The 57671-nt window shown below is 25.9% G+C and carries 57 protein-coding genes and 1 pseudogene (2 of these 58 running past the window's edge); 8 read left to right on the forward strand and 50 right to left on the reverse strand.

What is annotated here, in order from left to right:
• Positions 1 to 478, reverse strand: partial view of a bifunctional diguanylate cyclase/phosphodiesterase gene (locus I4V51_RS21465; RefSeq protein ID WP_195986734.1) — the 5' end (the start) only. It extends 1823 nt beyond the left edge of the window; the window shows 478 of its 2301 coding nt (coding positions 1–478); it begins with the start codon at positions 476 to 478; its stop codon lies off the left edge, out of view.
• Between the two features lie 187 nt (positions 479 to 665).
• On the opposite strand from I4V51_RS21465, the gene I4V51_RS02370 reads away from it, so the two are divergent.
• Complete coding sequence (locus I4V51_RS02370; RefSeq protein ID WP_195986735.1) at positions 666 to 2444, forward strand: ABC transporter ATP-binding protein; 1779 nt, start codon at positions 666 to 668, stop codon at positions 2442 to 2444.
• A 204-nt stretch (positions 2445 to 2648) separates the two neighbouring features.
• On the opposite strand, the gene I4V51_RS02375 is transcribed toward I4V51_RS02370, so the two are convergent.
• Both I4V51_RS02375 and I4V51_RS02380 read right to left on the reverse strand, forming a co-directional pair.
• The gene (locus I4V51_RS02375) at positions 2649 to 2900 is read right to left on the reverse strand and encodes a hypothetical protein (protein ID WP_195986736.1); all 252 of its coding nucleotides are present in this window, start codon (positions 2898 to 2900) and stop codon (positions 2649 to 2651) included.
• 373 nt (positions 2901 to 3273) lie between these two features.
• Entirely contained in the window at positions 3274 to 3519 is a 246-nt protein-coding gene (locus I4V51_RS02380) for a hypothetical protein (protein ID WP_195986737.1), read from the reverse strand.
• Positions 3520 to 3760: 241 nt separating this feature from the next.
• Between I4V51_RS02380 and I4V51_RS02385 the strand changes: the two genes are divergently transcribed.
• Positions 3761 to 5488: an ABC transporter ATP-binding protein gene (locus I4V51_RS02385; protein ID WP_195986738.1), complete on the forward strand. Its 1728-nt coding sequence runs from the start codon at positions 3761 to 3763 to the stop codon at positions 5486 to 5488.
• Between the two features lie 78 nt (positions 5489 to 5566).
• Here I4V51_RS02385 and I4V51_RS02390 read toward each other — a convergent pair whose 3' ends face one another.
• The 15 genes from I4V51_RS02390 to I4V51_RS02460 form a co-directional block, all read right to left on the reverse strand.
• Complete coding sequence (locus I4V51_RS02390; protein ID WP_195986739.1) at positions 5567 to 5743, reverse strand: hypothetical protein; 177 nt, start codon at positions 5741 to 5743, stop codon at positions 5567 to 5569.
• Between the two features lie 58 nt (positions 5744 to 5801).
• Complete coding sequence (locus I4V51_RS02395) at positions 5802 to 6731, reverse strand: hypothetical protein (RefSeq protein WP_195986740.1); 930 nt, start codon at positions 6729 to 6731, stop codon at positions 5802 to 5804.
• A 32-nt stretch (positions 6732 to 6763) separates the two neighbouring features.
• A complete protein-coding gene (locus tag I4V51_RS02400) occupies positions 6764 to 7687 on the reverse strand; it encodes a hypothetical protein (protein ID WP_195986741.1) in 924 nt (307 codons plus the stop codon).
• Between the two features lie 17 nt (positions 7688 to 7704).
• A complete protein-coding gene (locus tag I4V51_RS02405; RefSeq protein WP_195986742.1) occupies positions 7705 to 7983 on the reverse strand; it encodes a PqqD family protein in 279 nt (92 codons plus the stop codon).
• A gap of 71 nt (positions 7984 to 8054) precedes the next feature.
• Positions 8055 to 8963 (reverse strand): hypothetical protein, encoded by a 909-nt coding sequence (locus tag I4V51_RS02410; protein ID WP_195986743.1) that lies wholly within the window; start codon positions 8961 to 8963, stop codon positions 8055 to 8057.
• 66 nt (positions 8964 to 9029) lie between these two features.
• Positions 9030 to 9281 (reverse strand): hypothetical protein, encoded by a 252-nt coding sequence (locus I4V51_RS02415; RefSeq protein WP_195986744.1) that lies wholly within the window; start codon positions 9279 to 9281, stop codon positions 9030 to 9032.
• Between the two features lie 53 nt (positions 9282 to 9334).
• Positions 9335 to 9790: a lasso peptide biosynthesis B2 protein gene (locus I4V51_RS02420; protein WP_195986745.1), complete on the reverse strand. Its 456-nt coding sequence runs from the start codon at positions 9788 to 9790 to the stop codon at positions 9335 to 9337.
• Entirely contained in the window at positions 9765 to 10094 is a 330-nt protein-coding gene (locus I4V51_RS02425) for a lasso peptide biosynthesis PqqD family chaperone (RefSeq protein WP_195986746.1), read from the reverse strand. Before I4V51_RS02425 ends, I4V51_RS02420 begins: the two co-directional genes overlap by 26 nt.
• Positions 10095 to 10302: 208 nt before the next feature.
• A complete protein-coding gene (locus I4V51_RS02430; protein WP_243281359.1) occupies positions 10303 to 11226 on the reverse strand; it encodes a hypothetical protein in 924 nt (307 codons plus the stop codon).
• 275 nt (positions 11227 to 11501) lie between these two features.
• Positions 11502 to 11753 carry a hypothetical protein gene (locus I4V51_RS02435; protein ID WP_195986748.1) on the reverse strand — a complete coding sequence of 84 codons (252 nt, stop codon included), beginning with the start codon at positions 11751 to 11753 and terminating at the stop codon, positions 11502 to 11504.
• 273 nt (positions 11754 to 12026) lie between these two features.
• A complete protein-coding gene (locus I4V51_RS02440; RefSeq protein ID WP_195986749.1) occupies positions 12027 to 12305 on the reverse strand; it encodes a hypothetical protein in 279 nt (92 codons plus the stop codon).
• Between the two features lie 266 nt (positions 12306 to 12571).
• Entirely contained in the window at positions 12572 to 13093 is a 522-nt protein-coding gene (locus I4V51_RS02445; protein WP_195986750.1) for a thioredoxin domain-containing protein, read from the reverse strand.
• Positions 13094 to 13235: 142 nt separating this feature from the next.
• The gene (locus tag I4V51_RS02450) at positions 13236 to 13514 is read right to left on the reverse strand and encodes a hypothetical protein (RefSeq protein ID WP_195986751.1); all 279 of its coding nucleotides are present in this window, start codon (positions 13512 to 13514) and stop codon (positions 13236 to 13238) included.
• Between the two features lie 263 nt (positions 13515 to 13777).
• Positions 13778 to 15007, reverse strand: coding sequence for a nucleotidyltransferase family protein (locus I4V51_RS02455; protein ID WP_195986752.1), 1230 nt, complete (start codon positions 15005 to 15007; stop codon positions 13778 to 13780).
• A gap of 223 nt (positions 15008 to 15230) precedes the next feature.
• Positions 15231 to 16097: a metallophosphoesterase gene (locus I4V51_RS02460; RefSeq protein WP_195986753.1), complete on the reverse strand. Its 867-nt coding sequence runs from the start codon at positions 16095 to 16097 to the stop codon at positions 15231 to 15233.
• A 347-nt stretch (positions 16098 to 16444) separates the two neighbouring features.
• Between I4V51_RS02460 and I4V51_RS02465 the strand changes: the two genes are divergently transcribed.
• The gene (locus I4V51_RS02465; RefSeq protein ID WP_195986754.1) at positions 16445 to 19159 is read left to right on the forward strand and encodes a hypothetical protein; all 2715 of its coding nucleotides are present in this window, start codon (positions 16445 to 16447) and stop codon (positions 19157 to 19159) included.
• Positions 19160 to 19216: 57 nt separating this feature from the next.
• On the opposite strand, the gene I4V51_RS02470 is transcribed toward I4V51_RS02465, so the two are convergent.
• The 3 genes from I4V51_RS02470 to I4V51_RS02480 form a co-directional block, all read right to left on the reverse strand.
• Positions 19217 to 19621, reverse strand: coding sequence for a hypothetical protein (locus I4V51_RS02470; protein ID WP_195986755.1), 405 nt, complete (start codon positions 19619 to 19621; stop codon positions 19217 to 19219).
• A gap of 120 nt (positions 19622 to 19741) precedes the next feature.
• Complete coding sequence (locus I4V51_RS02475) at positions 19742 to 20209, reverse strand: acyltransferase family protein (protein WP_195986756.1); 468 nt, start codon at positions 20207 to 20209, stop codon at positions 19742 to 19744.
• Positions 20210 to 20932: 723 nt separating this feature from the next.
• A complete protein-coding gene (locus I4V51_RS02480; protein WP_195986757.1) occupies positions 20933 to 21259 on the reverse strand; it encodes a hypothetical protein in 327 nt (108 codons plus the stop codon).
• A 50-nt stretch (positions 21260 to 21309) separates the two neighbouring features.
• Between I4V51_RS02480 and I4V51_RS02485 the strand changes: the two genes are divergently transcribed.
• A complete protein-coding gene (locus I4V51_RS02485; RefSeq protein WP_195986758.1) occupies positions 21310 to 24885 on the forward strand; it encodes a MucBP domain-containing protein in 3576 nt (1191 codons plus the stop codon).
• Between the two features lie 90 nt (positions 24886 to 24975).
• Here the strand turns inward: I4V51_RS02485 and I4V51_RS02490 are convergent, their stop codons facing one another.
• The 28 genes and pseudogenes from I4V51_RS02490 to I4V51_RS02620 form a co-directional block, all read right to left on the reverse strand.
• Entirely contained in the window at positions 24976 to 25356 is a 381-nt protein-coding gene (locus tag I4V51_RS02490; RefSeq protein WP_195986759.1) for a GtrA family protein, read from the reverse strand.
• Entirely contained in the window at positions 25350 to 25973 is a 624-nt protein-coding gene (locus tag I4V51_RS02495; RefSeq protein WP_347708640.1) for a hypothetical protein, read from the reverse strand. The genes I4V51_RS02490 and I4V51_RS02495 overlap by 7 nt, the downstream gene beginning before the upstream one ends.
• Positions 25966 to 26292, reverse strand: a pseudogene (locus I4V51_RS21470) (glycosyltransferase). The gene I4V51_RS02495 and the pseudogene I4V51_RS21470 overlap by 8 nt, the downstream one beginning before the upstream one ends.
• A 16-nt stretch (positions 26293 to 26308) precedes the next feature.
• Positions 26309 to 27661, reverse strand: coding sequence for a DUF6056 family protein (locus tag I4V51_RS02500; protein ID WP_195986760.1), 1353 nt, complete (start codon positions 27659 to 27661; stop codon positions 26309 to 26311).
• Between the two features lie 45 nt (positions 27662 to 27706).
• Entirely contained in the window at positions 27707 to 29272 is a 1566-nt protein-coding gene (locus I4V51_RS02505; protein WP_195986761.1) for a sugar translocase, read from the reverse strand.
• A 19-nt stretch (positions 29273 to 29291) separates the two neighbouring features.
• Positions 29292 to 30443, reverse strand: a complete 1152-nt coding sequence (locus I4V51_RS02510; RefSeq protein WP_195986762.1) for a glycoside hydrolase family 88 protein — start codon at positions 30441 to 30443, stop codon at positions 29292 to 29294.
• A 146-nt stretch (positions 30444 to 30589) separates the two neighbouring features.
• Positions 30590 to 30904 carry a DapH/DapD/GlmU-related protein gene (locus I4V51_RS02515; protein ID WP_195986763.1) on the reverse strand — a complete coding sequence of 105 codons (315 nt, stop codon included), beginning with the start codon at positions 30902 to 30904 and terminating at the stop codon, positions 30590 to 30592.
• A gap of 97 nt (positions 30905 to 31001) precedes the next feature.
• On the reverse strand, positions 31002 to 31919 hold the full coding sequence (locus I4V51_RS02520; RefSeq protein WP_195986764.1) for a glycosyltransferase family 2 protein: 918 nt from the start codon (positions 31917 to 31919) through the stop codon (positions 31002 to 31004).
• 18 nt (positions 31920 to 31937) lie between these two features.
• Positions 31938 to 32474, reverse strand: a complete 537-nt coding sequence (locus I4V51_RS02525; protein ID WP_195986765.1) for an acyltransferase — start codon at positions 32472 to 32474, stop codon at positions 31938 to 31940.
• A gap of 229 nt (positions 32475 to 32703) precedes the next feature.
• A complete protein-coding gene (locus I4V51_RS02530; RefSeq protein ID WP_195986766.1) occupies positions 32704 to 32946 on the reverse strand; it encodes a hypothetical protein in 243 nt (80 codons plus the stop codon).
• 392 nt (positions 32947 to 33338) lie between these two features.
• Entirely contained in the window at positions 33339 to 34466 is a 1128-nt protein-coding gene (locus tag I4V51_RS02535) for a glycosyltransferase (protein ID WP_195986767.1), read from the reverse strand.
• Positions 34467 to 34494: 28 nt separating this feature from the next.
• The gene (locus I4V51_RS02540) at positions 34495 to 35325 is read right to left on the reverse strand and encodes a GT-D fold domain-containing glycosyltransferase (RefSeq protein ID WP_195986768.1); all 831 of its coding nucleotides are present in this window, start codon (positions 35323 to 35325) and stop codon (positions 34495 to 34497) included.
• A 19-nt stretch (positions 35326 to 35344) separates the two neighbouring features.
• Positions 35345 to 36538, reverse strand: coding sequence for a glycosyltransferase (locus I4V51_RS02545; RefSeq protein ID WP_195986769.1), 1194 nt, complete (start codon positions 36536 to 36538; stop codon positions 35345 to 35347).
• Positions 36539 to 36549: 11 nt separating this feature from the next.
• A complete protein-coding gene (locus I4V51_RS02550) occupies positions 36550 to 37710 on the reverse strand; it encodes a polysaccharide pyruvyl transferase family protein (RefSeq protein WP_195986770.1) in 1161 nt (386 codons plus the stop codon).
• A gap of 22 nt (positions 37711 to 37732) precedes the next feature.
• A complete protein-coding gene (locus tag I4V51_RS02555) occupies positions 37733 to 38761 on the reverse strand; it encodes a glycosyltransferase family 2 protein (protein WP_195986771.1) in 1029 nt (342 codons plus the stop codon).
• Between the two features lie 20 nt (positions 38762 to 38781).
• The gene (locus I4V51_RS02560) at positions 38782 to 39978 is read right to left on the reverse strand and encodes a glycosyltransferase (RefSeq protein WP_195986772.1); all 1197 of its coding nucleotides are present in this window, start codon (positions 39976 to 39978) and stop codon (positions 38782 to 38784) included.
• Positions 39979 to 39992: 14 nt separating this feature from the next.
• Positions 39993 to 40598 (reverse strand): acyltransferase, encoded by a 606-nt coding sequence (locus I4V51_RS02565; protein ID WP_243281360.1) that lies wholly within the window; start codon positions 40596 to 40598, stop codon positions 39993 to 39995.
• 17 nt (positions 40599 to 40615) lie between these two features.
• Positions 40616 to 41353, reverse strand: coding sequence for a glycosyltransferase (locus tag I4V51_RS02570; RefSeq protein ID WP_195986773.1), 738 nt, complete (start codon positions 41351 to 41353; stop codon positions 40616 to 40618).
• 39 nt (positions 41354 to 41392) lie between these two features.
• Entirely contained in the window at positions 41393 to 42448 is a 1056-nt protein-coding gene (locus tag I4V51_RS02575; protein WP_195986774.1) for an EpsG family protein, read from the reverse strand.
• 15 nt (positions 42449 to 42463) lie between these two features.
• The gene (locus I4V51_RS02580) at positions 42464 to 43351 is read right to left on the reverse strand and encodes a glycosyltransferase family A protein (protein ID WP_195986775.1); all 888 of its coding nucleotides are present in this window, start codon (positions 43349 to 43351) and stop codon (positions 42464 to 42466) included.
• Positions 43352 to 43363: 12 nt separating this feature from the next.
• Complete coding sequence (locus I4V51_RS02585) at positions 43364 to 44473, reverse strand: glycosyltransferase family 4 protein (RefSeq protein WP_195986776.1); 1110 nt, start codon at positions 44471 to 44473, stop codon at positions 43364 to 43366.
• 21 nt (positions 44474 to 44494) lie between these two features.
• Entirely contained in the window at positions 44495 to 45658 is a 1164-nt protein-coding gene (locus tag I4V51_RS02590) for a glycosyltransferase family 4 protein (RefSeq protein ID WP_195986777.1), read from the reverse strand.
• A gap of 1 nt (position 45659) precedes the next feature.
• Positions 45660 to 46316 carry an acetyltransferase gene (locus I4V51_RS02595; protein ID WP_195986778.1) on the reverse strand — a complete coding sequence of 219 codons (657 nt, stop codon included), beginning with the start codon at positions 46314 to 46316 and terminating at the stop codon, positions 45660 to 45662.
• 15 nt (positions 46317 to 46331) lie between these two features.
• Positions 46332 to 47024: a CpsD/CapB family tyrosine-protein kinase gene (locus I4V51_RS02600; protein WP_195986779.1), complete on the reverse strand. Its 693-nt coding sequence runs from the start codon at positions 47022 to 47024 to the stop codon at positions 46332 to 46334.
• On the reverse strand, positions 46975 to 47715 hold the full coding sequence (locus I4V51_RS02605) for a Wzz/FepE/Etk N-terminal domain-containing protein (RefSeq protein WP_195986780.1): 741 nt from the start codon (positions 47713 to 47715) through the stop codon (positions 46975 to 46977). The genes I4V51_RS02600 and I4V51_RS02605 overlap by 50 nt, the downstream gene beginning before the upstream one ends.
• A gap of 58 nt (positions 47716 to 47773) precedes the next feature.
• On the reverse strand, positions 47774 to 48370 hold the full coding sequence (locus I4V51_RS02610; RefSeq protein WP_195986781.1) for a sugar transferase: 597 nt from the start codon (positions 48368 to 48370) through the stop codon (positions 47774 to 47776).
• Positions 48371 to 48429: 59 nt separating this feature from the next.
• A complete protein-coding gene (locus tag I4V51_RS02615; protein ID WP_195986782.1) occupies positions 48430 to 49593 on the reverse strand; it encodes an aminotransferase class I/II-fold pyridoxal phosphate-dependent enzyme in 1164 nt (387 codons plus the stop codon).
• Entirely contained in the window at positions 49593 to 51503 is a 1911-nt protein-coding gene (locus I4V51_RS02620) for a nucleoside-diphosphate sugar epimerase/dehydratase (RefSeq protein ID WP_347708641.1), read from the reverse strand. The genes I4V51_RS02615 and I4V51_RS02620 overlap by 1 nt, the downstream gene beginning before the upstream one ends.
• A 627-nt stretch (positions 51504 to 52130) precedes the next feature.
• On the opposite strand from I4V51_RS02620, the gene I4V51_RS02625 reads away from it, so the two are divergent.
• Both I4V51_RS02625 and I4V51_RS02630 read left to right on the forward strand, forming a co-directional pair.
• Positions 52131 to 52802 carry a response regulator transcription factor gene (locus I4V51_RS02625; RefSeq protein WP_195986783.1) on the forward strand — a complete coding sequence of 224 codons (672 nt, stop codon included), beginning with the start codon at positions 52131 to 52133 and terminating at the stop codon, positions 52800 to 52802.
• 753 nt (positions 52803 to 53555) lie between these two features.
• Entirely contained in the window at positions 53556 to 53960 is a 405-nt protein-coding gene (locus I4V51_RS02630) for a type II secretion system protein (RefSeq protein WP_243281361.1), read from the forward strand.
• A gap of 147 nt (positions 53961 to 54107) precedes the next feature.
• Here I4V51_RS02630 and I4V51_RS02635 read toward each other — a convergent pair whose 3' ends face one another.
• Complete coding sequence (locus tag I4V51_RS02635; protein WP_195986784.1) at positions 54108 to 55403, reverse strand: M18 family aminopeptidase; 1296 nt, start codon at positions 55401 to 55403, stop codon at positions 54108 to 54110.
• A gap of 295 nt (positions 55404 to 55698) precedes the next feature.
• Between I4V51_RS02635 and I4V51_RS02640 the strand changes: the two genes are divergently transcribed.
• Both I4V51_RS02640 and I4V51_RS02645 read left to right on the forward strand, forming a co-directional pair.
• Positions 55699 to 56874 (forward strand): cation diffusion facilitator family transporter, encoded by a 1176-nt coding sequence (locus I4V51_RS02640; RefSeq protein ID WP_195986785.1) that lies wholly within the window; start codon positions 55699 to 55701, stop codon positions 56872 to 56874.
• A 125-nt stretch (positions 56875 to 56999) separates the two neighbouring features.
• Positions 57000 to 57671, forward strand: the 5' portion of a protein-coding gene (locus I4V51_RS02645; RefSeq protein WP_195986786.1) for a leucine-rich repeat domain-containing protein. Its footprint extends 1881 nt past the window's final position; 672 of the gene's 2553 nt are visible here — the first part of the coding sequence; its start codon is at positions 57000 to 57002; the stop codon falls past the right edge of the window.

The following is a 57671-nucleotide window of genomic DNA, read 5'->3' on the forward strand; positions in this document are numbered from 1 at the left end:
TATTAATATTACTGATTAATATATCATTTTCATTATTATATTTAATTTCATCTAATACCCCATTAGAAATTAAATCATAGTTAGGAATAACTTTTCCCTCATAAATTATGTATTTTCCTGGAATACTAGCAATACTAGCTGAATTTATAAATATAAATTCTTTCAAGTATTCCTCAAAATCTGATACATCTCTAAAACTATCACTTATACTTTTTTCATCTAATTGATCCACACTTCTATTAACATCTAATGCTTGTTTAACTCTCTTATCTCTAGCTAATGTATTAGATAAGTCTTTTAATAATTCAAACTTACTATTGAGTATTTTTTTAGTTTCCTCATAGTGAGTACTATAAGTAAACTCTACACTCTTTTGTAATCCAAATTCCATAAGCACACTATTTGTTATTATTAAAAGACTCATAAACGTAATTCCTATAATGGCTAACTTTAAATTTATCTTTTTAGTAAAAATCACCTTGTCACCTCAGAGTCTTTATTTTGTTAGTCAAACAATATATTACCATATTAGCATAACTTTTGCTACAAAATACATATTGTTAATCCCCCCAATAAAATAGTAATTACAAGGCATTATTGTAAACTTTTTACTCAGATGATAAAATAGTAATATCTGTCAAAAGAAAAGTTAGAAAGGGGTTACTATGGAAAACTTAAAAAAACTTAGACCATCAAAGGACTTATGGATAAAGATAAAGTGGATGGCATCATATGCAAAACCTGCAATTCCATTTTTAATATTCTCAATAGTCGTTAATGTTGTTTTTGCTCTTATAGGAATTTATAATGTCACAGTTTCAAAGTCATTAATAGATTCTGCAATTAGTGGTGACTCTGATGCAACTATACGCTGGTTAATAACAATGCTTGTAATTACTTTAATTAGTATGTTATCAAGTCCAGTAACATCATTTATGAGTACACATTCATCAACAAAATTAACTCAAAATATTCAAAGAAAAATATATCAACATATACAATGTAGTGACTGGCTAGAACAAAGTAAATTCCACTCTGTAAGCTTATTAACAAGAGTAACATCAGACGTTGGTAATATAAGCTCTGCTATTCTTGGTACAATCCCAAGTCTTGTTTCGCTATCAGTTACCCTTGTTGGTTCTTTTTATACACTTATAAACTGGGCACCTTCAATTGCATTTGTTGCAGTATTTATTGGGCCTTTCCTAATTATAGTTGGAAGATACTTTAGTAGTAAGCTTAAAGCTTTATATAAGGAAGCTCAAGAAGAAGATGTTAAATATAGATCTTTCATGCAAGAATCTATTCAAAATATAATGATAGTTAAAACATTCTGTATGGAAAAAATAAATATGCATAGACTTGTTGAAATTCAGGATAATAAATATAAAATTGCTATGAGAAATACTAAGCTTTCTGTAATGACTTCAATGTCAATGAGCTTCTGCTCTTCTCTTGCATACTTTACAATATTTACTTGGGGAGTTTTAAATATAGCTAAGGGGTTATCTACTTATGGTACTTTTACAGGAATGCTTCAATTATATAGTAAAGTACAAGCTCCATTTTCTTCATTAGCAAGCATGATTCCTGGACTTATATCAACTATAGCTGCTGCTGAAAGACTTATGGAAATAGAAGCTATTCCAGTTGAAAAAATGGCTGATGAAAAGGAACTTGATAATATTGCGAACTTAGAAGTTGCTTTAGATACTATTAGTAGTAAAATATCTTCTGAATTTAATAAGCCTAATATAGTTTTTGATAATGTATACTTTGCTTACAAAGCTAATAATAATATTTTAAACAATATAAATTTAACTATAGAATCTGGAGAAACATTAGCCTTTGTTGGTCCTTCTGGTGAAGGTAAGACAACTATGATTAGACTTATTTTATCATTAATAAACCCAACACAAGGTAATGTACTTCTTAGTGAAGATAATATAGTAAAAAGTATTAACAGAAATTATAGAGAACTTATTTCTTATGTACCTCAAGGGAATACTTTATTCTCTGGAACTATTAGAGACAATCTTAAATATGGTAAACCTAATGCTAATGATGATGAAATTTTTACAGCTCTAAAAAGTGCTTGTGCCTTTGATTTTGTAAATGAACTTGAAGATGGCCTTGATACTATGATTGGTGAAAAAGGACTTGGCATTTCTGAAGGACAAGCCCAAAGAATTGCTATTGCTAGATCATTCTTAAGAGAAAGACCAATATTAATCCTTGATGAAGCAACATCTGCCTTAGACCCTGAAACAGAAGTTTCTGTTCTTAAAGCCGTTAGAAGCTTACCTACTAAACCAACTTGTATAATAATAACTCATAGACCTTCTGCTCTTAATATTTGTAATAGAATTATGAAATTAGAAAAAGGTAATCTTAGAGAAGTTAGTAGAGAAAGTATATTAGAAGTTGCTAGTGAATTAGTTTAACAAACAAAGAAATCCACGGATACTAATGTAATTTTGTATCCGTGGATTTTTTAATTTTAATAGCGTGGTAGTACATGTCGCAATTCAATCTTAATAACATATAACTCATTTTTGTTTTCATTTGTGTTAGCTACTGATAAATTAATAAGTTCTGGCTTTTTCCATTTTTTCATTATAATTAATTATGAATCTTAAAACTAACCTTTAAGATATTCCCACTGTTGGTCTAGTACCCTTAAGAACTTTTATCCACTTATTACTAGTTTTGCAGTCACCACAATTTTGATTAGGTGTTGTGTATATTACCCCATCATTAGTTGTTCCAATTTCATTGATATCATTTCTAGAATCTCCATAACAGTTTGCACATATCCACTCATATCCATCACCAGCTTGAATTCCAAAGGTATTTTCAATTCCTAAAACCTTTAACTCTGGTTTTTTCCATTTCCTCATTATTAATTCTCCCCTTTATCATCGTCTTTCGGTAACGATTCCATTTCATTGTTTAGAAGTCGCCTCTAAATTATTTATGCTTTTCTTATTAAACTTAATATTTATATAGAGATTATTTAAATACTACTTATCTTATTTACTATAAATTATATTTGTTAAGTAGTAGTTAATTTTCTACATATAATATCAGCATATATTTATTATATATTGCAATTATAATTTATGTAAATAAATCTTTAGTATTATATATTTTTCAATTATTACTACTTTAGTATAAATGTTAATACTACTAAAATAAGTCCTATTACCTTAGTATATATATTAAATAACATATACTAAGGTAGAAGTTTACTTAGGATGTTACTTAGAAGATTTAAGATTCTGGTAAAGTAGTATCTACATCACCTGTAGTATGGTCTTTAGGATGCCATCTTCCATGTACCTTACACCATACCCACTCTGGATGATGTGGTGGTTTGTTATTTGGATCTGTATACTCTTCATTTCCAAGTCCGAAAATCTCAGCACCATCCCAATTACATATTTCAATGTAATCTGACTCAGTGCTTGTCTTATCAACTCCTAATTTGAATAAAGTTGGATTATCCCAGCTTTTCATACTTAAATACCTCCCTTAATTAATAAATATTAATAATACTTAATTGGTATATTAATTTTAACAATTAATTCAAAATGATTAAATTATACAAATTAATCATTTTTTAATAATACTTACGAGTTACATACTAATAGCTATATAAATTCTCTCTACATTGCCTATTTGAATTATTTCATTGCTTTTTTAACTAATGGTATAATATTGTAATAATTAAACTTATTTTACAAAGGGGCAATATTAAATGGATACTATAAAAAAATTAAAATGGATTTTATCAAATGCCAAATCAATACTTCCATTTTTAATATTAATAACTATTATAAAATCGTTACTCTCCTTAGTTGGAGTTTATAGTGCATTAGTCTCTAAGTCACTTATAGATGCTGCTATATCTCAAGAAATTAATATAGTTATACATTGGCTTACAGTTATGATTGTAATAACCTTTAGTAAAATATTAATCAAACCTATAACATCATTTTTATCAACATATTCTTCATCAAAACTTAGACAAACTATACAAAAAAGAATATATATTCATATAAATAAAAGTGAATGGTCTGATGTATCTAAACACCATAGTATAAGCTTATTAACAAGAATTACTTCTGATACATCTACAATTACCTCTACAATAATAAGCACAATTCCTGGAGTTATTTCTTTAGGTGTTACTTTGATTGCTTCTTTCCTTACATTATTTAAATTATCACCTTATATAACTTTAATAGCATTTTTTATAGGGCCATTTTTATTTATAATAAGTAGATTTTTTAATAAAAAGCTTAAAGTTATATATAAAGAAATGGAAGAGGAAAAGGTTAAATATAAAACCTTTATTCAAGAAAGTATAAATAACCTATTAATAGTTAAAACATTTTGCTTAGAAGATGAAAATATTGAATCTGTAAAAGAAATTCAAGAAAATAGAATGAAACTTTCCTTAAAAAGGACACTTATAAAATCTACTTCTGGAGTAATTATGAAAATATCCTCTTCTGCAACATACTTAGCAATATTCTCATGGGGGGCATTAAATATTGCTAAAGGTATAAGTAGCTATGGTAGTTTAACTGCTATGTTACAGTTATATAATAATGTGAAAGCTCCATTTGCAAGTTTTGCAGGAACTGTTCCTGAATTTATATCAACTATAGCAGCTGCAGAAAGACTTATGGAAATTGAGGAAATGAATTTAGAACCTACTAATTTAAAAATTTCAAATCAAAATATAGTGGATAATAATATTTATTCTTTAAATCCACCTAAAGTTGAATTTAAAAATATAAACTTTAGCTATAAAGAAAATAGGATAATATTAAAAAATATTAATTTAACTATTAATCCAGGTGAAATAATAGGCTTAGTTGGAGAATCTGGCGGTGGAAAAACAACCTTAATACGATTACTTTTAAACCTTATTCATAGCCAATATGGTGACATAACCTTACAATACAATAATGAAAATCCAATTAAAATTACAAAAGAACATAGAGAGTTAATTTCTTATGTACCTCAAGGTAATACTTTATTTTCTGGTACTATTAAAAATAATTTACTTCTTGCAAATAAAAATGCTACTGATTATGAACTAGATAATGCTCTAAAGCAAGCTTGTGCTTATGATTTTATTCAAGAACTTGACGATAAATTAGATACTGTATTAGGTGAGAATGGTATTGGAATATCAGGAGGACAATCTCAACGTTTATCTATAGCAAGAGCATTTTTAAGGAAAAGACCTATTCTTATATTAGATGAAGCTACTTCTTCATTAGATATGGAAACAGAATATAAAGTAATAAAATCAATAAGTTCACTAGACCATAAACCGACTTGTATAATAATAACTCATAGACCTTCAGCTTTAGAAATTTGTGATAAAGTTTATAGTCTTGAAAATGGAAGTTTAAATCTTATTGAAAATAATAGATTATTTGATGAAATTGCATCAGATATAAAAATATAAATAAAATAAGGTATTATCTAAGTTATTAAAACTATGGATAATACCCTATCTTTAATTTCTGATTAAGTTAAAATATAATTAACTTTCCCCATCAAATTGACAGTCGCTTGAACAAGATGAATCTCCATCCCTACTTGAGTCACTACTATCTGATTTCTTATCCTTCGTATGTGGATGTCCTTCCTTTGTACAAGACTTTGTTTCTTCCACACCTAAATCAAAGATTTCTGGTTCCTGCCACTTTTTCATTGTCATAATATAACTCCCCCTATATTTTCAAATTTATAATAAATAATTTAATATTAAATTATAATTATCTACATAGTACTTTATTAATTTCATCTATCTGCTCTTTTACAGTAAACATATTTAAAGGCCTTTTTATCCTATATATCTCTATATCCTTAGATAAATTTAATAACATATTAAAATATTTCTCTTTCATACCAACCTTATTAAGAATTTCTATTCTATAAATGTTTTTTCTAATAATATCTATCTTTTCAAAACCATTAATCTCTTCAATTTCAACTTTATCATTATCTGATGTACATATTTCAAATATAGCCTTTAATTTAACTGGCTTATAACTAAATTTATCTGGAATTCTAATAAAAAACTTATCTCTTTGTCCATAAGCTTTATTAAACTTATTTAATTCATAACCAAAGTTATGTATAGCATCCTTACATAATTTTCTTTGAGGATATGCAGGCTCTATAAATATTTCATTTTTACTTGAACTTCTAATGACTGCTACATCATCAGTAATCATTTTATATCCTAAATCAACTAAAGCTGATGTCAATGTAGATTTTCCAGCTCCACTATCCCCTGTTATAATAACTCCGTTACCATCTATATCAACCGCTCCACCATGAATAGCTAACGTCTGTCTTTGAATAAGTAATCCTCCAAAGATAGTCCCTAATAAAAATACTATAATATTATTAATATCAGGCTCATCATAAGGCTCTATTATAATTTCTCTTCCTTTATATAGATAATATTGAGCTACATTATCTATATTGATCCACATTAAGTTATGCCTATATTTATTTTTTCTTTTTTTCTCTCTATATCCACTTGCTTTTCCTGTCATTTTTCCAATTCTTATTACTATATCTATACTAATTTTATCGTTTACATCTATTTGTATTAATTGTGGTATTTCTATATCTGATATTACATTTAATCCATATAATCTATAAACAAACTTATCTACATTTAATATGTTACTCATATTAATATCCTCTCATAAGTAATTCACTTACTTTAACTAGTTAGCTCTTCTAAAACTAATTTCATTTGCTCATTTACAGTAAATCCATCCTTAGGTCTTTTAAGCTTTAAGAACCTAACATTTTGAGCTAAATTAATACACTGTTCGTAATAAGACTTTTTAAATCCTGTATATTTAGTACACCAATACATATATATATTTTTTAACATCCTCATTAATTTACTAGTACCTTCTAATTCATCTATTTCAACAGTATTTATATCATCACAAGGTTCAATTTCAATAATAGCAGCTAATTTTATAGGTTTATCTATAAAATCATTATTTGCAGGTACTGAATACATCTCTTTTGATTCTTTACTTATAATAAAATCATCACAATTAAAGCCTAAACCTTCTAGAGTATTCTTAGCTAATCTTTGTTGTGGATAACCAGGATTTACTATTGGATGTCCGTCCTCATCTATTGATAATACGCATAACTCATCTGATAAAAATTTATATGTATTTTTTCTAAAGGCTGCTGTTAATGTAGATTTTCCTGATCCACTTCTTCCTGTAAATATAACAGCTCTTCCATTAATAATTACTGCACTTCCATGAATAGTTACTATATTTTTTTGTAGTAAACATGCAGCCATTGATCTCCATATAAGAAATGCCTTTAAATCATTGAAAATACATCCCTCTTCTGGTTCAACTAATATTGTTTTAGCATCCTTAATATAATAAGTCCCTACGTCTTTTATATAAAACCATATTTCATTACCATCATAAAATCTAGTTATGTTTTCTTCGTCTCTCTGTTTTTTTATATTTTTAGGCATATTTCCTTTCTTAACTACTATATCAACTTTATCCTCATCAACATAATCATGAGGTATAAATTCACTTATCTCAATTTCAGACTTTATTATTTTTCCATATGATTTATAATAGTAATTTCTCTCTCCCATATAACTCTCCTAATATATTAAGCTATATTTAATAATCCTATTTCATATAACTTATTTAAAAACTTTAATACTGAATCAGTGCATTTTTCTTCATTTATATCATATTCTTTAATTAATATATTGATGATTTCTGAAGGAATACTTGTTTCATCTAAAGCATCCCAAATTCTACTCCCTATACTATTAAGAGCAAAGTATTCACCTTTTTCTAAGTTCATAATTGCTTTATCTTCATTAATTTCACTTACATAAGTATTACAATTTTTTAATACCTTAGTATTTAATTTAATATCCATATATTACTCCTAATCATTAAATCCTTTATATTTTAATAAATTAATCTTATAACCTTTCATATAAGATTTAATTAACTTATTTCATTCTCAATTAATTTTATTTGGTCATCAACAGTAAATTTACCATTTGGTCTTATTATTCTATATATATCTATATGCTTAGCTATTTCTACACATTGTCTAAAATAATTTTTATCCATAGTACCACAAGCATTTATATATTCTTTTCTATATATATTATCTAAAATCTTTGATAACTTATTATGACCTGTTATTCTTTCAATAACAGCTTCTTTAACATCTCCAATAACTATTTCGAACATTTTAGTAACTTCAATATTATCAGTTACAAATTCCTCTTTAACAGGAACTAAATATTTTATTTTTTCATCTGCCTCAAATGATTTATATTTATCTTTATCATACTTTAAACTATTCATTGCATCTTCACATAGTTTTTGATACGGAAATCCATGATTAATTAATGGTTTATCTGTATAGTTTATTGATGCTACATCATCTGATAAAAATCCATATCCTCTTAATCGTAATGCTGTAGTTAATGTAGATTTTCCAGCGCCTCTATCCCCCGTTATAATAAATGCTTTATTATTTTTAGTTATCGTTGCACCATGTATAGCTACTTGTTTTCTTTGAAGCATTAAAATGCCTAATACACTTCCTAATAAAAATATATTAATCATCTTTTTATCTGCACCCTTACAAACATCAATCATAACTTTATTACCATTTGATATATAATATGTTGCAACATCTCTTATAAATAAATAAACTTCATTCTCTTTTTCAGATGAATATTCCCCCTTCTTAAGTTTATCCATTACGTTATTTGGTATTGTACCATAAATAAAACTCACTTTATCACTTGTATGCTCTACATTTTTAACTTCTATAAATTCACCTATATATATTTCTGATTTAATCTCAATTCCATATACTTTGTAGTAATATCTTTTCATATTATTTTCATCCTTATATAATATTTAAAAAAGATATCCTAGTTAATCTAAGATACCTTCAAATTTTTAAGATGTTTGTCCTGCTACATAGCAACAACACTCATTTCCATGTGTTGGACAATTTACTGACATAAAATGATCTTGTGGTTTTGGATTTGGATCATTTGTGTGATTTCCTGAATGATTTCCACTAGGATTATGATGACAAAAATGTTTATTTCCCCTTGATACTGTCATATCACATTCACAATCTTCAGCATGAGTATTAATTACAATTTCTTTCTTTAATTCTGGATTACTCCAAACTTTCTTTTCCATACTTATCACCCCTATATTTTATATATAATAAATCTATAATGAATTTATTATCATTAATTAGCAAACTTAGCTACAACAGTATATTGATCTCTTATAGCTCCACCCGTTACATAATACTCACCACATCTTAACCATGCATGAGCCTTCATCTCATTATCTGATTTTCTTACACCTAAATAAATAGTTGTAGATATTCCTTCTTTCTTAAGCATCCTTTGAGCTGTTAATGCTTGTACTAAGCATTTGCTTTCCCATGGTGTTTTACTTGATATTAAAGTAACAACCCAAGCTATATGTCTAGCTGTTTTATAAACTTCCTTTTCAACAGTTTCTGACGACTCTTCCTTATGTTTCCCCATACGCTTTCTTAACTTATTAAAAGGAAAAAATAATATAAATGCTCTGTACATTCCCGTATAAATGAATGCTTGTATAAACTCAACTTTTAATTTATTATCTATAGTAAAAAATGTTTTAGTTTTTCTAGTTAATGCTGATAAGGTCTGCATGGCTTAATCTACCTAAAAAATCTACTACAGTGTCTTTACAAGTTTCTTCATCTACTTCATACTCTGAACGTAAAGTTTCTACTATTCCTTTAACATTTATAGGTTCTGTAATTATATCCCATATTCTACTTCCAACCTCATTCATCATAAAGTATTCACCTTTATCAAGGTTCATCATTACTTTTTCTCCATCTAAATCAGTATCATCTATTTCTAAATTTTTATTAATTATTGTATCTAAATTTATTCCATAATCTTTTTTAATTTTTCCAATTTTCCCAGAACTTTTTTTAAAATTAATCATATTTTTCCCCTTCCTTTGATTAAAAATTAAACCTAATATCTATTTTTATTCACACTTAATTTTACCAATTAATTGTAAGTAGTTAAATAATTCTAATTTGCCATTTATTAATTACACTAAAGAATTACTTCTTATATAATTATTTATTTTTATAAATAAAAAACTACTCATAATATACCTATTATAAGTAGTTTAATTTTTAAAATTTCTATACTGCCGTTTCATTAGATACTAGTATTTGCCTCTCAATTAATTCAACTTGTTCATTTACTGTAAATTTATTTGCTGGTCTTACTACTTTAAAGAATCTTATATTTTTAGCTACATCAATACATTGTTTAAAATACATTGGATTCATTCCACCAAGATATTTAATATACTCACCTCTATAAATATTCTCAATAATATTATTTAACTTTTCACCACCTAGTAATTCCTGAATAGTTACTTCTTCAACATCTCCAACAGTTAGTTTTACTATTGCAGATAAGGGCTTTGGTTCATAAACAAATTCATCTTTAGCTGGTACCATATATTTAATTTCATTATCACTCATAAAAGAAGTATATTTTTCTTTATCATATTCAAAGTTATCCATAGCACTTTCACACAATTTTTGATATGGAAATCCAGGCATTACATATGGCACTTTCTCTATCTTAGTTGATGCTACATCATCAGATATAAAATTATATCCTCTTTCTCTTAAAGCTGTAGTTAATGTAGATTTTCCAGCTCCCCTATCTCCTGTAAATATAACTGCCTTATTATCCATTTCAATAACTCCACCATGAATAGCTACCATATTTCTTTGAAGCATTATAAATCCTAAGCAACTACACATTATATATACTTTCATAAGTTTCATATCTGCATTTTCACATACTTCTACTTTTATATCATTTCCATTAGATATACAATATGTAGCTATATTATCTATATGAAACCATATCTTATCTTTTAAAAGCTTAATTTTGCTTCCATTTTCTATCTCACTTTTTATATCTTCTGACATTTCTCCCTTAATTATATTAACGATATTATTTTCATCCATGGTATCTAACTTAATGAATTCTTCTATTTCTATTTCTGATTTAATATTTAATCCGTAAACATTATAATTATTTATCACTCTCATACTCCTCATTTTTACAATTTATGTAATTATAAATTAATTATACAATTATATTATCTGGTAATAAATTATTATTTAGTATTACTATTTTATACCTTATTAGAAGTAGTAATATTAATTACTTTTCTTTAATAATATATTTTAAATAAATATACGCTAATTAATATTATACAAAAAAGAGGATTCAAATTTATGAATCCTCTTTTTTATTGACTAGTACCAAACTTATTTTTCTACAACTACAACTCGTTTTGTATTACTTCTATTACGAATTAAGATACTGGAATTACCGGAACCCTATCCGCATCTGCGCCACACTTAGCAAAAGCTACATGATGCTCCCACCTCATATGTGATCCTATTCCATGTCCAAAATTATATCCACATCTTGGACAAATATGCCTATGGATAAAATAGTTTTCCCCTATTCCCTCTACTTCTTCAGCTGTTTCACACTCTAACAACTCATTAGTTTCCTTTAAATTTAACTCTTTTAACTCTGGACCTAACCATTCTTTTTTCACAATTCATCCCCCATTTATATCTAATAAAAAAACTATTTTCGTTTCTCAACATCCTAATAGTTATATAAATAATTTTATAGTAAATTTAACCATTATGTAAATTAACATTTAGTATAATAAATCTTAGTAGTTTTACTAATTAATTTAAGCTACTTACTAATAAACATTATTTAATGCTAAAGTATAAAAAACATCTATCCTACGTTATGAAAATTTTTATATCTTTTTTCAATTAACTAAACTTATTAATTTACTCTATCCACATAAAATTAACTAAGATACTGGTGTAACCTCAACCTTTTCTCCAATTTGTAAATCCTTATGATCTATATCAGCATGTACAGCCCAATTACCAAAGCTTGAATATGGTCCAGGATTTGGGCAATCCGCAACCTTAATATTTGTTCCCTTTTGATATACTCCTAAACATAGATATCTTTGCTTTAAACTATGTTGGCTTGATTGTGTTGTGTATCTTACTTCCTCTGTTATATCTTTTGTTTCTGCTATTCCTAATGCTTTTAATTTGGGTTCTTGCCATAATTTCTTCATTATTTTCTCTCCCAACTTTATATTTTATAAATATATTACTAACATCAAATTCATTATTAATTAATTTTAGTAACTATAAATTAATTATAGGTTTACTTACATTTTATGTAAATTAGTATTAAGTATAATATTTTACTATTAAGTAGTAATTCTAATTTATTAATTACTTTATAAAATCCCATATACATATATAAAAACTGCATTTCATAAAATCAAAAAAGTTATCTTCATATAATGAAAATAACTTTTTATTAAATATTATTATTTTATTTGCTATTATCTAAAATTTCTTGAATTTTATTTTCAAATTCATCTGCAGTTATATCAATATCTATTTTTTCTCCATTCATAAACATTGTAGGAACTTCTTTTAATTCTATATTATTTTTTTCCTTTGTTATTATCTTTAAATCATTAATATTTTTTTTATTTTCATCAATACTAAGCTCCAAAAATTTAATTACATCATTTTCAGAATCAAATTCTATCCACTTACTTTGATTTGAATATATATCTAATAATTTATCAAAATCCACTCCTTGTTCCTCACTCATATGCTTATATATTACTTCATCATAGTTAAATCTACTAATATCTATTGGTTTTTCTATAAATCTTACTGATCCATTTTCAATATATTTTTTTATGATATCATGTAACCTTTCATGCATTACACTACAATCTGGGCATTGAAAACTTGTATAATTTATTATTTCAATTGTTGCAGATTTACTCCCATATACTAATCCAGCTTCTTTATTATTAATTGAGCATCCCTTAAGTATCAAAAAAACAATAAAAATATATAAAAATATATATGTATTCTTTCTATAATAACTTCTTATCTTAATCCTCCTCCCCTTACATAAAAAACAATACATTATCTATAACTAGTAATGTATTGTTTTGCTTATAAATAATTATCTAAATTTAAGATATTTTACATCCTTTTGGATGTGCTGATGCCCAATGAGCAATTAATCCAAACACTGCTCCTACTGGTGTATCATATATATGTCCTGATTGAGCTCCACAACATTTACACTCATAACTATATTTTCCAAGACATGTTTGATTTACACTTCTGTCAACATTCTTTGCATCAACTCTGCTACCATCATCACCTATAATCCATCCATCATATTCCTCTTCATAAGTATTTTCTACTGCTAATGACTTAAGTTGAGGATTTTCCCATACCTTCTTCATTATTATTCACCTCTTATATTTTAATTAATCTAATCTTAAAAATACTATCTTTAAATCTGCGCCCCTATTTAAAGATAAATAAAGGAAACTAATAAATTTCCCATAATTATTTTACATTTTTTACTATATTAAGTAAATAATTACTTTTGTTTATTTAATAATAAGTTTTTGTATCCTTATAATTACTACTTATTTCCTAATTAATATATATTTTCATAAAAAATAAGTACTGTATTATTGATTACAGTACTTATCTAGTAATTTTATAATTCCATCCAATCTAATAACTTATTTCTATTTATAGCTACAGCTGCTCCCTTAGTTAAAAATTCAAACTTATCTTTAAAACTATATCCACTTGAAAAAATACCTGCAAGCAAATGATGAATCCATGCTATAGGTGCCAATATCTTAAACTTCTTAGCATAACTATACTTATCAGACATATCATTAACTCTTGGAAAAATAAATCTAAAATATCTTTTAATTGCTCCTAAAGTTGCATTACCATCTTTATCTTCAAAATTAAAAGCAACTTGTGTAGCAAATTGATTAGCCATTTCCTTCTTACCATGTACACCTGATTCAAATATTTCATCAATTAGTGCCTCTATATATTTTTTATTATTTACACTCCTAACATTTAATTCGTTAGGAATTTTCATATCAAATAACTCTTTACATAATAAAAACATAATCAAGCTAAACTTTTCAAATCCGTACATCCTAGCTTTCATTATGAAACTATTCCAATCAATTTCTTCACCCTTTTTCTCAACAAGTAAAACAAGATCACAAATCTGCCTTACTCCAAATCCTGTTGCAGCAAGGTGAGCTGCCATATGCATACATAGATGTAATGCTAAATCTTCATATGCAAGTGATAAAAAACTAGCTTTTCCTACATTAACATTTATTGAATGCTTCCAAATCAATCTTTCATAATGTTCTATTTCATTACTAAATCCATCTCTTTTAAATAAATTCCAATGAACTTCTACTACAGGATATCTAGGATGTACCAATGCTATATGATGTGATGCCTTATGATCCTCTAAAAAAATATATCCCATATCTATTAATATTTCTTTAACTTTATCAACATCATCTGTATGAACTAAAATATCTGCATCACTCATACTTCTTTGGTCAGGTTGAGGGTAAAAATCTCTTACTACTAATCCTTTAAGTACAATAACGGGTATATTAGCTTCATTAATTTTACTAAGAACTGTTGACAATCCTAATATATGTTTAGATTGCTCTAATCCTGTCATTATAGCTTTTTTCTTTAATATATTTAATCTTTCTTCTCCTAAATCTATAATCAATTTACTCTTACGTAAAGCTAAATATACAATTCCTTCAACTTTATGTTTATTAGCCAATTCTAAAACTTTATCCCAATCAATATTCTCATAACATTTCTCCGCTGTCTTTCCCCTAATTCCAGCAGATAGAATATCTATAAATTGCCTTTGTGTATTATTCATATCATACCCTCCTAAAACCCACTTTATAAAAATACATTATTTTACTTTTTCATAATAATCCCTTTAACATTATACCAATTTATTACTTTTTTGTATACTTACACAATTTATAATATATATCAACTATTAAAATACTTATAGATTTATTATCTAAAATACAAAAAAGAATTTTTAAGATAACCTATGTTAGTACTCTTAAAAATTCTTTTTGCATTATATTAATCTATTTACCCCTTAAAGTTATTACTGAAATTTCTGGCTTGTTAAATATTCTTAACTCACTGGAAGATATACCTATTCCTCTATTAACTATCATAGTAGTTTCATTAACTTTAAACTTTCCAGCATCATATTTAGGAAAATAACCTTCCTCTGGAGATGCAATACCAATCCCTATTATAGGTATTCTAACTATACCTCCATGCATATGACCTGATAATACTAAGTCTGCTCCCCATTCACCATATTCTTCTATAAATAATGGATTATGTGCTAATAATATATTGAATTTTTCTGAATCTACTTCTGGCAATGTATCCTTAACATAATTATTATCAAGTTGATCTGTAGTAGCATATAAACCTGTTGGCCCATCTAATGGAATATCTATTTCATATAAATTAATAGCTTTTTCATCTTTACTTACTTCTACATAATTATTTTTTATAAAAGTTACACCTAATTGCTCTATACTACTTAAAAATTCTACATATTCATCTGCTTTTAATATTTCTGCTAACTCTTCATGATTGCCATTAATATAATACATAGGAGCTACATCTACTAAGGAAGTAATTAATTTTTCAAGCTCTCCTATATTTTCAATTTCCCAGCTTATCATATCTCCAGTCATTACAATTATATCTGGCTTAAGATTTTTTATTTTATTTATTATTATTTCTGTTGTATCCTTATAACCACTGCTATGAAAGTCTGATAATTGAACTATTTTGAATTTATTAAATTCTTCTGGTATTTTTTCATTAGATATTATATACCTTGTCACATCTACTTTCCCTAATAAATAGCAAATAATAAATATGCCTATTAAAATCACACATACTACTATTGTTAAATTCTTTTTTTTCATATTTCCCCCCATAAATAATTCATTTACAATTTTATCATGTATGGAAGCTTATATATATGATACCTTCTAGCTACTTTATTACCATACTTAATTTAATTAATACAATATTTAAAACTACTTATTTTTATTCTATATTCTAATACCATTAAGTAAACTTAATTACTTCCAATTGTTTATACATTTATTCCTTTCTCCACTACTTCATTAGTTTAATATAATAGTTTTTCCATAGCTAATTTTGATTTTGTTGTATTATAAATAAAATTAATAATATTATATAATCCATTTAAAGGAAATAAAAATTTAATATCTAATTATATATTTAGGAAATAAAAAAGGAGTGTTATATGAAAAAATTTAATTTTAAAAAGCATAGGTTATTTATATTAATATTAATTTCTCTTCTTATAGTTTTATCATTTTTAACGATATCTATATTAAATAAACTTACACTGTCACTTTCCACTAAAGACAATACTTCTAAAGAAGTAAATACAAATGAAGTACCCTATATATCTACTTATTATATACAGCCAAAGGTTGAACCTAATGAAGATGTAATAATAGATTTCTATGTAACAGACTACTATTACAAAGAATACACAGAGGAAGATACTTCAGAAACTTTTACTATAACAGTTAAAGTAGATGGTGAAAAAGATATAGTTAAAAAGAAGATTAAGGCTGGAGATAATTCTATTAATATAGGTAGTTTTAAAACCACTGGCGAACAAAAATTTTCTATTATAGCTACTGATAAATATGGTCGTAACTCCCATGAACTTTTCAACTTTTTCTTAGTCGAGGATTCTAAAGGAAAAGAAAAATCATCTAAAGAGTATGTCATGACCACTGATGATTTACTTAAATATAATATTAAAAATACTGATACTTATGAAAATAAATATATTGCAATTCTTGATTTAAATGAACCAACACCAGAAACAGTTAAAGCTGAACTTGAAAAAGTAGCATCTACTATTACTCCTAAACCTAATTCATATACTTGCATAATTGCAGATACTATTGGTAATGGTGAACCTGGTAACTGGTGGGGTGAAACTATTGTTAAATATTCAGATGACTATAATAAAGAAGCTGTAATGCAAGAATCTTATAATACAAGAGAAGGTCTTCAAAAACTTCTTGATTATGTTAAGTTTCAAGGTTATACCTCTATTAAACTATTACCTGGAACTTACAGAATTGATCACTCCGACTCTATATGGGTACCTTCTGACTTTACTGTTAATATGAATGGTTCAACTATAAAATTAAATCAGTTTACTGGTGATAGTGCCTTGATGATAACACTTAATAATACTTATGATTCCCATGTTATTAATGGTACTATTGAAGGTGATTATTACAGCCATGATTATGCTAATTCTCCTAATAATTCTGAATGGGTTATGGGTATTAGTATTGGTAGTGAAGCTAAATACAGTTCTTTTGAAAATCTAACTGTAAAAGATATTACTGGATATGGTGGTGGTAATGGCATTGCTAAATCTAGAAATGAATCACTTTACTATACTTATCTTAATCCAACTCCAGTTGGTGATAGCTTTAAGTTAGGTGATATTGATAGAAGTACTGGTGAAGCTATTGAATCTACTAATAGAACAACTTCTGATTTTATTTCTATTGATAGATATGATGGCATTGGCTATTTATCAGTTAGCAGATATTTAGGCTATCAGGGTAATCCTTGTAACACTTGGAACATGATTGCTCATTTTTATGATGGAGAACAAAAGTATATTTCATCTGTTGATAGTTATTTTTATAGGAGAATTGGAGTTCCTGATGGTGCTAAATACATGAAAGTTACTATCTTAGAAGAAGGCTATCCTACTGATTTATCTGTGCAATATTTTAGAATACCCACTCATTGTGCTTTCAAAAATGTTAAATTTGAAAATAATAGATGTGTAGGATTAGCTCAAGCAGCTATGAAGGATATGCTTGTTGAAAATTGTGAATTCACAAAGTGTGGCCAATCCTCTGCAAGATGTGCATATGATGCTGAGGATGGTTGGGATATGATGCAAGATGTTACTTTTAAAGAACTTAATTTTTATAATAATCCTAATAATGATTTTTTAACTTGTGCTGGTCATAATTTTGTTATTGAAAATATGAAATCTGGGAAATTATACTTCTGGGAACGTACTAATTCTTATGTTGTTAGAAACTCTAATAATATTGCTGGTGCTAATTTAGGACATTCAACTAGACAGCGTAGTTGTTATGTTAGATTTTATGATAATACTGTTAATGGCAATATAACTATTGGTGCTACTGAAGAAAATGATGACTGGATTGCTGTTGTTAAAGATTGTACTATAAATGGTAGAGCTGAAAATACTATTGATACTGGTTTATATCTAAGATGTTTAATTAAATCTGTAACTGATTCTAATAGTAATAATACTTGGAATACAGCTTTGGGTGTTGGTAACTTCAAAAATTGCACCATTAAAAATAAAAGTGGTGAAAATATGGGTGGAGTTTATAATAATTGTACTTTTGAAAATATTACTGGCAATATTCATGGAACATTTAATATTACTGATAGCACTATAACTAATTGGGAAACTTACGCTGGTAGCTATGAACCTACTTATAGTTTTAATAATTGTAATTTAAATAATTTTGAAATACTATTTGGATATTGGCATCAAGGGGCTACTACTTCATTCAATAATTGTACTATTAATAATGAAGATTTTTTATTGAAGTTACCTCATTATAGTATGAAGAAACCTATAAGTATTATTAATTCTTCTTTTACTTCTAATGGCAAGGATGGAATGATTGTATTTTATGATGATAGAACTGGTGGCTCTGCTAGTGCGTTGGTTCAACAAGATATGCTAACTATTGAAAATAATAAAATTGATATGGATAAATCTGTGTTTGTTGTTAGTGGTATTGATAAGGATACTGTTAATAATATAAATATTAGCTTTAAGAATAATGAATTATTACCTGAAATATTAAGACTTTATGATAAGGAATGTTTAGGAAGTAAAAATGTAAAAATTAAAGATAAATAAATATAAAATACATCAGAAATAATCTAAATTTATTAGTAACTTCTGATGTATTTTATATTATATATTTTTACATATACGCTTGTTCCTTTTTAAAGCTTTGTTATCTAAAAATTTATATACTAGCTTACATATATTGTTTAATATAATAGCAGTCACAGTAGAAACTATTAATGTAATAACTGTATTAACTATAAAGTTATTAGTTATTCCCATAGTTCTTAGCGGCCCAACTATATACATATAATGAACTAAATATATATCAAAGCTTATAAAATCTATATATTTAATATACTCGTTATATCTTAAATTTTTTCCACAATGAATAAAGATGTATAACATACTAAAAGCTATCATAGCTTGAGTATACCCAACAATAATTACATTATATAATGTAGTATCATCAAATAATACTTTACCACCAAGCCTAATTAATATAGCCATTCCTGCTAATACAATTGACATAAGTAATCCCTTATTTGATATACTTCTATTCCATTTATACCCTATAATATAAGCTAATATATATGCATAAATATATACCCATTTGAGTGTTAATAAAATAAGATATTATAATTTGAGCTATTATAAATGTTGGTATAAATACTTTTTATTCATTTTACTTTTATTTTTATTTAATATCGGAGTTATTAAATAGCATATCATTATTATAGTTAAATACCATAAGTGTTCAGCACCATGTACATATATTTGGAATCCTTGCAAATCAAAAATATATGCTATCCAATTTATTAAGTTTATGTGGTTGCCATTTATTAAATATATATTTAATAAATATAACATAAATACATATAGCGGAATTAAAATACGCTTTGCCCTTTTAATAATCCATGAACCATAACTCTCTTTAATATCTTTGCTTCCATATAAATATCCAGATAATATTAAAAATATTGAAACCCCTACATTTAAAAATTGTGCTGTCATTTGTATATATGAACTATTATGTTCTTGCACTATATGACATAATAAAATAAGTATCATCGCAAAAACTTTAAAAAAAGATATAGAGTTTTTTTCCTCTAAGTTCATATTAAATTCCTTTCTCTCGCTTTTAAATTATATACCACTAAAAATACTCATATACATTTATAAAGCTTCTTTATACTAATTTTTAAATACAAAATTATATTGTCTTTTTAATTTTTTTATCTAATATATTTATTATGTATTAACTGTATACAAAAAAGCTATACATAACATGGTTAACTCTGTAAAATTATAAGGATATAATTAATATTTATATATATTACCATATAGTTAACATTTTTCATAGGTAATATTAAAATTTGAGGTATTTATAAAGTAATTTCGACCTATTCTTACAATATTTTTTACTATTACTGTTTACGCACAATATATTGTTATATATATAATTAAAACTGTTTATAGATATATAAAACTACTATGATTTTATTGATATATTTTTATAACATCTGTCTAACATATTAATGAATCCTTATATATCTATAAATTAATATGTAATCTTATAATTAAAATAATAATTTTATTAAATCAATTAATAGCTATCATTATATATTGATTTTTTTATTATTGATACTGAATTATATCTCAAATGTAATCTTAGTAGAAGTATAGTATATATATATATTGATAACTTTACATACCGTAATATAAGTAATAATATAAAAATTACCCCCAAATAATTCTTTAAGTAAATTAAGTGAAAAATACTGCATATTAAAAATATCATTATAATATGCAGTATTTTAAATTTTAATATTCCTTTAGGTATTAATTATTACCTCTTAATATTTTTCTTAATTTAACTAATCTTTCAATACTTCCCCCTTCATACCCAAATAAACTTATTCTATTGCAAAGTTTAAAATATTCATTAAATAATTGAAAGTTTTCATCTTCTATTACCTTAGTCATTTCTTCACCTATATATTTATCAATAAATCTAAAATCATCTGAAATATTGTTTATTATAATGCTATGACTATTATCTAAATACTTAAAAAGCACCAGATGTCCATTTATATTTAGTGGCATTTTAATACCATAAAAATAACTTGTAATTTCCTGAATTATTAACAGTTTTTTGAATATACTCATATACTATATTACCACAATATGTATATTAATATTTTACAGGAGATGTTAAAATGGGGACAATATATGAAGTAACTTCAACCTATTCTCTAATTCTTTCTGCTATTACTGGTTATGCTAATCTTTTATCTATAGCCAATAAAGGAACAAAATTAGATATATTAGAATATAACAAAACAGACTTATGGTCATATTTAAAGCTTAATAATACTGATGCCTATATTTTAAAATCTGATTTAAAATTAATAACAGGCTCGGTCACTATAAAATATATTGATAAAGATACTAATACTGAGTTAGCTACCTCTGAATCTTTTACAAATATTTCATTAGGTAGCTACACTTATAATGCAAAAACAATAAGTGGATATTCCATTTATGGAGATAATGAAAAAGCAGTTACCTTAACTGCTGATAATCCTAATATTATTGTTACTTTCACTTATATCAAAATATTAGGCACTATTTATCTAAAGTATTTAGATGATACTTCTTTAGAAGAAATTAAAACTACTGAAACATTTAATAATCTTGAGCTAAAGAGTTATAGCTATACTGCTACTTCTATTGATAATTACACTTTATCAAATGAATCATCCCAAACAGTTATCCTAACAGATTCTACTCCTATTCAGACAATTACCTTTAGGTATAAAAAAATATTAGGAAGCGTTACTGTTAATTATTTAGAAAACAATTCTCTTAAAGTCATTTCAATAGCCAAAGTTTATAACAATTTAGAAATGGGCCCTCATTCTTTTAATGCTATTAATATAAAAAACTACACCTTAGTTAGTCCATATTCTCAAAGTGTTATTTTAACCTCAAGTAATCTAAATCAAAGTATAACTTTTAAATATAAAAAAACATCTGGAAAGGTAACTATAAAATATATTGATAAACCTACACAAATTGAAATTGCTACAGAAGATATTATTGAAAATCTATCTATGGGAAGCTATACCTATAACGCAAAAACTGTTGTTGGCTATAGTGTATTAGGTGACTCTTCGAAAACTATTACCTTAACAGAGGAATCACCTAGTGCCTCCATTACTTTTGAATATGATATAGTTTATCTTCCACTTGATGTTAATAAACAAAATGAAGTTCCTTATATTTCAACCTATTATATAAAACCGGTAGTTGAACCTGGAGAAGAAGTTTTTATAGATTATTATATTACTGATTATTATTACAAGGAGTATTTAGAAGAAGACTACAGTGAAAACTTCACCGTTACAGTAAGAGTTGAAGGACAAGCTGATAAAGTGTTTAGAAATATGAAAGCTGGAGATCATAAAGTTAGTTTAGGATCTTTTACTAATTTAGGTAATCAAAAATTTTCTATTTTATGTACTGATGCCTATGGAAGAAACTCTCATGAGTTATTTAATTTCTTCTTAATTAGAAAGCCTATAGTGTGGAATGAATATGTAATGACTCAAGAAGATTTAAATATTTATAATATTAAAAATACTGATAACTATGAAGTAAAAAAAATAATAGACTTATCAACTTTATCTAGTAAAACAAGTGCAACTGTTAAAGCTGCATTAGTTGATGCTGCTAATAAAATAACTCCTGATTCTAAAACCTACGTTTGTGTAATTGCTGATACAACTGGTGATGGAACCCCTGACAATTGGTGGGCTGAAAATCAAGTTAAATATGCTAGTGATTATGATAAAACTGCTGTATTACAAGAAGCAACTAATACTAGGATTGGACTTCAACAACTTTTAGATGTTAAAAAGGCCGATGGATATAATAAAGTTAAATTGTTACCTGGAATTTATAGAATAGACCATCAAAAACAAATCTATATTCCAACTCAATTTACTTTAGATATGAATGGATCTATATTAAAGCAAAACCAATTTACTGGTAATAAATCCCTAATGATTGATTTAAATAATACCTTTGATTCTCATGTTATTAACGGAACTGTTGAAGGTGATTATTTTACTCATGATTATACTAACTCTACAAATAACTCTGAATGGGTAAATGGTATTAATATAGGTAGTGAATCTAAATATAGTTCTTTTGATAACATTAACATTAAAGATATAACTGGATATGGTGGTGGTAATGGTATAGCTGTGTCTAGAGATAATACGCTTAATTATACCTATTTATATCCTAAGAGTATAGGTAATACTTTTAAACTAGAAGATATCGATAGAAAAACTGGATTAAATATATCTCCAATTAACAGAACTACCTCTGACTATATTGATATTACAGGTTATTCTAGCATAGGGTATTTATCAGTCAGCGTATATTTAGGTTATCAAGGTAATCCTTGTGGAACTTGGAATATAATTTGCCATTTTTATGATGAAAATAAAATCTTTATTCAATCTATCGATTCTTATCAATATAGACGCGTTTCTGTACCTTCTAATGCTAGATACTTGAGAGTAACAATATTAAATGAATCATACCCAACAAATCTATCAGTACAATATTTTAGAATTCCTACCCATTGTTCATTTAATAATGTTAATTTTGAAAACTGCAGATGTGTTGGTTTAGCTCAAGCTGCAATGAAGGATATGTTAGTAGACTCTTGTAAATTTACTAGAAACGGACAATCATCAGCTAAATGTGCTTATGATGCAGAAGATGGTTGGGATATGATGCAAGATTGTACTTTCAAAAATAATAATTTTTATAATAATCCAAATAATGATTTTTTAACTTGTGCTGGTCATAACTTTATAGTTGACGGTCAAAAAAGTGGAAAAATATACATTTGGGAACGTACAAGATCTATAGTCATTAAAAATTGTTCAAATACTAATATAACATTACAATCTGGCGGAGTAAGCTCTATAGTACAACATGGTATATATAAAGTATTTAATAATATTTTTATATCTGGCAGTGTTGCTAATAACTTATCAAAAAACAACACATGTATAGGTTCCTTATCTGGAATAGTAAGTAACTCTACCTTAGGATCATTAGCTGATTTTAGCACTTATAATAATTGTATAATTAAAATATCTAGCACATTATTAGCCTATTTAAATAGCATTAAAATGATTAATTGTTCTTTAATTCCTGAATCCACTTTAACAAGCAGATATTCATTATCTTTCAATAATGGTCATTTAGATAGCTATTATTTTGAGAATTGTAATTTTTGTGGAAAATCAAAATTAAATAATCATAATGGATTTTTCTCTGGTAAATTTGTCAATTGTAACTTTGAAGATACTGCAATTTTCCCTAATGTCCAATGTGAAGCAAATGATATTATATACTTCGAAGACTGTACCTTAAACTATTCTGAAAATAATTTTATTTATTATTCTCCTTTTGCTTATAGTAAAGGTACTAATACTAATATACAATTTAATAATTGTACAATAAATAATATTGATAATAATAATAAGTCACTTATATATGCTTATGCTAAACCTAATGGAATATGTGTTTTTACTAATTGCATAATAAATATACCGGATAATTTAATTATATTTGATGGCATTTCATTTTATAAAGATTATATAGAAAGCTATATCGTTAAATTTTTAAATTCTCCAATTAAAAATAATAATATTCTTATTAGCGACTTATATAAAAGTAATACTAATATACAAGTTATAATTAATTAATTATAGTTACAAGGATAGTGTATTCATCTTATAGATTACACTATCCCTATTATATTAATTCTCTTCACTTTCCTTAAATGCAAAAAATCGTTATGCTAAATAATTGAATATTACAAATAACCCCATCCCTACAAACATAGCTACATTCTCTTGAATTATTTTATTATAGCTAACAAGTAATACTCTTATTAATGGTTTGGCAATTCCATAAGCCATAAAATAACATATAGAAATATTAATAATAAATTTAAATACAGTTCTTAAACCCGTATCTTTATTTTCAAAGGTAAATTTTTTATTTAAATAATAACTTAACATACTTCTAAAAAAATAATTTACTGCTGATGAAATCCAGTAACTTGCCCTAAAATAATTATAAAATATGAACATTATAGAAGTCCCAAAAAAAGTATTTATTATACCTACTATTATAAACCTTAAAAATGTTTTATCAAAAAATTTTACTAGCATTTTATCTTTACGCTTCCACACTTATTAGAAATAATATATCGCGGCCTTTCTTTTATTTCATTATATATTTTAGAAATATAATATCCGATTATACCTAAACTAATCATAATTATACTACCTATAAATAACTGAATTACTATTACTGTAGTAAAGCCTTCTAATGCTTGTCCTGATATTTTTTGGTATATAGAGTGTATTCCAAGCATAATCGAAATTATAAATACTACTACTACTCCCATTAATGTTACTAATTGCATTGGAAATGATGAGAATATTGTAATATTATTTATCGCATATTTTATTAATCCACACTTGGACCACTTAGATTCTCCTTCTATTCTTTCCTCAACATCAAATTTAATACTAATATTATTAAATCCAATCCATGAAGATAACGCTCTAAAAAATGTATCCTTTTCTTTCATATTAATTATTATATCAACAGCCTTACGATCTAATAATTTAAAGTCTGACGACTTGCTCATATCAATACTAGTTATCTTACTTATTATTTTATAAAAACATTTAGCACTATATTTATAAAATATGCTTTCATTTCCTCTATCTGATTTAATTCCTTCAATAATTTCATATCCTTCTTCCCATAACTTATACATTTCTACTATTTTTTTGTGGCGGATGTTGTAAATCACAATCTATAATTACACAACATTCTCCAATTAAATTTTCTAATCCTGCAAAAATAGCTGCTTCTTTTCCAAAATTTCTTGAAAACTTTACTCCTTTAATATTATCAACTTTACTTGATATATTAGTTATTTCATTCCATGTGTTATCTTTAGATTAATCATAAACAAAAATAATTTCATATTCAATGCATTCCTTAGCTAAAATACTTGATATTTTTTTTGCAGTTTTATATATCATTTTCTCTTCATTGTATGCTGGTATTATAACCGATAAAACTCTCTCCATAAGCCCCCACCTATTCTTACTCTTTATTTATTGAATTAACTCCATAATATTTTGCTATAGCTGTATTAGGCCATTCATTACTATCATTGGATAAATCCCCAAATCCTGTATAACAATCATACTTAGAATAACCCATTATTGTAGGAATATTAATATCATATATATTATCTTCTTTCTGAGATATTATTTGAGAAACTCTATAATCAAAACTTGCTCTAGTTTGTCTTAATTTTAAAACTGCTTCTATATAACTAGTACAGAAAAATAAATATAGTATACTTAACGTTAGTAAGACAAAAGTTTGAGATTTTTTATCAAATTTTAACTTTGAATATATATTACCAATTGTAATAATAACTAAAACTATGGGTCCACTCCATGCCCTTTCTGGAAAACTTGGTGATACAACCATTGAATAAATTGAGGCTAAGCTTCCTATAAAAAATATTATTCCTATATATAAATTATCTATCATTTCTATTAATTGCATTTTTTTTCTATTAGCATAATAATAGTATATAAGTAGTATCGCTAAAAAAATTATAATAGGTGTTAAATATTTCATTAAATCTATAGAAATAAAAACTCCCCTCCTTAATAGTGATAAAGTTCCACCTATTCCTCCTGCATTTTTTAATCTACTTTGTTGTCCCGGCGCCAAAATCATTATACTAAGTCCTATTAAATTTCCAATTAATCCACTAAACATCCAAACTTTTAATTTTATTTTTTTTAACTTAAATGTTATTAAATATAATATTGATATACATATTAGTGCAACACTAGTATTTTCATTTGTCCATCCAGCTAGTATTCCAAATATTAAATAAAAAATAGTAAACAAAGCCTTAAATATAATAGAATTATTCTTATGCTCATTATCTTTATTAATAATTCTAAATGGAATTAAATAAATTAATACAATTAAAATACCATATAAATAATTTGAAGCTCCTGTTATCCATAAATAGCTTTGTCCAAAGTTTGGGGTAATACCCCATAATATTAAAAATATAATTAATATCCATTTTAATTCAATCTTTTTTAATGTTCCATATGAATAAAAATATATAATGATAACTAGTCCTAAAAAACTAATTGTGTTAAATAAATTAAAAAATATCTTTTGGTAACATAAAAAAAATTGTGCTATAGTGTGTACAACACTTCTACCATTCATATTTAAATAATGTGCCTTTTGAGATAATAAAATTTCATTAATACTACTTATTTTACTACCATCCATAAATGAAAATGAATACGAATAATCATCTACATATAAAGGTGTATAGCAATTTAATACATAAAATAATATACTCATTATAATAAAAGTTGATATTATTAAAACTTTATTCTTTTTATATATCATTTAGTCACTCCCTCCTTTTTGTTAATAACATTATTTAATATTTAATTACATAATGTTATTATTTTTTATTATATCTTTATTTAGTATAGACCTTAAAATATTTATAATAAAATTTTTAAAATACATAAACTCCTTCTTTTTACATAATAAAATTATAAATAATATATTAGAAATAACTGTACAAATTAAAATTTTAAATAATAATGTCCAAATATTATTTACAATTATAAAATTACAAACTAACCTTGTAATCAATAAATTTAATATAAGAATAATAAGAAATTCTATATATCTCTTAAAATATTCTTTACTTTTACATTCTAGTCCATATCTATAAACTGCATATGGATCATACCAAACATTAGTCAATATCCTTGAAATTGCAGTTGCTAAGAGTATTCCAAATAATCCAAAAAAATTTCCTAATATCATAGATAATGTTAAATTTAATATTGCTGTTATTATTAAAATATATCTTCCTTTCCTAAATAAACCCATTGTGTTTTTAAATGTCCAAACAACATTCTGCATTCCTACCATATAAAAATTAATAGCTAATATAATAGCTATATTTAATGGTAGTATGAATTTACTTCCTATCCATATATTAATTACATCATTTATTAAAATAATTATACAAATACTACAAAACCCATAAATCCAAAAGTTGGCAAAATTTATTATATAAAAAAATTCTCTTTGTCTTTCTTTACTTTCCTTTGCATTTAAATTGCCAACACTCGCAGTTATCCCATTAAATATTTGATTTAATACTGTATTAATAATACCTATAAGCATTGTATAGTTAGAGCTTAATCCTACTGTAGCTAATCCTGAAAAGTATGTAATTATCATATTATCAGTATTATTTACTAAAACACCACTTAACTTAACTATCATTAATGCTCTAATATTCTTTATTAGAGCACTCTTTTTTTCTTTATCTATACTAATATCATTATTTTCTTTTAAAAACGGATATAGCTTATCAGCCATCTTAGATATAATAATATTAAATGATAATGTTCCTATAGTTTGAACAGCTAAGTATACTAAAAAATTTCTTGTAACTACTAATACAATAATTTGAAGTATAGTTTGAACTATGCTTATTAAATAACTTATAATAGCCGATATATAATTTTTTTGATCTGCTACTATTATAGAGTTTTTATACGAATAAAAATATGATACCACTGTGTTAAAAAGATAAAAACAATATAGCACATATAAATTTTCTTTTATATTTGGAGCATCTTTTATAATTACATTTAACAAGGGCATTAATACTACACCTATTATTGCAATTACAATTCCTATAGTTTTATATGCTCTTGCATAAAACCCCATTAATACTGATATTTCTTTTTTATCTCTTTCAGCTAATGGTTTATATAATGCATATATTATAGCTGTCCCAACACCAAGTTCAGCTAATGATAACATTGATAATATATTACTAAATAAACCACTAACCCCTAAATATTCTGCTGCTAGAAATTTAATAAATACAGTTCTGCTTATAAAGCCTAATATAGTTTGAATAAATTGTCCTATAAATCCAGTAGCAATATTTCTTATAGAATTTACAGTTCTTGATTGACTTTGCATATAATCTCTCCTAATTAAATTAATTTGCTTTACTAATACTTCTTAAAGCAAACCCTTGTGCAAATGGTAATATATCAAATAATACCGAATATACACCTATATCTTTAGTATCACCTTGTGAAAAGTCTATAGCTCCATCTCTTCTTGTAACTGACATTAAATACTTAATTGATTTTTCATATGAAGCCTTACATTCTTTACTTATTTCTTCTATTTGCGATGCATTTAGTAAATACCATGCTAAAGTTGCTGTAGTGGATGAATCTATCCTTGTTTCTTTTCTTGTTACAGTCCATCCAAATCCACCATTATCCAACTGAACTTTTAATATACTTTTTGAATACTTAATTACTATTTCTTCTAGTACATTTTTATATTTATTATCATTAGGTAGTTCAATCCATGAATCTATTAACCCTATGGCAAACCACCCAAGTCCTCTTCCCCATCCACATAATCCTAACTTATATTTATTTTTTACATCATATGCATGGAATGGAATTAAACTATCACTATCAAATCCACATTCAAAATATTCAGTAATTTGCTTTACCGCTAATTTTATAGCCTCATTATTATATTTAACTCCATACTTTATTAAAAATGGACATATAAATCCAATTGTATCTACATATCTATAGTTAGGCATACTCTTTCTATATTTAACTGTTCCATCTTCTCCTACAAGTTCATTTATTAAATTATATGTATAATCCAACGAATGCTTGTACTTATCAGATTTATCTACTTTCATTACTGCATATGATAATATTGCACAATCAACAAACTCTGGCTTTTTAGTCCATTGACCTTCATTATTAAAATGTGATGATAAATATCTATTTATCTCTTCATTTATTTTACTATCATTCATTTCATCTTCACTTAACCCTAATAATAAAGCTGCTTGCTGCCAATGCTGAATAGCACTCTTACTATAATTACCTTGTAACTTATCAATTATTACTAATCTTGTATTATCAGTAACTTTTATTTTAGGAGTATTGTTCAACCATTTTAAGCTTCTTTTAGTTAAAACATTCTTCCATGCTTTTTTATCATTATATCTTCCAATATGTATTCTGGATATCCATGTCTTTATTATTGGAATTATATCTATTAATAGTACTATAAAAATTAAACCTAATATTATTGATTTTAAAATCTCCATTATACGTCCCTTCTAATTAAACTATATATCCATTATTATTGAGAAGCTTTTCTTTAAGTTCATTTTGTTTTTCAATAATTAACATTCCTAAATCATGAGCGTAATCATATGAAAAATTTGGATATACCTCTAATTTTTTTATTTTTCTATATATATTCTTCTTTACTCATTAACACTTTTGCAGGATTTCCGGCAACTACTACGTTTCTAGGTACATTTTTTGTCACAACAACTCCTGCTACTACAATAGAATTTTCTCCTATTGTCACTCCTAGCATTATCAATGCTCTTACCCCTATAAACACATTATCTTCCACATTTATTAACCCTATTTTTGTATATCCTAAATTTCTTTTAGTTGATGCATCATGTGATAATAAATAAGGATGTGGAGCTATAGTAACGTTATCTCCTATAGTTATTAAATTACATACTCCATAATCTAATATGGCTCCATCCATAATTGATCAATTATTTCCTATAGTCATTCCATTTCTTACATGATCTTTTAGTGTTATTTAATCACTTAAAAAACTTCTTATTTTATATTTTATAAAGTTAACTATCCTCATAATTCAATGACCCCCTTTTAAATTTTCTTTTAAATAATTTTCCTATATATATAATCCAAGATGCAAAAATATATATAGGATTTTTAGTAATATTTAAAATCCCTTTAAATCCTATCCCTTTTTCATAACAATAATGCAAATACGATTTTGTTCCATTTAAAAGCTTATGTTTTAGTGGAATTTGTTTATATGAAAGTAATTCTTTATAATATAAAGTACTTCCATTCCAACTCTCCATTATATTCTTATCTGAAGTATTAGTTAATCCACCATCTAAATATTCACATATATAAATAACTTTATTTATATATCTTAACTTAAATCCTTTATCTGCTATTCTATTCCACACAACTGATTCTGTAACATATCTTTCACCTTCAAACTCAGGAAATTTATTTTCTTTTAAAATATCTGTTCTATATAGTTCAGCTTTGTCTCCTTCTATTCCATATCTATATCTATAACTTAAAGCATCTGTATCTATATAATTCCCTTCTGTTTTACTTCCAATTATACTACCGTCATTATAACCTCTTAATCCAGATATCCCTACAAAGCAATTTTTCCCTCTTACATTTTCCCATTGGTTCCATATATATTGCATAGTATCTTCTAGTATATAATCATCAGAATCAATAATCCAAAACAACTCACCTTTTGCATTATCTATTCCAACATTAATAGCAGTATGCTTTCCACCATTTTTCTTTTTAATATAATTTATATTAATTATATTTTCAGTAATAAATTTATTTACTATATCCTCAGTATTATCACTACTACCATCATTAATTATAAGCCATTCAAATTTTTGAAATTTTTGACTTTTTAAACTCATATATAAATTTTCTAATAGATTAGCTCTATTATATGTTGGAGTGCATACTGTTATTTTTATTTGCATTATTTAACACCTCATATACTAATCATCATATCCAAAATCATTTTCTAATTCTCTTATCATAATATCCTTTTGTTCTTGCGTCTTATCATCTGAATATGTATCATAAACCCTTTTCTCCTTTAAATATCTTTTATGCTTATCCAAATAACTTTTAGTATCTCCTATTATTCTTGCTGGATTTCCTACTACTACACTATTACTTGGTATATCTTTACTAATAACTGTTCCTGCACCAACTATAACATCGTTTCCTATTTTTACATTAGGTAATATTATACTGTTCCAGCCAATAAAAACTCTATTTCCTATTTTAACTTTACCAACTTTTGACTTTCCAAGACTTTTTTTCATACTTGCATCGTGAGCTAATATACTGCTATGAGTTATAGTAACATCATCTCCTATTTCAACTAACCAAGCATGTCCATAGTCTATATGACTATTTATTAGATTAAAATTATTTCCATACTTTAATCCCTTTTCTTTTAATATTTGTAATTCAGTTTTAGTATTTAATCGATACTTTATTCCATAATAAATTCTCTTTAATATCATATTTTATTCTCCAATATAATTATTTAACTTAAAATATTTATTAAACATAATATTTTTAATTGAACATACATTTTTTAAAAGTATAGCAGATACTATTAAAACTATTAAATAAACTACTATTGTACTATGCTTACTGTTTTTTTACCTCTAAAATCATAATTACTTTCATATGTAACAAATACATCTCATAGGAATATAATTTTTAAAAATTAAGTATCTTACTATTAATTTAAATAATACTTAATATAATAGTCACCATTAAAATAAGAAATATACTAGCTATATTTACAAATATAATATCTATTAATGGTGTATAAAACTTCATTGAAATAAACTTAGTAATTAAAAAGCTTATAAATACTATCATAAAAACTACTTTTTTATTCTTATTTATAATAAATTCTATAGCTTCTTCTTTATTAGCATAAACAAAACCTATAAAAAACGTAATCGCAGTATCAATTTGCCACACTCCTAATCCCAGTAAATATACTCCAAATATATAAATAATTGTTGAAAGAAACATATAAATAATATTATTTTCATCAGAAAACCTAAAGCATAAGTAGAATATAATATAATATAAAATAACAATATAGTTTGTACAAACCACAAAGTTGTATCTATTAATTTTATGCCTAAAAAATATAAAATTAACTCTAAAAAATTATACCTAAATCTCTGAAAATATCTAATAATAATACTAATTATATTAACAATAAAAAAGGGTATATATAAATTCATCAATACCACTCACAACTTTATTTCTTTTTTTAATTGCCGTAATAATTATTATAGGCAAAATAATATATGCTACTATATATATTCTCATTAAACGCCTCTACTTTCTAATTAATATAAAATCTATTTAATAACTTCTTCTATCTGACCGATAATATTCTTTATATTAAAATGTAACGAACGTAATTTACATTCATCTATATATTTCTTAACAATATTCTTATCGCTAATTATTCGTCTTAACGCTTTATATAAATCAACATCATTATTTTCACAAATTATGCCACATTCGTTATCTCCAAATATTTCTCTCATTCCATTACAATTAGTCGTAATTACTGGCTTATATAAATTAATAGCTTCTAAAACTACAGTACTATATCCTTCTACAAATGAAGAACATATTAAAATATCTGATTTAGACAAATACTTATATGGATTTGTTTGAAGCCCTACTAGTATTATTTCATTTTGTAAGTTATAACTATTAATCAAGCCTTTTAAATTTTCTTTTAGTTCTCCATCTCCAACTATTAATAATTCAAAATCAAACCCATCTTCCTTTAAATTTTTAAAAGCCCTAATTAATCTTTCATGGCCTTTTATAGGTGTTAATCTACCAATAGATATAAATCTCATTTTATCGCTTTTTCTCAAATCAATTTTCTCTCTTGATTTCTCTCTTATTTTTTTTATATCTATTGGATTATATTTAACATTAACCTTATCTTCTAAATTATGGATATTTTCAAAAGATTCTGCTACTGACTTTGAAACTGCTATAATTTCATCAAAACTTAAATATATATTTTTTTCATATTTTATACTATCTAAATTCATATTTTTAGTTCTATTTTTTGAATCTGTGTGTAGCCATGCTATTTTTTTTGATTTTTTATTAATTGATTTAGAAATAATATTAGTAGGTAACCCCTCTGAAAAGGCTATCTCTACATCATACTTATTTCCAATAAAAATACGATGTATACACTTATTATTAAGTCTGTTTAATGCAATATTAAATAATCTATATAATAACCTACTACTATTATTACACATATACCTTATTTTTATATTATCATTAAAATAATTATCAAATTTTATATTTCTTGTATCATATATATTTTCTTTATAAACTAGCATTACCGTGATATTATACTTGCTTTTATCTAAATTATTTACTAAATCTATTAATACTTTTTCAGCTCCACCTACTGACATACAAGTTATCAAAAATACTATATTTTTCATAATGCTATTTCTCCTATTGATTCAATTATTAATTAAATTCATATATAATTTGACTTTTATATTCTTCATTTGTTAAGCATTTTATGTTATCATTTAATAATTTGTTTTTCTTTGCATATTTAATAAATTCATTATATTCGAGCTGTATATGTCCTATATCTAAAGCTCTAATTCCTTTTTTAGCTAAATCATATGCAAGTATAGTAGCAGTTGGCCCTAAAGATAATAGTACCAATTTATTTTTACAATGTTTTATAATTGATTCTAATATTTCTTCATATCTATCATATGCATCCTTTGATGGTGCAATTATTCTGTCTATGCTATTACTATTATTAAATAAATCATTATTAATCCCTAACTTACTTTCTTTTCCTTCAATTAAAAGTATATCTTTATTGCTCCATATATCTTTAAATCTATTAAACCATCTAATTGAATTATCTTTATCTTCATAATCTATAAATAACCTAGTCATACTAGCATTACAATATATCTTTTTGGAGTTACATAATTTGTTCCAATGCATTCTACCAGTATCCATATTTTGATTCCAAAAATCTGTTGCTTTCTTGTTGTAACCTTTTGTATTTTTTATTGCTACTGGTATTCCTATAATTATATTATTATCATCACTCATTAAAATTTCTTTTAATCTTTGTGCCAATTGAGCGTCATATTTTTGAAAGTTAATATATCCTCCTAAAATAATAGACATTTCACCATCACCATATCTTACTAATGATTTATTAGTAGTTACTATTTCATTTATTGATTTATCATTATTTAATATATTAAGATTAATAAAATATTTTAAAAATCTATTATAGGTATATACCATATATGTCTTTAATTTCATATACCTTTTCCTCTCTTACCTATTCTTTTATTAACTCATAAAATTTTAATATTTCATCTTCATTGCCTAAATGTAATAAAGATAAATTTTTTATTAACTCTTTTCTAAGTTTCTCATTATTTATTAAATTTTCTAACCCTAAACTTATGTCCTTAAAATTCATTTCAGTTATTATTCCTGTTTTATAATCTTCTATTTGATCATAAACAGTAGAAAAATTAGTTACTAATATTGGCTTACATAGAATTTTAGCTTCATCTATTGCAACAGATTTACCTTCATATCTTGATGGTTGTGCATAAATGTCACAATTCTTTAAATATTTATAGGGATTATTTCTTAACCCTAAAAGATTAAATACTCCCGTTAAATTATTTTTTTGAATTGCCTCTTCTAATTTATTTTTTTCTATGCCAGCTCCAATTACATTCCAGCATATATCATATCCTTTATTAATTAAATCATTACATGCTTCAATAGCCATATCAAATCCTTTTTGTTCATGTAGCCTACCTATAGAAAGAATATTTATTTTATTATTTGGACTCTTAGAGCTCTCTAAAGCTTCATTTGCTAAATTTTCTATTGATTTTTTAGATACAATATTATAAATTAATTTGACTTTTTCCTCTTGATTAGGAAACTCTTCTCTTAAAACACTTTCGCATTCTTCAGAAACTGTAACTAAATAATTTGCTTTTTTGAAATAGCTTAAATCAAACTCTTTATCCAAATTTAATTTTCTGTAATCATTATGTATCCATAAAATTTTCTTTTTAGCTTGTACACAGTCTACACATATATAATTTGATGTTTTTTCTAAATATCCAATTGCAATATCGTATTCTTTATTTAAATATCCAATAGCATTTCTTAAATATTTCCATGAATACTGCTCTGCTTTTCCAATATTATAATTACCTCTATTTTTTATACAAAACATTAATCTACTATAGGCTAATTTAAATTTCCCCTTTGATAAATATTTAAAAATTGATTTTGTTAAGCCTTCATTAAATATTACTATATCCTTAGGCATAGTAAGAATGTTGACTTCCTTAGGTATAAAATTCATAAATAATCCATCTTGCTTTAGTAAAAATAAATCTACATTATATTTATCAAAATCTATTTGAGATAATAAGTTAATTAAACTCTTTTCTCCACCCCCAGCACCTAAACCTGGTATAATAAACAAAATATCTTTTTTCATAGTGTCTCCTATTAATTAAATAATCCATTTACATATTCAGCACTCTTATATGACATTTTCTTTATTTCTGGAATTTTCTTCTCTAAAGTCATTCTTATTTTATCTTCATCTCTTAAAAGCTCATCAAATCCATTAGTTAGTTTTTCCTTACTTGAAATATCATTAATACCTAAAACAAGTTTTTCTTCTCCAAATAAATCTTTAGCTATTCCCCTTGATTTAATACTATATCCAAGTACCATTGTTGGAACATGATTTGAATAAGCAGCTATAGTAGCATGCGTTCTAGCTCCTATAAAACATCTCATTCTTGCAATATATCCCTTATATTGAATTGCAGTTAAATTATTAGGCAATAAAACTATTCTATTCGTATTTTTAAACTTATCATATAATTTTTTTAGCAATTCTGAATCATCATTTCCTTCGTCTATAACATGTGGTGTTAAAGCAATTACTGATTCTGTTGTGTCTAATATATGCTTAATTAATTCTACTGTAGCTTCCATAGCCTTTGGATTTCTTTCTAATACTAATGGACTGAAATTTAATCCTACTGTATCTCCTTCCTTCCAACCTTTAGGTAATGATAATTCTTCTTTAACCATAGTAAATGCTGGATCTGCCACTAATCTAACATTATTTAGTCCCTTAGACTTTAACATATCATAACTTAAGGATTCTCTAGCTAATATTAAATCAAATGTTTTTAAATCATCTAATTTTTTAGCTGTCATATCTTCTTCTCCAATAGAACATGCCCATAGTACTAACTTCTTACCTTTTTTCTTAACATTTTTATCAATTGTATAAAGCCATTGCTCCTCGCCATAACAATAATTATCTCCTCCAATAGAAAGGCATACATCAACATCATCAATTTTATCAACTGTTGCTTTATGAATTTGAGTTTGTGCATATTCTTCTGATTTATTTAACTTTAACTCTAAAAGCATTCTTACCTTTTCTATAAATGAAGGTTTAATCGCTCTTGGTGATGCATCAATAAAATTATCTACATCTTTTATTATTTTATCTGTTTCTGGCCTCCATGAAGCTAATTCAACATATGAATTTGGAATTATATCCTTTATTATTTTACTGCTTGATCTAACTATTGCTTCACAACCTCTATTTAAACTTCCATTATGTGCAAACATTAATATTTTCATAATTTACTCCCCCCTATTTATGCTATTTATTTTTTAGTCTACTATATAATGTTGAAAGAAAAATTCCTGATGTTATACCTTTTTCAATACACATAAGTACTGTTTTATCATATCTACCTTTTCCTTCATATATATCACTTTTATATACTTTAAAAGCTTCTTCAACTTCTTTTGTTTTAATCATATTTCTTACATATTTATATCTTTTACTTAACTTTAAATCATTACTTGCATTAAAATATAAATAAGTATAACTTAATACACTGTTTATAAATTTTTTAACTCTTAGCTTCTCTATTAACTCTTTATCAATATCCCATTGATTTATCTCTTTAATATTTTCCTTATAAACTTGTAATGTTCTCTTAAAATAATCCTTATTTGAAATATTTCTTGTTACACTTCCCTCAACCTCTCTATATAAATAGCCACAATAATCTATATAGATTGCAGAATTAGAATATGTAAATATAGACATATTAAATCTACCATCTTCCCCTAGCGCAATTCCTACAGGAAATTTTATGTTTTTTTCTTTAATTATTTCATTTCTGAATAGCTTATTGCATACAGAATTAAAAGAATCATTTTGTATAAGAAAAGTATAAATATTATTTTTAATATACTCCTTATTTAGTGGAACATTTAATTTAAAAGGAAAATTTATTATTGCTTCATTGCTCATATCAGTTCTCCAATTTGATATGACTATATCAACATCATTATCTTTTGCAGATTTATATAATACTTCATAATAGTCTCTATCTACCATATCATCTCCATCAATAAATCCAATAAACTCACCTTTAGCAATAGATACTCCAGAATTTCTTGCTACGCTAACACCTTGATTTTTTTGTGATATAACTTTTATCCTATTATCTAATTTTTCGTATTTCTTTATAATATCGTAACTTTTATCACTTGACCCATCATTTACAAATATAAATTCACATTTTTTTAAGCTTTGATTTAAAAGTGATTCGATACATTCTTTTATATACTTTTCACAGTTATATACTGGTATTATTACTGATACTTTTATATCCATTTATAACCTCTTATTAAATATTAATTATTCATTAATTTATATATCTTTTCTAATTCACTACCATTTTCAAAATTGATATTTATACAAGTATTAGAAAAACCTTTTCTAGTATTAGTATTTATATATAACTCTTCTATTCCATCAGCTATACCTCTAGGACCTAATTCACATATATAACCATCAATTCCATTTCTAATTTGACTTTTAGCTGTTGGATAATTAGTTATTAATACAGGTTTACTTAATATTTGCGCCTCAGTAACAGTTACAGCCTTGCCTTCATACCTAGAAGGTTGTACATATAAATCACACTTTTTCATATAGGGATATGGATTTGTTTTTTTTCCTAATAATATAAAACTATCATTAAGATTATTTTCTTTAATTAGCTTTCTTATATTTTCTTCATCTCCACCATATCCAACTACATTCCACTTAATATTTGTTAATCCTCTATCATGGAGTATTTTTAATGCTCTCACAGCATTGTCAATACCTTTAGCTGGCGAAAACCTAGCTACAGATAGTAAGTTAAACTCACCTTCTTTTGTATAAAAATCATTGATTTCCTCTTTAGCCATATTTTTTATAAAATTTACAGCAGTAATATTTTCTAAAACCTTAACTTTATTCTTTAAACTTCCATATTTATTTAAAAATGAATTTTTACACTCCTCTGATACAGCAAAGATACAATCATATTTATCCCATATCTTTAAATCTTCATCTATATATGTATCAAGTTTAGAATAATCTGTATGAATCCATGCTACCTTCTTCTTTGCATTCACCTTTTCTGCCACAAAATAATGAGGCCATAAATAGCTTATAGCTAGGTCATACTCCTTATCTAAGTTAGGTAAAAAGTTAATTGCATACTTCCACATTAATTGCATTTGAACATATGAAGATTCACTTAAATTAAATTTATTAGCAATTTTAGTACAATTATTACGCGCCATTAATCTAGTTAATCCTAATAAAAATTGCTTATCTTTAAAAGTTTGTCCTATAGATTTCCTAAAAGTAGAGTACTTTTTGTTTTCTTCTAATAAATTAACTTTATTAGATATCAAGTTCATAAAATCACCCGTATGACTATATAACATTAAATCAACATTATTGTTATCATAATCAAAACTATCTAACATGCTTAATAAGCTTCTTTCTACACCACCTATTTCCATATCAAAAGATGCAATTAATACGTCCTTCAAACTTTTTACCTCCTTCACTTTTTATATTGAATTAATATTTTTTCTCTTTTATCTACAAAAACTGTATTAGCTGGAACTTCACCTTTAACTACACTTCCTGCTGCAATTACAGCATTATCACCAATTACTGTATTTCTCAAAATAACTGAATTAGCTCCAATCCAAACATTTTTTCCAATTATAACTTCACCTTTTAACATCCTATCTTCTGATTTTCCCCTAAAATTATGATCATTATCATTTATAGAAACATTAGGTCCTATTTTTGTGTATTCATCTATTGTTATTTTATTAATACAATTAATACTACAATTATCATTAATAAAAACTTTATCTCCTATATAAATTTCTCCATTATGATCTATCCTTATGGTTCCATTTCTTCTTATAAAAACAAATGGTTTTATTATTATTTTTGAATTTTTACTAAAAATATCAAACTTTGTTCTAGCTTGCACTGAAAATATTCCACCACTTATATTTTTAAAATAAAATATTTTATATTTTATTCCTCTAAATATTGCTCCTAGATTTGATAAATACATAACAAAAAAATGATAACCCCCTCTTTGTCTGCATTCATTTATTAAAACGTTAATTGCTCTTTTTAACTTTGCCATATAAGTCGCTCCTATGCTTATCTAATTATTAACTTTCTTAGCTTAACTACATTATTGCCACCAATAATTCTAGCAACTGTCTTTTTAATAGTTCCTTTAATTCTTGTTGTTAATGGTAACCAACTTTTATAAAAATGATGTATCGCATAAGTATTTTCACTTTTTTTACTATAGCAATTTATATAATCATATGGTGAAAAATACTCTTGAGGATAAAAAACTGCTAATCCATCTATTCTTTGATAAGTTCCATCTAGCATAACACCTAACTCTTTAATAATATTACTAACTATATAAACATTAGTTGTTGTATCAATATCACCATTTTCCTTTATAAAACTTTTATTTTCATATAAATCTAAAAATCTCTTTATTAATTTATTTCTCTTTTTAGCTCCTATTGTACTAGTTGCTATAAAATTTTTTTCTTCAAACCCCCAAAATGATTCATTATTTAATATTTCTTCACTAAATTCTTTACACACCTCTACATCTGTATCTAAGTAAATTCCACCATAATTATATATAGCATAAACTCTAACATAATCACTTACAAACGCATACTTTCCTTCCTCATATGCTTCCTTTACAAATTTATTTGAATTTATATCAAATATATCCTCATTCCATTCTTTTATCTCATAATCAATTAAAATCTCTTTCCAGCTTTTTATACATTTTTTTATTAAATCTGGTTTTTCCTTTTTTCCAAACCAACAATAATGTATTACTTTAGGTATTCTATCATCTCTCATAGTGGATTCTCACCTTCCTATATCCTATATATTTTTATTCTAATAATATAAAAAACTTCTTAAATTAAAATTAGTTGTATACTTAATATTTAATGCGATCACTTGATCGTAATAGAAAAATAAAAAATAGCAAACTATGAGCCCAAAGTAAAATAAATTTTTTTCTTTACCACAAAAGCAATTTTTTAACAAAAAAGCAAATACTATAAAACTACATGGCTGAAAATATATTGTAAATCTAGCAAATATCCAATTAAATGCAGAAAACAACATAATTATTCCACATATAGTTGTCATATTAACAAATATATCTCCATTCTTATATTTTTCACTTATGATTTTTCGCCTTAAATAAGCTAATACTATTGGAACTAAAAATACCGCAATTCTTATAGGATTTGCTCCCCCTTCATTAAAATCTGAATATGCTCCATATTTACTTCCTTGTAGAATATTCATTAAGGGATCATAAAAAAACAACCCTAATAACATTAAACCATATAAAATATTCGTTCTCTTACTCCATGCCTTTTCTTTAACAATAAAATATACTGGTATCATTACAAAAGCAGAGTTATGAATACTTATCATCAATAAACAAGTTATCAAATACAGTATAAACTTTTTTTTAATAATAAATATAGTTGCTATAAATAATATTGATGCAGCTAAACTTTGCCTTATGCCATTCATAGTTACAGTATAGTATCCAGATGTAATATATAAAAATATTGCTATTTCAAAATAACCATCTTTAGTGAAAGTATACATACTTATAACATTTAATACATTTATAATTATAGATATAACCATTATCATAAATTGTGGGTTATCTGAAATTAATTTTAATATTTGTAAAAAATATATAAACCCTGGCTCATATCCATCTGAATTAAACTCTGGACCTATTAAAGTATATAAATGTTTATACATATATGTATCCCCTATACCACTTCTTAACCCAGATACTAATGTCAGAATTAATATTACTATTATTACAAATATCCATGATATTCTTTTATGTTTAACTCTAATAATTCTTGCTAATAAAGAAAATATATAAACTGATAATAAGGTTAAATAAAAAACCATCATAACTTTACATTCTCCTTATGAAGCCTTTTTTTTAATATAAAAATATAATACTATCCCAAAGGGCATTGCACATAATGTTAACAATTTCAATGGTGTTTCCTTTAAAAATTCCTTATTTTTTAAAATTAAGCTACTTGAAACATAATGAATACACTCTTTAAACTTATATCTTAAATTTCCTTTTGGATTTTTCATATTCTCTATTCTATAAAAAGCAAATCCCCTTGGATTTTTCATATATTGTTTAAACATATTTAATGAAGATCCATCTTCCATATATTCAACAATACATAATACTTCATTCATAAGTGCTAGTTCATATTCTTGATCTAACTTATAGTACTTATATGCAAGTCCAACATACTTCTCACCTCTATATACTGGATATGGATACTTCTTTGTTAATTCGCTTCTATATACAAGCTTTTTATCACCTATAATTCCTTTATTATAGGCCAAATCAAATAATGTATCTGTTTTTATATTTTCTGGTAATCTATCACCTATTACTTTTCCATCTTCATATGCATCAAGTCCTATAATTCCAGATATCTTTTCATTATCTCTAACCTTTTCCCAAGCTTCTTTTATTTTTTCTACTGCATTATCTGGCATATAATCATCTGAATCTATACATACATTTAATTCTGTAGTTATATTTTCATATGCAGTATTGTGTGCCCCATGCATTCCTTGGTTTTCTTGATATATATATCTTATTTTGAAATCTGCAGTTTCTTTTATCCACTTTTCGATTAGTTCTCTTGTATTATCACTAGAGCCATCATCTATAACTAACCATTCAAACTCTTTACAACTTTGTCTTTTTAAACTTTCATAACATTTATGTATTGTATATGCTCTGTTATATGATGGAGTAAATATAGTTAATAATTTTTTCATTGTATTCCTCCCCTATCTCATTTGCTTATCATACATTTTTTCTATATATTCTATATAATTTTTAATATCATAATTTTTACTTATATATTTAAAGGCATTTTTGCCTAGTTTTTCTCTAATTAATTTTTCTTCTTTAACTTCCTTTAATCTAAGAATAAATTCCTTGTAGTTTCCTTCTTCTATTAAAACTCCAGTTTCTTTATCTTTAATAATTTCATTAATACTCCCAACATTCATTGAAACTACTGGCTTTTTAAATGACATTGCTTCTAATAAAACCATTGGAAGTCCTTCATAATTAGATGGTAAGAAAAATACATCTATTATAGGATAGAATTTATAAACATTATCTTGAAATCCTGTTATTATAAATAACTCTTCCAAATTAAGCTCTTTTATAAGGAATCTAACTTCTTCTTCTTGCCCTCCACTCCCTACTAAAATCACCTTACAATCATTAAAATTATCTTTATATTTAGCTATTTCTTTTATAAATGGCACTATACCCTTTATTTCGCATATCCTACCAACAAAACCTAATATAGTTTTATCTTTTGGAATATTAAATTCTTCTAATAATTTATAGCTTTCATTGTTATTAATCTTATTTATTTCATCTATATCAATAGCATTTGAAAGTATCGAAGCCTTCTCTTCCTTAAAGTACGTTGTGTTTTCCTTATAAAAGTCATATACCAACTTTCCACAAGCTATATTATGGTCATATCTTGGTCTTAAAATTTTATCTATCTTTTTATTAAATCCATTTACTTTTAAGAAAGGATAACAGCTATGAATATGAGATATTACCTTAACATCTAATCTATATAACTTTTTTACTAAATAGGCATTTAGTGAAGCATTATTATCATGAGCATGAATTATTTTTATATTATTCTCTTTAATTATTTTCTTTAAATCACTTAAGTTATTAAGTATCCTTTTATTAAAAAATCTTATATTGTAACTTTCTATTCCATTATCTTTAAATACATCTGAAAGCTCTTTTCCACCACAAACAACTATAGGTTCGTAATTCTTAAGATTTTTGCATAATAATAATGCCATTCTTTCTGCACCACTCATTTTATTCATTGGTAATACATGTAATACCTTATTCATAATAGTTTTTCGCACTCCTTATCAATTAACCCTATTACTAACATAAGAAGACATCCCCTTCTCATAATTAATTTCAAGTTCAATACTTTCATAAATCTTAAGCAATTCCCTATTTACACTTTCAACATCATATTTTTCAATTTCATCAGATATATTGAATCTTCTATCTCTTGAAAGGTAATACTTTTCTATAACTTTGGCTGTTTCTTCATAATCACCAACGTTAACTAAAGTTCCTACAGTGTCATTACAAATAAGATCTCTACAACCTCTAATATTTGTTGCAATTACCTTTCTACCAGAAGCCATAAACTCCATAATATTTCGCGGTAATCCTTCTCTATAAGACACCAATATTCCAATGTCTGATATATTTATTAATTTATTTACATCTTTTCTATATCCTAACATAATTATATTGTTTTGTAAATTTTTTGAAATTATCTGTTGCTCTAAGTTTTCTCTCATATTTCCATCACCAATACAAAGAGCTTTTATATTAGGATATTGCGTTCTCAATATCTCAATGGAGTTAATTAACTGTATATGATTTTTATTTTTGTTAAGCTCTGCAATCATTAAAACTACAAAATCATTATCATTTATTCCAAGCTCTTTCTTTTTCTCTAAAATTTCATCATTACTTAGCTTCTTATATTTACTTAAATCAAGTCCAACTCCATTAAGCAAATAACAACTTCTAGGTTTTAGCTTTTCCTTAGTTATTTCATAATCTTCTTTATTTATATTAATAATTAAATCAGTAAACTTTGCCATAATTTTTTCTATTGGATAATATACTAACCAGCCTAACTTAGAACCGCCTTTTAAGAAATGATATCCATGAGCAGTATATATTGTTTTTAAATTAGGATAACCTAGTTTTAACAGCCTTCCATAAATAGCTGCTATTGGAGTATGGACATGAACAATATCATAATTATTTATTCTTTGAAGCTCCATTAGTCTCATAAAAGCTTTTATATTTCCTATACCTAATGGATTTCTTGAAAAGGGAACTTCAAATATCCTAACACCTTTACTTTGTAATTCTTTATTTATAGGTTTGTCTATTGAACAAACACAATCTACTTCATATCCATTATCTAAAAGCATCTCAATATGCGGTATTAAAAATGAATTTATAGTTCTGCTAACAGTTGTCACATATAAGACCTTTTTCATATTATTTTCCCCTTTTTTCGTAGTCAATCTTTATAACCTTTGCTGGAACCCCAATTGCTGTACTAAAAGATTCAATATCTTCTATTACTACAGCTCCGGCTCCTATATTTGACCCTTTACCTATCTTATTTCCTTGTATTACTGTTGAAGCTGATCCCATCATTACTCCCTCATCAATAATGTCGTTACCAGAAACATTAACATTCCAAAGTAAAGAAACATAATCCTTTATAATTGAGTCATGTCCAACACCACACTTAGGACTTATAATAACGTGATTTCCTATTTCTATATTTGCTGTAAGAATTGCTCCCTCATAAATAATAGTTCCTTGACCTATTGTCATATAATCATGAACCCAAACCTTTGGATGAATTATAGTTGCAAACTTTAATTTATTATTTATTTTATTTACTATGTTCTTTTTAACTTCATAATTTGCTATTGCTATAACTACATAAGTATCCGGCGTTAAAAATTCTAAAGAATCTATTCCTCCAATAACAGAGTAACCATTAATTACTTTTCCCCATTTTTCTTGATTATCATCAATAAATCCAATTAAATTCCAAGTTGGCTCTAACTCATTTATCTGTTGAATTATTAATGATGTTTCTCTTCCTACTCCACCTGCACCTATGATGACTATATTTTTCATGATTATTACCCTTCTTTATTTTCTCTTAAATCTCTTACCCTTTTTACTACTTTTACCCTCATCATAATATCCATAATACTTATTATCTAAAGACTTATCACACGCATTTAAAACTGTACCTATAATGTTAGCTCTAACCTCTATAAGCTGAGCATAAGTTTGCTTAATCATATTTTCTTTAGTTTTTCTAGCCTTAACAACAATTAAGGTTGCATCTGCCTTTGATGCTAAAAGTAAAGCATCACTTACTGGAAGTATAGGTGGCGTGTCAAGAATTATATAATCAAAGTTAATAGATAACTCATTTATTAAATCTTGCATTGATTTTGATCCTAATATTTCTGATGGATTAGGAGGAATTGTCCCTGCAGTTATTAAAAACAATGAATTATCAATCTTCTTAATAACACTTTTCAAATCTGTATTCCCAACTAATACATCTGTTAATCCCTCTCTATTTGTTATAAAAAAGTTGTAATGCATAGAAGGCTTCCTAAGATCACAATCAATTACTAAAACTCTTGCTCCATCTTGATTTAAAACATGTGCTAAGTTTCCTACAACAGTTGATTTTCCTTCACCCATTATAGAGCTTGTTACTACTATTGTCTTTATTGGTTTATCTATAGAAGAAAACTTAATACTAGTTCTTAAGCTTCTATAAGCTTCCGCTGACAGTGACCTCGGCATCTCCTTTGCTACAAACATTTTTACACTCCTTTCTAAACTCTTTTTCTACTACTGGTATACTTCCTAGTACAGGCACTGGTATTATTTTTTCTAACTGTTTCTTAGAGACTATTCTATTATCTAAATAATCTAAAACTAAAATTAATCCAATTGATAAAATTATTCCTGCTGCAAATGCTATAATAGGAAGCTTCTTTTTATTTGGATATATAGTAGTTACTCTAGCTTCACTTAATATATTAGGATTTGTTCCTGGCATTATTTCCTTAACCTTATCTAATAACTCATCGCATACTGCATCTAAGGTTTCTGCCATTTGCTTATCTGTATAACTTGAATAAGTTATATTAACTATTGGAGTATTTTCTGAAGATGAAAAACTTAATGCTGACGCAACTTCAAGAGATGTTTTATCAATTTTATGTTTCTTTAAGGCATCATCTAAAAAACCATCTATTTTAGATATTTCACTAAATATAGTTATGAATTGTGAATAATAACTTAATTCTTCTTGTGAGTAAATATCAAGCATATCATTACTATTTCCCATGAACACCTTAGCATTTGCACTATAGGTTGGCTGTAAATTTGCTACCTTTAATACTGCTAAAGTCGTTGTAATTGCTGTAATAACAATAATTATCCAAAATCTTTTTTTAAACAAATACCACACTTCTTCAAACTCAAAATTAATCAATTTTTCTTCCATCTTCATCCTCCTGTCAGCTGTTCATAATTTAGTAAAGTAATCATTCATATTCTATTGTCTAGTTACTTCCATTAAAATATTCCATAGTAACAGTCTCACTTTGATTAATACCTTCTCTTTTAACTACCTTCCAAAAAGTTAAAAAGAAAATCTTAATATCAAGCCAAAGTGACCAATTATCTACATACCAAACATCAAGCTTAAACTTTTCACTCCAAGTAATTGAGTTTCTTCCATTTATTTGTGCCCATCCAGTAAGACCTGGAAGAACATCATGTCTTCTAATTTGTTCATCATTGTAACATTCAAGATACTGAACTAATAAAGCTCTTGGTCCTACTAAACTCATATCACCCTTTATAATATTTATAAGTTCTGGTAATTCATCTAGACTAAAACTCCTTAAAAAACTCCCAAACTTAGTTACTCTTTCATTATCACTAAGTAGGTTCCCATCTTTATCTCTTGAGTCCTTCATTGTTCTAAACTTAATCATTTTAAATACTTTATTATCTTTACCAACTCTTTCTTGTACAAAGAAAGCTGGACCACCAAGATTTATTAATATTAATACATAAATAATTAGCATTAGTGGAGATAAAATAATTAATACCACCGATGATATAATAAGATCTAATAATCTTTTAACAAGCATTTATACTTCCCCATTCCCTTATAACTTATAGTCCTTACCCCCATAACTAAAAACTATATCTATTTAAAAATCCCCCTAATAATTCTAATAACTCTTTCTATCTCTTCATCAGTCATCTTAGTATCAGAAGGTAAACAAATTCCTCTTTCAAAAATATCTTCTGAAATACTTCCTTTTTCACTATTGTCGTCCTTAAAGAAATTATATTTCTCATAGAAAGGTTGTATATGCATCGGCTTCCATATATGTCTTGACTCAATATTTTCTTCTTCTAAAGCTAAAATAATATCAAGTGGTTTCACTTTTACTTCATTATTTAATATTCCAACACTTAACCAATAATTTGGTTTACCATATTCACATATATTGGCCATTTCTATATCAGAAATATCACTAAAGGCTTCCTTATATTTTTCATATATATATTTCTTTTTTTCTATTCTTTCACCTAGTACTCTTATTTGACCTCTTCCTATTCCTGCAACTATGTTACTCATTCTATAGTTATATCCAAGCTCTGTATGTTGATAATATCTTGCATTATCCCTAGATTGAGTTGCCCAGAATCTTGATTTTTTTATTCCTTCTTCATCATCTGAAATAAGCATTCCTCCACCCGATGTAGTTATTATCTTATTTCCGTTAAATGAATATATTCCATACTTTCCTATTGTCCCAGTTTGTTTCCCTTTATAAGTTGCACCAAGAGATTCTGCTGCATCCTCTATTACTGGTACATTGTATTCATTACATATAGCCATTATTTTATCCATATCAGCTGATTGTCCATAAAGATGAACTACTATTACTGCTTTTGGTAATTTTCCTTTTTTTGAATAATATTCGAATGCTTTTCTTAAAGCTGTCGGAGACATATTTAAGCTTTTATATTCTGAATCTATAAATACTGGCTCTGCCCCCTCATAAATAATTGGATTACAACTTGCTGCAAAAGTTAATGATGAACAAAAAACTATATCTCCAGCTTTTACTCCTAATAGCTTAATTGCTAAATGTATTGCAGAAGTCCCTGAAATCAATGCTGATGCATGCTTTGCTCCTACATATTCAGCTATTTCCTTTTCAAAGTTATTTACATTAGGTCCAAGTGGTGCTACCCAATTTGTGTCAAAAGCTTCATTTACAAATATTTTTTCTAAACATCCCATATGTGGTGATGCTAAGTATATTTTTTTATTTACCTTAGTCTTTAATCCTTCCATTACTCTATACCCCCTGCAGTAATCGCTGCTTTTTCTAATATCCTTTTATTGTTATATACATCTGGTGAATTATATGTTGGAACTAGTTCTTTTAACTTATCTTTTAACATATTTTTATTGCCTAGCTTTGCAACAAATACTAAATCATCTATTTGTCTTATTATTTTGTTTAGTGATATAGTTTCTGGCTTGTCTATGAATATTTTATTATGTGCTGTTTTGCTTAAGTTATTATTATTCATTAATAGCTCTTCATATAGTTTTTCCCCAGGTCTAAGTCCTGTTATTTTTATTTTTATATCTTTATTTGGGGTATATCCTGAAAGTCTAATTAAATTTTCTGCTAAATCATAAATTTTAACTGGTTTTCCCATATCTAATACAAATATTTCTCCACCATTTGCATATGCACCAGCTTGAAGTACAAGTTGTGCTGCCTCTGGAATTAGCATGAAATATCTAGTTATATCTTTATGCGTTAAAGTTACAGGTCCCCCATTTTTAATTTGCTTCTTAAATAATGGAATTACTGACCCATTACTTCCTAATACGTTACCAAACCTAACTGCAACAAAATCTGTTTTATTTCCTCTTTCATTATTAACAGCTTGCACTATCATTTCACAAAGCCTCTTAGTTGCCCCCATTACATTAGTAGGATTTACTGCCTTATCTGTTGAAATTAAAACAAATTTTTCTACCTTATATTGACTAGCAAGCTGAGCCATATTTAATGTTCCTATTACATTATTCTTTATTGCTTCTGATGGATTATCTTCCATTAAAGGTACATGCTTATGTGCTGCAGCATGGAATATTATATTTGGTTTATATGCACTTATTATTTGACTTATTCGTGATTTATCTCTTACTGATGCTATTATTACTTTTTTATTTAATTCTGGCATCTTATAATTTAATTCATTTTGAAGATCATATGCATTATTTTCATATATATCTAGTATTAAAAGTAACTTTGGATTAAATTTGGCTATTTGTCTGCATAGCTCTGATCCTATTGAACCACCGCCTCCAGTTACTAAAACAACCTTATCATTTATATATTCTTCTATTCCTGATTTATCTAACTTAACTTCTTCTCTACCAATTAAATCTCTTAAATCTACATCTCTCATTTTATTAATTGATATACCTTCTTCTAAAAGCTGATAATAACCTGGAATAACCATAACCTTCGCTTTTGTGCTATTACATATATCTAATATATTTGTTTTTTCTTCACCATTTATCTTTGCAATTGCAAATAATATTTGATCTATATTTTCTTTTTCAACTATTTCTTCTATGTTTTCTCTACTTCCTAATACTTTTACTCCATTTAGAAAGCTATTTAATTTTGATTTATTATCATCTATAATTCCTATAATATTGTATTGTTCACTTTTTTCTTTTCTTATTTCACTTATAATTGATGATGCACAATCACCAGCTCCTATAATTAAAACATTGTATTTTCCATCAGTTCTATCTGCCACAGAATATGTTATAAACCTAGTGATTATTCTTAATGATAGCCTTACCCCTGTAATGGAAACCATTATTAATATTCCTGCCGTAACATTAGTTATTGATAAAACTGTATTTGGTATAATTGACATTAATATTGTACTTACTATACAACCTGAGCCTGCTGCAACTATTGATTGCATAAACTCATATGAACCTGCGTTAACCCAAATACAACTATACATTCTACATATTTTTAAAAATAATATATAAGTAACTATTGCAATAGGTAATGTTATGCTTAAATTTAAAACTATATTATCCATATTGTTGCTTAATATAATTGCTATAAAATATGATAATATTATTATTGATACGTCAATTAGTAGTAATATTATATTTTTATTTCTTCTGCTTAGATTCATTATTGATAAATCTTGCACTATTAGTCCCCCCCTAATAATTATTACTAAATATGTATACTACTTATTACTACTTAGATTACTCCCCTACTACATATTTACCATTTATTCTCAATACAAATTATATATTGACATCATTTGGCAGTAAATAATCTATTGGTTCTATGCTAATCCTCATAAAAATCAGTAACACTTTAATTAATACCTTGTATAATGCTCTATTTATACTTTAGTTCTATTATTTACTAATACTTAAGTATTAATTTTCACCTTTTGTAAACATTTTCTACAATCTTTTATGTACGTTACATATTATTATTATTGAATACCAAAATATACTTTTGCTGTTTTTTGTAGTTTTTTAGTACTTTTAGTCGTAAACTTTTTCAGCTATTATTTTTAAAATTATTTAGAGTTACTATTCTTTATTATTCTATTTTTTAATTTTTACATTTTTTTTAAATTCCTATTCTTAAGTATTACTACTTTATAATTACTCTTTATAATTACTACTTATACCATTGATTAATACTTCCGTAGAATAAACTTTGGTATTTAATGTAATTAAACATAGACTTTTACATTTTTTAATTGTATAATTTTAATAGAAATTATATGAAGTTTGAAAATGGTGAAAAGGGTGATTAAATGAAGGTTTCTATACTATGTAAATATCAAGTTATTCATGAGGGAATTAAATCAATATTAAGAGAGAAGTATCCAAGCATCACCTCTTTTACTTCTATTGATGATTGTTTTAAAACATTAGACAATCCTGATAATAATTTAATAAATGATTCAGAAGATACTATTCTAATCATTACTTTATTTAAAGAAGACTTAAGAATAATAGACAATATTTTATCTATTAAGGATAACTATTCTAAGCTTAAATTATTAATCGTTGATTTTAATGAAAGTAAGGACATGTTCTTTAAAGTATCTAAATTAAATATAGATGGCTATATGTTAGGAACATTTGCTCAAGAAGATATAAATTATGCTCTTCATAAGATATCTACTGGAACTAAATTCTACGACAGGGAATTATTATATAGACTAGTAGAAGATGAGCCTGCTGCGACTATTACGGGTAAAAATAGTTTAGGAAGTCCCCTAACTAGAAGAGAATTAGAGATTTTATCTCAATTATCTAACGGTTTAAGTAATTTTGAGATTTCTAAAAATCTTAATATAAGTGAAAATACTGTTAAGAAACATATCAGTAATATATTTATAAAAATAAATGTTAAGGATAGAACACAAGCTATAATCTATGCTTATGAATCAGGTTTAATAGCTAAACCTTTATTCTTATAAATTTGAGTTTGCATACATTTAAAATAAATAAGTAGTGAAAAGCTATATATTAATAGCCTTTCACTACTTATTTTTATTTTCAAAAAAATTAAAGGATTTTGAATCTATTTTCTTTAAGCTTTATTTTTCAATAATATACATATCATTAAAACTATAAGCTTGAATTACTATATTTATATTAAAGATAGTCCTTTATCCTCTATGACTTGTTGACAAGCGTATTGCACATAACTTTAGTCATCTCCTGATAAATTTCTTTATCATTCTTATTGCAGTATGTCTAAATAGAAATATCCGAAGTTATGCTTAATATTAATCACAGTTAATATTAAAATACTATCTCGAACCATCATGTGTCCTTATAAAGCTTTTCTTAAATATAAATAAGCACCTTTCAAAAATTAATATCGCTGTTATTTTATAAAAATAACTCTGTATACTATGTATTTTGAAAGAAATAGATCAAAATCCTAAAAGAGATAACGTATAAACTTTAAAATTAACATTGAATACAACAAACATATCATATTCACTTAAGCTTAAAATTTATAAACAATATTTTTTATCATTTGTTATCTCTATTATTGTTTTATCCTTTTTTATATTAATTTATTCATATTTTTTTATAACTTTTTACAAAAATATGAGTTTTATAATTTTTTTCATCTTTTTTTGAATATATGATTTATTTATCGGTGATACTCCTAAAGAATTATTTCATGAAATAAAAAAATTTTAATAAGGAGTTGACCAATGAAACATTTGATCAATATGAAATTTAATAAGATATTTTTTAAATCAAAAAAGAAAAAGAAAAAAGGATTTACTTTAATTGAACTTGTTGCTGTTTTAGCTATTATTGCTATTTTATCTGCTGCTTTTGTTCCAAAGTTTTCAAATTATATCACAGAAGCTAAAAAGGTTACTGTTTTAAATCAAGCTAAAAATGCTGTTACTGCTTATGAAGCTGTAAGCCATAAAATTAATACTGATGAAAATAATACCGATATTGAATTTTTAATAAATAGTAATTATATAGATGCAGATTCTATAAATAAAATTTCTTCTAGTTTCTCTATCGCTGATTGCAAAAAACTAATGGATACCGAAAATAACACTTTCGATTTTGATGAAGATGGTAAAGCAACCTTTCGTTAATAAAATAATTACAACTAGCAAAAGCTTATTTTAAAACTTAAAATTTATCTTATCAAAAAAATGATGATATATTTAATTATAGTTTTAACTAAATATATCATCATTATCTAAAATTCAAATTTTTATATTAATATATAAAAGTACTAATTAAAGGCTAAAGAATTCAGTAAATGCTTTAACAGTATAATAATTATCCTTAACACTTGCTAACTCCCTGATAGAGTGCATTCCAAGTACTGGAGCTCCCATATCAATAACAGGAATAGTTAAGTTTGCAGCTGTTACAGGGCCTATTGTAGTTCCACCTCTAACATCTGATCTGTTAACAAACTTTTGGAATGGTACTCCTGCAGCTTCACATACACCTGCAAATACAGCACCATTAAAGCTATCAGTACTATAGCTTCCTGAAGCAGCTATCTTTAATACTGGACCACCTTCAAGTACAGGTCTATTAGTTGGATCATGCTTATCACCTAAGTTAGGATGAACAGCATGAGCTAAATCAGCAGAAATCATTATAGAATTAGCTAATGCTCTATAATATCCTTCTCTATCCTTACCTAAGCCTAAAGCAATTCTTTCTAATATGTTGTTTAATAATGTTGAATTAGCACCTTCTGCTGTTAAGCTTCCTATTTCTTCATTATCTATACAAATCATAACCTTTGTTGCTACGTTTTCTCTACTATTAACTAAAGCCTTGATTCCAGAGAAAACCATCCATAAATCATCAAATCTTCCTGAAGAAATAAGTTCTTCATTCATACCAATTAATGATCCTCTTTCATATTCGTATAAACCTAACTCGAAGTTTAATATATCTTCTTTATTAACTTGAAGTTCTTCTGCAATTATATTCATTAAGTAATCTTCTTTTTCTAACTTATCATTAATAAGTCCTAATAAAGGAAGTGTATCTACTTGTCTGTTTATTTTATATCCATCATTAACTTCTCTATTCATATGAATTGCTAAGCTTGGAATTATTAATAATGGTTTATTTATATTAACTAATCTTGTTTCAGGCTTTAATGGTGATGAACCTCTTAATGATACTTTACCTGCTATTGATAGTGGTCTATCATACCATGTATGAAGTATTGGTCCACCATAAACTTCAGTGTTTAACTTAACATATTTTCCTTCTGAAATCATTTGTGGATTTGGTTTTATTCTAAAACCTGGAACATCAGTATGAGCTCCTATAAGTCTAAGTCCTGTTTCTTCTATATCTCCAGTACCAACTTCAAAAGCAATTAATGCTGAATCATTTTTTATAACATAATATTTACCCTTAGATTTTAAATCCCATTTATCAGTTTCTTTTATTTCAACGAATCCATTTTCATCTAATATTTTTTGTGTTGCTTTTACCCCATGACAAGCACTTGGGCTATCATATAAAAAGTCTACTAATTCTAATGCTAACTTTTTTTCCATAGTCTTTTACTCCTTTACTATATATATACATCTAATATACTTCATTTGCTATTTTTTCACAACTCATTTACTTAATAGCTTTATACATACTATTATTCCTATTTATGCTTCTGTTATATTAAAACGTTGGTATTTTTATAATAACAACATTTTAATATAAGAGAATATCTATATATTAATTTGACTTTTATCCTGGATTAAATTAGCATATTGTAATAAGCGTAATTGCTAAAAAAAATAACATACTATTAATATAGATAATTATATTAATTAAAATAAAAATGGGAGGATATTTATGTTTTCAAACTTTTTAGTTAAAAGATTTGTTAAAGACTCAGAAAATGTTTCAGACATAAAGGTAAGAGGTGCATATGCTAATCTTGCCGGAGTAGTTGGAATAATTACTAACTTAATGCTATTTATAATAAAACTAGCTGTTGGTTTATTTTCTAATTCTGTTTCAATATTAGCAGATGCATTTAATAATTTATCTGATGCTGCATCTTCAATTATAACTATTGTTGGCTTTAAAATGGCAAATAAGCCTGCTGATGCTGAGCATCCTTTTGGACATGGACGTATTGAATATATAACTGCAATGATAGTATCTTTCATGGTTATGCTTGTTGGATTACAATTTGTTAAAACTTCATTTCAAAAGATTATTAACCCTACGCCAGTAACTTTTGAATTATTGCCATTTATATTATTACTTATTTCTATAGGTTTTAAGTTTTGGCTATCTAAATTTAATAAATCCATAGGTAATAAAATTAATTCTTCTACTTTAAAAGCTACTGCAACTGATGCTATGGGAGATGTTTTTACTTCTACTACAGTTGTAATTTCATTTTTAATATCTAAGTTTACTACTTTACCTATAGATGGTTATATTGGTATTATTGTAGCTTTAGCTATTGTTTATTCTGGTTTCTCACTTATCAAGGAAACCTTAAGTCCGTTACTTGGAGAACCACCTGATCCAATTTTAGTTAGTAATATTACAGATATGGTTATGTCTTATGAAAATATAACTGGAATTCATGATTTAATTGTTCATAATTATGGTCCTGGTAGAATTATGGCTTCCATCCATGCTGAAATTCCTAGCAACATTGATATTATGGAAATTCACCATATTATTGATACTGCTGAAAGGGAAATTTCTAAAAAGCTAAACATATATTTAGTTATTCATATGGATCCTATTTGTGTTGATACTGATGAAATAATTGAGGCTAGAAACATGGTACAAGATGTGCTTAGCAAATACAAAGAAATTAAATCTTTCCATGATTTTAGAGTTGTTGGAGACCATGATAAGAAAAATCTTATTTTTGATATTGAAGTTTCTCCTACTTGTTTAGCTAATGAGGATAGTTCTGCTAAGTTATTATCTAATATTAAAAATGATATAAAAGAAAAATCACCTGAATACAAATGTGTTATTACTGTTGATTTAGCTTTATAAAAAAAAGATATATGATTATTTTTAATCATATATCTTTTTTGTTGTATTTTTTACAGTTTTACATTTAATATACACATGTTATAATAATTATTGTATATTTTTTACAATTAAAAAGGGGGATAAATATGAATAAGCAAAAAATTATGGCTTTACTATTAACTAGCGTAATAATTAGTAATCAAACTCCACCGTTAGTTAATGCTACAACATTGGAGGGTAATAAAAATACTATATTTGAAGAAAATGAAAACATAATAATTAATAATGAAACAAATGATATATTAGATAATGAAAATACTAACGACCCTGAAAACGATAAAATTAATGAATCCATAAATTCCAATAAAACTAATCCTAATGAAGAAATAACAGGAATCCCTGTTGAAACTCCAGTAGAAGAACCTAGTAAGCCATCACTTGAAATTCCAATAGAAACACCAGACGAAAGTATTGATGAAAATACGGATGTTAACGATAGTGACTTAGTTCCTTATGCCGCTTGGGAATATAATTCTTATTTGATTGATGAAGTTACTTCTAAAACTGGAGTTTCTGATATAAACAAAATTACTTATGGTGACTTAAAAAAAATTAAGATGCTTGATTTATCGTATAGTATTTCAGGTCTACCTAAAATAATTTCAAAATTCACTTCTCTAGTTTCACTAAATGCTCCTCTTTGTATTTCAGGGTCAGATTATGATAATTTTTTTGATGTTTTATCACAATTAACTTCTCTTGAGGAGTTAGATATATCTAATAATAATTTATCTACTATTCCAGAGAGTATTGCTAAT

Origin of the sequence: Clostridium sp. D53t1_180928_C8 (assembly GCF_015667795.1) — a bacterium.
In the GTDB taxonomy this organism is placed as follows: Bacteria; Bacillota; Clostridia; order Clostridiales; family Clostridiaceae; genus Clostridium.

What these genes read in the sequence shown, in the direction of transcription:
- I4V51_RS02370 (WP_195986735.1), top strand. Translation starts at nt 666, where the DNA reads ATGGAAAACTTAAAAAAACTTAGACCATCAAAGGACTTATGGATAAAG.
- I4V51_RS02375 (WP_195986736.1), bottom strand. Translation starts at nt 2,900, where the DNA reads ATGAGGAAATGGAAAAAACCAGAGTTAAAGGTTTTAGGAATTGAAAAT.
- I4V51_RS02380 (WP_195986737.1), bottom strand. Translation starts at nt 3,519, where the DNA reads ATGAAAAGCTGGGATAATCCAACTTTATTCAAATTAGGAGTTGATAAG.
- I4V51_RS02385 (WP_195986738.1), top strand. Translation starts at nt 3,761, where the DNA reads ATGGATACTATAAAAAAATTAAAATGGATTTTATCAAATGCCAAATCA.
- I4V51_RS02390 (WP_195986739.1), bottom strand. Translation starts at nt 5,743, where the DNA reads ATGACAATGAAAAAGTGGCAGGAACCAGAAATCTTTGATTTAGGTGTG.
- I4V51_RS02395 (WP_195986740.1), bottom strand. Translation starts at nt 6,731, where the DNA reads ATGAGTAACATATTAAATGTAGATAAGTTTGTTTATAGATTATATGGA.
- I4V51_RS02400 (WP_195986741.1), bottom strand. Translation starts at nt 7,687, where the DNA reads ATGGGAGAGAGAAATTACTATTATAAATCATATGGAAAAATAATAAAG.
- I4V51_RS02405 (WP_195986742.1), bottom strand. Translation starts at nt 7,983, where the DNA reads ATGGATATTAAATTAAATACTAAGGTATTAAAAAATTGTAATACTTAT.
- I4V51_RS02410 (WP_195986743.1), bottom strand. Translation starts at nt 8,963, where the DNA reads ATGAAAAGATATTACTACAAAGTATATGGAATTGAGATTAAATCAGAA.
- I4V51_RS02415 (WP_195986744.1), bottom strand. Translation starts at nt 9,281, where the DNA reads ATGGAAAAGAAAGTTTGGAGTAATCCAGAATTAAAGAAAGAAATTGTA.
- I4V51_RS02420 (WP_195986745.1), bottom strand. Translation starts at nt 9,790, where the DNA reads ATGCAGACCTTATCAGCATTAACTAGAAAAACTAAAACATTTTTTACT.
- I4V51_RS02425 (WP_195986746.1), bottom strand. Translation starts at nt 10,094, where the DNA reads ATGATTAATTTTAAAAAAAGTTCTGGGAAAATTGGAAAAATTAAAAAA.
- I4V51_RS02440 (WP_195986749.1), bottom strand. Translation starts at nt 12,305, where the DNA reads ATGAAGAAATTATGGCAAGAACCCAAATTAAAAGCATTAGGAATAGCA.
- I4V51_RS02450 (WP_195986751.1), bottom strand. Translation starts at nt 13,514, where the DNA reads ATGAAGAAGGTATGGGAAAATCCTCAACTTAAGTCATTAGCAGTAGAA.
- I4V51_RS02455 (WP_195986752.1), bottom strand. Translation starts at nt 15,007, where the DNA reads ATGAATAATACACAAAGGCAATTTATAGATATTCTATCTGCTGGAATT.
- I4V51_RS02460 (WP_195986753.1), bottom strand. Translation starts at nt 16,097, where the DNA reads ATGAAAAAAAAGAATTTAACAATAGTAGTATGTGTGATTTTAATAGGC.
- I4V51_RS02465 (WP_195986754.1), top strand. Translation starts at nt 16,445, where the DNA reads ATGAAAAAATTTAATTTTAAAAAGCATAGGTTATTTATATTAATATTA.
- I4V51_RS02470 (WP_195986755.1), bottom strand. Translation starts at nt 19,621, where the DNA reads ATGTCAATTGTATTAGCAGGAATGGCTATATTAATTAGGCTTGGTGGT.
- I4V51_RS02475 (WP_195986756.1), bottom strand. Translation starts at nt 20,209, where the DNA reads ATGAACTTAGAGGAAAAAAACTCTATATCTTTTTTTAAAGTTTTTGCG.
- I4V51_RS02480 (WP_195986757.1), bottom strand. Translation starts at nt 21,259, where the DNA reads ATGAGTATATTCAAAAAACTGTTAATAATTCAGGAAATTACAAGTTAT.
- I4V51_RS02485 (WP_195986758.1), top strand. Translation starts at nt 21,310, where the DNA reads ATGGGGACAATATATGAAGTAACTTCAACCTATTCTCTAATTCTTTCT.
- I4V51_RS02490 (WP_195986759.1), bottom strand. Translation starts at nt 25,356, where the DNA reads ATGCTAGTAAAATTTTTTGATAAAACATTTTTAAGGTTTATAATAGTA.
- I4V51_RS02495 (WP_347708640.1), bottom strand. Translation starts at nt 25,973, where the DNA reads ATGTATAAGTTATGGGAAGAAGGATATGAAATTATTGAAGGAATTAAA.
- I4V51_RS02500 (WP_195986760.1), bottom strand. Translation starts at nt 27,661, where the DNA reads ATGATATATAAAAAGAATAAAGTTTTAATAATATCAACTTTTATTATA.
- I4V51_RS02505 (WP_195986761.1), bottom strand. Translation starts at nt 29,272, where the DNA reads ATGCAAAGTCAATCAAGAACTGTAAATTCTATAAGAAATATTGCTACT.
- I4V51_RS02510 (WP_195986762.1), bottom strand. Translation starts at nt 30,443, where the DNA reads ATGGAGATTTTAAAATCAATAATATTAGGTTTAATTTTTATAGTACTA.
- I4V51_RS02515 (WP_195986763.1), bottom strand. Translation starts at nt 30,904, where the DNA reads ATGGATGGAGCCATATTAGATTATGGAGTATGTAATTTAATAACTATA.
- I4V51_RS02520 (WP_195986764.1), bottom strand. Translation starts at nt 31,919, where the DNA reads ATGCAAATAAAAATAACAGTATGCACTCCAACATATAATAGAGCTAAT.
- I4V51_RS02525 (WP_195986765.1), bottom strand. Translation starts at nt 32,474, where the DNA reads ATGATATTAAAGAGAATTTATTATGGAATAAAGTATCGATTAAATACT.
- I4V51_RS02535 (WP_195986767.1), bottom strand. Translation starts at nt 34,466, where the DNA reads ATGAAAAATATAGTATTTTTGATAACTTGTATGTCAGTAGGTGGAGCT.
- I4V51_RS02540 (WP_195986768.1), bottom strand. Translation starts at nt 35,325, where the DNA reads ATGAAATTAAAGACATATATGGTATATACCTATAATAGATTTTTAAAA.
- I4V51_RS02545 (WP_195986769.1), bottom strand. Translation starts at nt 36,538, where the DNA reads ATGAAAAAAGATATTTTGTTTATTATACCAGGTTTAGGTGCTGGGGGT.
- I4V51_RS02550 (WP_195986770.1), bottom strand. Translation starts at nt 37,710, where the DNA reads ATGAAAATATTAATGTTTGCACATAATGGAAGTTTAAATAGAGGTTGT.
- I4V51_RS02555 (WP_195986771.1), bottom strand. Translation starts at nt 38,761, where the DNA reads ATGGATATAAAAGTATCAGTAATAATACCAGTATATAACTGTGAAAAG.
- I4V51_RS02565 (WP_243281360.1), bottom strand. Translation starts at nt 40,598, where the DNA reads ATGGCAAAGTTAAAAAGAGCAATTAACGTTTTAATAAATGAATGCAGA.
- I4V51_RS02570 (WP_195986773.1), bottom strand. Translation starts at nt 41,353, where the DNA reads ATGAGAGATGATAGAATACCTAAAGTAATACATTATTGTTGGTTTGGA.
- I4V51_RS02575 (WP_195986774.1), bottom strand. Translation starts at nt 42,448, where the DNA reads ATGATGGTTTTTTATTTAACCTTATTATCAGTTTATATATTTTCTTTA.
- I4V51_RS02580 (WP_195986775.1), bottom strand. Translation starts at nt 43,351, where the DNA reads ATGAAAAAATTATTAACTATATTTACTCCATCATATAACAGAGCATAT.
- I4V51_RS02585 (WP_195986776.1), bottom strand. Translation starts at nt 44,473, where the DNA reads ATGAATAAGGTATTACATGTATTACCAATGAATAAAATGAGTGGTGCA.
- I4V51_RS02590 (WP_195986777.1), bottom strand. Translation starts at nt 45,658, where the DNA reads ATGAAAAAGGTCTTATATGTGACAACTGTTAGCAGAACTATAAATTCA.
- I4V51_RS02595 (WP_195986778.1), bottom strand. Translation starts at nt 46,316, where the DNA reads ATGAAAAATATAGTCATCATAGGTGCAGGTGGAGTAGGAAGAGAAACA.
- I4V51_RS02600 (WP_195986779.1), bottom strand. Translation starts at nt 47,024, where the DNA reads ATGTTTGTAGCAAAGGAGATGCCGAGGTCACTGTCAGCGGAAGCTTAT.
- I4V51_RS02605 (WP_195986780.1), bottom strand. Translation starts at nt 47,715, where the DNA reads ATGGAAGAAAAATTGATTAATTTTGAGTTTGAAGAAGTGTGGTATTTG.
- I4V51_RS02610 (WP_195986781.1), bottom strand. Translation starts at nt 48,370, where the DNA reads ATGCTTGTTAAAAGATTATTAGATCTTATTATATCATCGGTGGTATTA.
- I4V51_RS02615 (WP_195986782.1), bottom strand. Translation starts at nt 49,593, where the DNA reads ATGGAAGGATTAAAGACTAAGGTAAATAAAAAAATATACTTAGCATCA.
- I4V51_RS02625 (WP_195986783.1), top strand. Translation starts at nt 52,131, where the DNA reads ATGAAGGTTTCTATACTATGTAAATATCAAGTTATTCATGAGGGAATT.
- I4V51_RS02630 (WP_243281361.1), top strand. Translation starts at nt 53,556, where the DNA reads ATGAAACATTTGATCAATATGAAATTTAATAAGATATTTTTTAAATCA.
- I4V51_RS02635 (WP_195986784.1), bottom strand. Translation starts at nt 55,403, where the DNA reads ATGGAAAAAAAGTTAGCATTAGAATTAGTAGACTTTTTATATGATAGC.
- I4V51_RS02640 (WP_195986785.1), top strand. Translation starts at nt 55,699, where the DNA reads ATGTTTTCAAACTTTTTAGTTAAAAGATTTGTTAAAGACTCAGAAAAT.